Source organism: Sphingomonas sp. OK281 (genome assembly GCF_900115295.1).
Classification (GTDB): Bacteria; Pseudomonadota; Alphaproteobacteria; order Sphingomonadales; family Sphingomonadaceae; genus Sphingomonas.
The window spans coordinates 743178-799136 of the sequence record NZ_FOVZ01000002.1 but is presented as its reverse complement, the minus strand read 5'-3'; the positions used below and the strand labels follow the sequence as shown (position 1 = coordinate 799136).

Annotated in this window: 56 protein-coding genes (2 of these 56 running past the window's edge); 28 read left to right on the top strand and 28 right to left on the bottom strand. The window is 66.1% G+C overall.

Annotated features, from left to right (window positions below):
• Together BM244_RS09790 and BM244_RS09785 are read right to left on the bottom strand one after the other, a co-directional pair.
• On the bottom strand, window positions 1-46 hold the 5' portion of the coding sequence (locus BM244_RS09790; RefSeq protein ID WP_093398715.1) for a hypothetical protein. 284 nt of this gene lie to the left of the window's left edge; 46 of the gene's 330 nt are visible here — the first part of the coding sequence; the start codon lies at window positions 44-46; the stop codon falls past the left edge of the window.
• A gap of 141 nt (window positions 47-187) precedes the next feature.
• On the bottom strand, window positions 188-1159 hold the full coding sequence (locus BM244_RS09785) for an SDR family oxidoreductase (RefSeq protein WP_093398714.1): 972 nt from the start codon (window positions 1157-1159) through the stop codon (window positions 188-190).
• Window positions 1160-1275: 116 nt separating this feature from the next.
• On the opposite strand from BM244_RS09785, the gene ligA reads away from it, so the two are divergent.
• Both ligA and BM244_RS09775 read left to right on the top strand, forming a co-directional pair.
• Window positions 1276-3456, top strand: coding sequence for an NAD-dependent DNA ligase LigA (gene ligA, locus BM244_RS09780; RefSeq protein WP_093398713.1), 2181 nt, complete (start codon window positions 1276-1278; stop codon window positions 3454-3456).
• Window positions 3457-3667: 211 nt separating this feature from the next.
• Window positions 3668-6385, top strand: a complete 2718-nt coding sequence (locus BM244_RS09775) for a TonB-dependent receptor (RefSeq protein WP_093398712.1) — start codon at window positions 3668-3670, stop codon at window positions 6383-6385.
• A 63-nt stretch (window positions 6386-6448) separates the two neighbouring features.
• Here BM244_RS09775 and BM244_RS09770 read toward each other — a convergent pair whose 3' ends face one another.
• The 3 genes from BM244_RS09770 to BM244_RS09760 are packed head-to-tail and all read right to left on the bottom strand — an operon-like array spanning window position 6449 to window position 10536.
• Complete coding sequence (locus BM244_RS09770) at window positions 6449-7786, bottom strand: PepSY-associated TM helix domain-containing protein (protein ID WP_093398711.1); 1338 nt, start codon at window positions 7784-7786, stop codon at window positions 6449-6451.
• Complete coding sequence (locus BM244_RS09765) at window positions 7774-10062, bottom strand: TonB-dependent receptor (protein ID WP_093398710.1); 2289 nt, start codon at window positions 10060-10062, stop codon at window positions 7774-7776. The genes BM244_RS09770 and BM244_RS09765 overlap by 13 nt, the downstream gene beginning before the upstream one ends.
• 54 nt (window positions 10063-10116) lie before the next feature.
• Window positions 10117-10536, bottom strand: a complete 420-nt coding sequence (locus tag BM244_RS09760; RefSeq protein WP_093398709.1) for a hypothetical protein — start codon at window positions 10534-10536, stop codon at window positions 10117-10119.
• A gap of 353 nt (window positions 10537-10889) precedes the next feature.
• Between BM244_RS09760 and BM244_RS09755 the strand changes: the two genes are divergently transcribed.
• From BM244_RS09755 to BM244_RS09740, 4 genes are all read left to right on the top strand, one after another.
• Window positions 10890-12032: a sensor histidine kinase gene (locus tag BM244_RS09755; protein WP_093398708.1), complete on the top strand. Its 1143-nt coding sequence runs from the start codon at window positions 10890-10892 to the stop codon at window positions 12030-12032.
• Window positions 12029-12826, top strand: coding sequence for a LytR/AlgR family response regulator transcription factor (locus tag BM244_RS09750; protein ID WP_031393111.1), 798 nt, complete (start codon window positions 12029-12031; stop codon window positions 12824-12826). The genes BM244_RS09755 and BM244_RS09750 overlap by 4 nt, the downstream gene beginning before the upstream one ends.
• 176 nt (window positions 12827-13002) lie before the next feature.
• Complete coding sequence (locus BM244_RS09745; protein ID WP_093398707.1) at window positions 13003-14019, top strand: cell wall hydrolase; 1017 nt, start codon at window positions 13003-13005, stop codon at window positions 14017-14019.
• Between the two features lie 505 nt (window positions 14020-14524).
• Window positions 14525-16393 carry an ABC-F family ATP-binding cassette domain-containing protein gene (locus tag BM244_RS09740; RefSeq protein ID WP_093398706.1) on the top strand — a complete coding sequence of 623 codons (1869 nt, stop codon included), beginning with the start codon at window positions 14525-14527 and terminating at the stop codon, window positions 16391-16393.
• Between the two features lie 128 nt (window positions 16394-16521).
• Here BM244_RS09740 and BM244_RS09735 read toward each other — a convergent pair whose 3' ends face one another.
• Both BM244_RS09735 and BM244_RS09730 read right to left on the bottom strand, forming a co-directional pair.
• The gene (locus BM244_RS09735; protein ID WP_093398705.1) at window positions 16522-16842 is read right to left on the bottom strand and encodes a DUF3297 family protein; all 321 of its coding nucleotides are present in this window, start codon (window positions 16840-16842) and stop codon (window positions 16522-16524) included.
• 108 nt (window positions 16843-16950) lie between these two features.
• Entirely contained in the window at window positions 16951-17346 is a 396-nt protein-coding gene (locus BM244_RS09730; protein ID WP_093398704.1) for a hypothetical protein, read from the bottom strand.
• 221 nt (window positions 17347-17567) lie between these two features.
• Here BM244_RS09730 and BM244_RS09725 point away from each other — a divergent pair, with 221 nt between their 5' ends.
• Window positions 17568-18227 carry a L,D-transpeptidase family protein gene (locus tag BM244_RS09725; protein WP_254784363.1) on the top strand — a complete coding sequence of 220 codons (660 nt, stop codon included), beginning with the start codon at window positions 17568-17570 and terminating at the stop codon, window positions 18225-18227.
• Between the two features lie 428 nt (window positions 18228-18655).
• On the opposite strand, the gene typA is transcribed toward BM244_RS09725, so the two are convergent.
• The 3 genes from typA to BM244_RS09710 all read right to left on the bottom strand — a co-directional run bounded on the left by typA (window position 18656) and on the right by BM244_RS09710 (window position 22936).
• Window positions 18656-20500 (bottom strand): translational GTPase TypA, encoded by a 1845-nt coding sequence (gene typA, locus BM244_RS09720; RefSeq protein ID WP_056051990.1) that lies wholly within the window; start codon window positions 20498-20500, stop codon window positions 18656-18658.
• A gap of 91 nt (window positions 20501-20591) precedes the next feature.
• The gene (locus BM244_RS09715) at window positions 20592-21569 is read right to left on the bottom strand and encodes a DUF2268 domain-containing putative Zn-dependent protease (RefSeq protein ID WP_093398702.1); all 978 of its coding nucleotides are present in this window, start codon (window positions 21567-21569) and stop codon (window positions 20592-20594) included.
• A 353-nt stretch (window positions 21570-21922) separates the two neighbouring features.
• Window positions 21923-22936, bottom strand: coding sequence for a zinc-binding alcohol dehydrogenase family protein (locus BM244_RS09710; protein WP_093398701.1), 1014 nt, complete (start codon window positions 22934-22936; stop codon window positions 21923-21925).
• 152 nt (window positions 22937-23088) lie between these two features.
• Here BM244_RS09710 and BM244_RS09705 point away from each other — a divergent pair, with 152 nt between their 5' ends.
• The 4 genes from BM244_RS09705 to BM244_RS09690 all read left to right on the top strand — a co-directional run bounded on the left by BM244_RS09705 (window position 23089) and on the right by BM244_RS09690 (window position 26268).
• Entirely contained in the window at window positions 23089-24300 is a 1212-nt protein-coding gene (locus BM244_RS09705; protein WP_056066683.1) for a toxic anion resistance protein, read from the top strand.
• 5 nt (window positions 24301-24305) lie between these two features.
• A complete protein-coding gene (locus BM244_RS09700) occupies window positions 24306-25013 on the top strand; it encodes an amastin family protein (protein WP_093398700.1) in 708 nt (235 codons plus the stop codon).
• Between the two features lie 4 nt (window positions 25014-25017).
• Window positions 25018-25212, top strand: a complete 195-nt coding sequence (locus tag BM244_RS09695; RefSeq protein WP_093398699.1) for a hypothetical protein — start codon at window positions 25018-25020, stop codon at window positions 25210-25212.
• 432 nt (window positions 25213-25644) lie between these two features.
• Window positions 25645-26268, top strand: coding sequence for a hypothetical protein (locus BM244_RS09690; protein ID WP_175518152.1), 624 nt, complete (start codon window positions 25645-25647; stop codon window positions 26266-26268).
• A gap of 328 nt (window positions 26269-26596) precedes the next feature.
• Here BM244_RS09690 and BM244_RS09685 read toward each other — a convergent pair whose 3' ends face one another.
• The 3 genes from BM244_RS09685 to ubiA are packed head-to-tail and all read right to left on the bottom strand — an operon-like array spanning window position 26597 to window position 29687.
• Window positions 26597-27361: a 3'(2'),5'-bisphosphate nucleotidase CysQ gene (locus BM244_RS09685; RefSeq protein WP_093398697.1), complete on the bottom strand. Its 765-nt coding sequence runs from the start codon at window positions 27359-27361 to the stop codon at window positions 26597-26599.
• 43 nt (window positions 27362-27404) lie between these two features.
• Window positions 27405-28751 carry a TldD/PmbA family protein gene (locus BM244_RS09680; protein ID WP_093398696.1) on the bottom strand — a complete coding sequence of 449 codons (1347 nt, stop codon included), beginning with the start codon at window positions 28749-28751 and terminating at the stop codon, window positions 27405-27407.
• Window positions 28752-28760: 9 nt separating this feature from the next.
• A complete protein-coding gene (gene ubiA / locus BM244_RS09675; RefSeq protein WP_093399080.1) occupies window positions 28761-29687 on the bottom strand; it encodes a 4-hydroxybenzoate octaprenyltransferase in 927 nt (308 codons plus the stop codon).
• A gap of 111 nt (window positions 29688-29798) precedes the next feature.
• Between ubiA and BM244_RS23085 the strand changes: the two genes are divergently transcribed.
• The 3 genes from BM244_RS23085 to BM244_RS09665 all read left to right on the top strand — a co-directional run bounded on the left by BM244_RS23085 (window position 29799) and on the right by BM244_RS09665 (window position 32472).
• Window positions 29799-29960, top strand: coding sequence for a hypothetical protein (locus tag BM244_RS23085; RefSeq protein ID WP_175518151.1), 162 nt, complete (start codon window positions 29799-29801; stop codon window positions 29958-29960).
• Between the two features lie 330 nt (window positions 29961-30290).
• Entirely contained in the window at window positions 30291-31031 is a 741-nt protein-coding gene (locus BM244_RS09670) for a 16S rRNA (uracil(1498)-N(3))-methyltransferase (RefSeq protein WP_093398695.1), read from the top strand.
• A gap of 67 nt (window positions 31032-31098) precedes the next feature.
• Complete coding sequence (locus BM244_RS09665) at window positions 31099-32472, top strand: glutamate--cysteine ligase (RefSeq protein ID WP_093398694.1); 1374 nt, start codon at window positions 31099-31101, stop codon at window positions 32470-32472.
• 111 nt (window positions 32473-32583) lie between these two features.
• On the opposite strand, the gene BM244_RS09660 is transcribed toward BM244_RS09665, so the two are convergent.
• The 4 genes from BM244_RS09660 to BM244_RS09645 form a co-directional block, all read right to left on the bottom strand.
• A complete protein-coding gene (locus BM244_RS09660) occupies window positions 32584-33828 on the bottom strand; it encodes a methyltransferase family protein (protein WP_175518150.1) in 1245 nt (414 codons plus the stop codon).
• Between the two features lie 204 nt (window positions 33829-34032).
• Window positions 34033-34455: a MarR family winged helix-turn-helix transcriptional regulator gene (locus tag BM244_RS09655; protein ID WP_093398693.1), complete on the bottom strand. Its 423-nt coding sequence runs from the start codon at window positions 34453-34455 to the stop codon at window positions 34033-34035.
• Between the two features lie 20 nt (window positions 34456-34475).
• Window positions 34476-34934, bottom strand: coding sequence for a hypothetical protein (locus tag BM244_RS09650; RefSeq protein WP_093398692.1), 459 nt, complete (start codon window positions 34932-34934; stop codon window positions 34476-34478).
• Between the two features lie 34 nt (window positions 34935-34968).
• Window positions 34969-35916, bottom strand: a complete 948-nt coding sequence (locus BM244_RS09645) for a sigma factor-like helix-turn-helix DNA-binding protein (protein WP_093398691.1) — start codon at window positions 35914-35916, stop codon at window positions 34969-34971.
• A 246-nt stretch (window positions 35917-36162) separates the two neighbouring features.
• Here BM244_RS09645 and BM244_RS09640 point away from each other — a divergent pair, with 246 nt between their 5' ends.
• A complete protein-coding gene (locus BM244_RS09640) occupies window positions 36163-36981 on the top strand; it encodes an alpha/beta hydrolase (RefSeq protein ID WP_175518149.1) in 819 nt (272 codons plus the stop codon).
• A 5-nt stretch (window positions 36982-36986) separates the two neighbouring features.
• Here BM244_RS09640 and BM244_RS09635 read toward each other — a convergent pair whose 3' ends face one another.
• The 3 genes from BM244_RS09635 to groES form a co-directional block, all read right to left on the bottom strand.
• The gene (locus tag BM244_RS09635; protein ID WP_093398689.1) at window positions 36987-37541 is read right to left on the bottom strand and encodes a Uma2 family endonuclease; all 555 of its coding nucleotides are present in this window, start codon (window positions 37539-37541) and stop codon (window positions 36987-36989) included.
• 197 nt (window positions 37542-37738) lie between these two features.
• The gene (groL, locus tag BM244_RS09630) at window positions 37739-39382 is read right to left on the bottom strand and encodes a chaperonin GroEL (RefSeq protein ID WP_093398688.1); all 1644 of its coding nucleotides are present in this window, start codon (window positions 39380-39382) and stop codon (window positions 37739-37741) included.
• A gap of 84 nt (window positions 39383-39466) precedes the next feature.
• Window positions 39467-39754 (bottom strand): co-chaperone GroES, encoded by a 288-nt coding sequence (groES, locus tag BM244_RS09625; protein WP_056052039.1) that lies wholly within the window; start codon window positions 39752-39754, stop codon window positions 39467-39469.
• 538 nt (window positions 39755-40292) lie between these two features.
• Between groES and sppA the strand changes: the two genes are divergently transcribed.
• Together sppA and BM244_RS09615 are read left to right on the top strand one after the other, a co-directional pair.
• Entirely contained in the window at window positions 40293-42236 is a 1944-nt protein-coding gene (gene sppA / locus BM244_RS09620; RefSeq protein WP_093398687.1) for a signal peptide peptidase SppA, read from the top strand.
• Window positions 42236-42823: a GNAT family N-acetyltransferase gene (locus BM244_RS09615; RefSeq protein ID WP_093398686.1), complete on the top strand. Its 588-nt coding sequence runs from the start codon at window positions 42236-42238 to the stop codon at window positions 42821-42823. The genes sppA and BM244_RS09615 overlap by 1 nt, the downstream gene beginning before the upstream one ends.
• Window positions 42824-43150: 327 nt before the next feature.
• On the opposite strand, the gene BM244_RS09610 is transcribed toward BM244_RS09615, so the two are convergent.
• A complete protein-coding gene (locus BM244_RS09610) occupies window positions 43151-43789 on the bottom strand; it encodes a trimeric intracellular cation channel family protein (protein WP_056066054.1) in 639 nt (212 codons plus the stop codon).
• A gap of 196 nt (window positions 43790-43985) precedes the next feature.
• Between BM244_RS09610 and BM244_RS09605 the strand changes: the two genes are divergently transcribed.
• On the top strand, window positions 43986-44291 hold the full coding sequence (locus tag BM244_RS09605) for a glycine zipper 2TM domain-containing protein (protein ID WP_093399078.1): 306 nt from the start codon (window positions 43986-43988) through the stop codon (window positions 44289-44291).
• 106 nt (window positions 44292-44397) lie between these two features.
• Window positions 44398-44826: an OsmC family protein gene (locus BM244_RS09600; RefSeq protein WP_056065668.1), complete on the top strand. Its 429-nt coding sequence runs from the start codon at window positions 44398-44400 to the stop codon at window positions 44824-44826.
• Window positions 44827-44883: 57 nt separating this feature from the next.
• Here BM244_RS09600 and BM244_RS09595 read toward each other — a convergent pair whose 3' ends face one another.
• Complete coding sequence (locus tag BM244_RS09595; RefSeq protein WP_093398685.1) at window positions 44884-45105, bottom strand: hypothetical protein; 222 nt, start codon at window positions 45103-45105, stop codon at window positions 44884-44886.
• 111 nt (window positions 45106-45216) lie between these two features.
• Here BM244_RS09595 and BM244_RS09590 point away from each other — a divergent pair, with 111 nt between their 5' ends.
• The 3 genes from BM244_RS09590 (at window position 45217) to BM244_RS09580 (ending at window position 47971) form a co-directional block, all read left to right on the top strand.
• Window positions 45217-45948: a hypothetical protein gene (locus BM244_RS09590; protein WP_093399077.1), complete on the top strand. Its 732-nt coding sequence runs from the start codon at window positions 45217-45219 to the stop codon at window positions 45946-45948.
• A 350-nt stretch (window positions 45949-46298) separates the two neighbouring features.
• Complete coding sequence (gene crcB / locus BM244_RS09585; protein ID WP_175518148.1) at window positions 46299-46673, top strand: fluoride efflux transporter CrcB; 375 nt, start codon at window positions 46299-46301, stop codon at window positions 46671-46673.
• Window positions 46670-47971, top strand: a complete 1302-nt coding sequence (locus BM244_RS09580; protein ID WP_093398684.1) for an RluA family pseudouridine synthase — start codon at window positions 46670-46672, stop codon at window positions 47969-47971. Before crcB ends, BM244_RS09580 begins: the two co-directional genes overlap by 4 nt.
• Window positions 47972-48323: 352 nt before the next feature.
• Here BM244_RS09580 and BM244_RS09575 read toward each other — a convergent pair whose 3' ends face one another.
• A complete protein-coding gene (locus tag BM244_RS09575) occupies window positions 48324-48818 on the bottom strand; it encodes a DUF1440 domain-containing protein (RefSeq protein ID WP_093398683.1) in 495 nt (164 codons plus the stop codon).
• 114 nt (window positions 48819-48932) lie between these two features.
• Between BM244_RS09575 and BM244_RS09570 the strand changes: the two genes are divergently transcribed.
• Genes BM244_RS09570 through BM244_RS09560 form a run of 3 tightly spaced genes read left to right on the top strand, consistent with a single transcriptional unit; the run spans window position 48933 to window position 50484 of the window.
• Window positions 48933-49592, top strand: coding sequence for an HAD-IA family hydrolase (locus BM244_RS09570; protein WP_093398682.1), 660 nt, complete (start codon window positions 48933-48935; stop codon window positions 49590-49592).
• Window positions 49589-49807 (top strand): hypothetical protein, encoded by a 219-nt coding sequence (locus tag BM244_RS09565; protein WP_093398681.1) that lies wholly within the window; start codon window positions 49589-49591, stop codon window positions 49805-49807. Before BM244_RS09570 ends, BM244_RS09565 begins: the two co-directional genes overlap by 4 nt.
• Window positions 49804-50484, top strand: a complete 681-nt coding sequence (locus BM244_RS09560) for an ATP12 family chaperone protein (protein WP_093398680.1) — start codon at window positions 49804-49806, stop codon at window positions 50482-50484. Before BM244_RS09565 ends, BM244_RS09560 begins: the two co-directional genes overlap by 4 nt.
• Window positions 50485-50595: 111 nt before the next feature.
• Here BM244_RS09560 and gmk read toward each other — a convergent pair whose 3' ends face one another.
• The 5 genes from gmk to BM244_RS09535 all read right to left on the bottom strand — a co-directional run bounded on the left by gmk (window position 50596) and on the right by BM244_RS09535 (window position 54009).
• On the bottom strand, window positions 50596-51246 hold the full coding sequence (gene gmk / locus BM244_RS09555; RefSeq protein ID WP_093398679.1) for a guanylate kinase: 651 nt from the start codon (window positions 51244-51246) through the stop codon (window positions 50596-50598).
• A gap of 72 nt (window positions 51247-51318) precedes the next feature.
• A complete protein-coding gene (locus BM244_RS09550; RefSeq protein WP_093398678.1) occupies window positions 51319-51519 on the bottom strand; it encodes a hypothetical protein in 201 nt (66 codons plus the stop codon).
• The gene (locus BM244_RS09545) at window positions 51516-51728 is read right to left on the bottom strand and encodes a hypothetical protein (RefSeq protein WP_056052081.1); all 213 of its coding nucleotides are present in this window, start codon (window positions 51726-51728) and stop codon (window positions 51516-51518) included. Before BM244_RS09545 ends, BM244_RS09550 begins: the two co-directional genes overlap by 4 nt.
• A gap of 217 nt (window positions 51729-51945) precedes the next feature.
• Complete coding sequence (gene fumC, locus BM244_RS09540) at window positions 51946-53337, bottom strand: class II fumarate hydratase (protein WP_093398677.1); 1392 nt, start codon at window positions 53335-53337, stop codon at window positions 51946-51948.
• Window positions 53338-53523: 186 nt separating this feature from the next.
• A complete protein-coding gene (locus tag BM244_RS09535; protein WP_093398676.1) occupies window positions 53524-54009 on the bottom strand; it encodes an SspB family protein in 486 nt (161 codons plus the stop codon).
• A gap of 71 nt (window positions 54010-54080) precedes the next feature.
• Between BM244_RS09535 and hisB the strand changes: the two genes are divergently transcribed.
• The 3 genes from hisB to hisA form a co-directional block, all read left to right on the top strand.
• A complete protein-coding gene (hisB, locus tag BM244_RS09530) occupies window positions 54081-54668 on the top strand; it encodes an imidazoleglycerol-phosphate dehydratase HisB (RefSeq protein ID WP_060526386.1) in 588 nt (195 codons plus the stop codon).
• A 109-nt stretch (window positions 54669-54777) separates the two neighbouring features.
• The gene (gene hisH / locus BM244_RS09525; RefSeq protein WP_093398675.1) at window positions 54778-55383 is read left to right on the top strand and encodes an imidazole glycerol phosphate synthase subunit HisH; all 606 of its coding nucleotides are present in this window, start codon (window positions 54778-54780) and stop codon (window positions 55381-55383) included.
• A protein-coding gene (gene hisA / locus BM244_RS09520; RefSeq protein WP_093399076.1) for a 1-(5-phosphoribosyl)-5-[(5-phosphoribosylamino)methylideneamino]imidazole-4-carboxamide isomerase crosses the window boundary here: on the top strand, window positions 55380-55959 show its 5' portion. The gene runs 158 nt beyond the window's last position; the window shows 580 of its 738 coding nt (coding positions 1-580); the start codon lies at window positions 55380-55382; its stop codon lies beyond the right edge, outside the window. Before hisH ends, hisA begins: the two co-directional genes overlap by 4 nt.

Sequence of the window (55959 nt, the reverse complement as noted above, 5' to 3'; positions counted from 1 at the left end):
TCTGCTGGGCGGCGGCGGGGGCGGCAAAGACTATGGCGATGATCATAGCTGCTGTTTTCATCGCACCCCCGATTCCACCCCAGCGAAGGCCGGGGCCCAGTTGGGATAAGTTTAGTTGGGGAACACGGTGCTCCCTTACAACGACCTTGCCAACTGGCCCCGGCCTTCGCCGGGGTGATGGGCGAATTCAGGACGCGCCGGTGCCGCCGTTCGCGCCGAAGAAGCTGCCGGTGGTGTAGCTGTCGCTCGGATCCGCCAGCGCGACGTAGAGACCCGCCAGTTCGGCCGGCTGGCCAGCGCGACCGAGCGGCGTATCCTGGCCGAATTCGCCCATCTTGCCCGGCAATTGTCCGCCTGCGACCTGCAGCGGCGTCCAGATCGGGCCGGGTCCGACCGCGTTGACGCGGATGCCCTGCTTGGCGAGCTGTTTCGCGAGCGCCTTGGTGAAGATCAGGATCGCGCCCTTGGTCGAGGCATAGTCCAGCAACTCCTTCTCTGGGCTCACCGAATTGACCGAGGCGGTGTTGATGATCGACGCGCCCGGCTTCATCAGCGGGATCGCCGCCTTGCAGAGGTGGAACATCGCGTAGACGTTGGTCTTCATCGTCCGGTCGAACTGCTCGAAGCTGATCTCGGCGATCGACTCCTTCGACTGCTGGTAGGCGGCGTTGTTGACGAGGATGTCGAGCCCGCCGAGTTCGCGATTGGCGCGTGCGATCAGGTCGTTGCAGAACTTCGCGTCGGTCAGGTCGCCAGGGATGAGGACGACTTTCCGCCCCTCGGCGCGGAGTAGCTTGGCGACGTCCTGCGCGTCGGGTTCCTCGGTCGGGTAATAGTTGATCGCGACGTCGGCGCCCTCGCGCGCGAACGCGATCACCGCAGCGCGACCGATTCCCGAATCGCCGCCGGTGACGAGTGCCTTGCGACCGGCCAGGCGCCCGGACCCGCGGTAGCTCGCCTCGCCGCAATCGGGAACGGGGTGCATGTTGCGCTGAAGCGCAGGCCATTTCTGGCGCTGCTCGGGGAAGGGTTGCGAGGGGTATTTGGTCTGCGGATCGGCGAGCGGCGCGGCGCCTTGCGCGAAGGCGGGCGCGGCGGCGGCGGCGAGGCCGGTGACGGCGGCGCCCTTGAACAGGTCTCGGCGGCTGGTGTCGGTCATGATGGCGTGTCCTGCGAAAGATTTCCTTGTGATGTCAGCGCGCAAGTCGGGCGAATGTTCACGCCATGTTGATCGAGGTCTTGTCGAAAGACGCCCCCCTCCCCTAACCCGACGCGATGACCGACCTTCCCGCGACCGAGACCGATGCCGCCGCCGAGCTGGAGACGCTTGCCGCGCAGATCGCGTATCATAACGCGCGCTATCACACCGACGACGCGCCCGAGATTAGCGACGCCGAGTATGACGCGCTGGTGCGGCGCAATGCGGCGATCGAGGCGGCATTTCCGGCGGCAGTGCGGAGCGATTCGCCTAGCCGGACTGTGGGCGCGGCGCCTGCGGGGCACCTCGCGAAGGTCGCGCATGCCAAGGCGATGATGAGCCTCGACAATGCGTTTGCGGACGAGGAGGTCGAGGAGTTCGTCGCGCGCGTGCGCCGGTTCCTGAAGCTCGCGGACGACGCGCCGGTGGCGCTGACCGCCGAACCGAAGATCGACGGGCTTTCGTGTTCGCTGCGGTATGAAGAGGGGCGTCTGGTCCAGGCCCTCACGCGTGGCGATGGCCAAGTTGGCGAGGACGTAACGGCCAATGTGCGGACCATTAGCGACATCCCCCAGACCTTGTTCCCCCGCGAAGGCGGGGGCCCAGACTGGGCCCCCGCCTTCGCGGGGGAACAAGAAAGGGGGAGCATACCTGCGGTCTTCGAGGTTCGCGGCGAGGTGTATATGGCGAAGGACGACTTCGCCGCCTTGAACGCGCGCCTGCTCGCCGAGGCGGAGGCGACGGGCAAGGACGCGCGGCAGTTCGCCAATCCGCGCAACGCCGCCGCCGGGTCGCTCCGCCAGAAGGACGCGAGCGTCACCGCGAGCCGGACGCTGCGGTTCCTCGCGCATGGATGGGGCGAGGCGAGCGTCGTGCCGGGCGAAACGCAGGCCGAGGTCGTCGACACGTTGCGCGGCTGGGGCTTCCCGATCGCCGAAGGGTTCGCGCGGGTCGAAGGAACGGCCGCGGCGCTCGACGTGTATCGAAAGATCGAAGCCGAGCGCGCCGACCTGCCGTTCGACATCGACGGCGTGGTCTACAAGGTCGATCGGCTCGACTGGCAGGCACGACTCGGCCAGGTCGCGAAGGCACCACGCTGGGCGATCGCGCACAAATTCCCTGCCGAACGCGCGCAGACCCTGCTGGAGCGGATCGACATCCAGGTCGGCCGGACTGGCGCGATGACCCCGGTCGCGCGGCTGTCCCCCGTCACGGTCGGCGGGGTCGTCGTGACCAACGCGACGCTGCATAATGCCGACGAGATCGAGCGCCTCGGGGTACGCCCCGGCGACCGCGTGCTCGTCCAGCGCGCTGGTGACGTGATCCCGCAGATCGTCGAGAACCTGACGCCCGACGCAGAGCGCGAGGCGTATGTCTTCCCGCATGTCTGCCCCGAATGCGGGTCCGCCGCCGAGCGCGAGGAGGGCGAGGTCGTCTATCGCTGCACCGGCGGGCTGATCTGCCCGGCACAGCGAGTCGAGCGGCTGATCCACTTCGCCTCGCGCCACGCGTTCGACATCGGTGGGCTCGGCCAGACGCTGATCGAGGCGTTCTTCCGCGACGGGCTGATCGAATCGCCCGCCGACATCTTCCAGCTGACCGAGGAGCAGCTCGCGGCGCGGAAGAAGGACGGGCGCGTCTGGGCGGCCAAGGTCATCGCGGCGATCGAGACCAAGCGGACGATCCCGCTCGACCGGTTCCTGTTCTCGCTCGGCATCCGCCACGTCGGCGAGATTACCGCGCGTGACCTCGCGCGACGCTATGTGTCCGCGCGGGCGCTCGGCGCGGTCCTGCGGCACGCGGTATTCCTGCGCGGCCAGATCGAACCGGTGATCGGCGAACCCGAGCGGAAATTCGTCCTACGCCGCGACAAGCTGCTGGTCGGCGCGATCGAGACGGCCGGGATCGGCCCCGAGGTCGCGAGCGCGCTGGTGGGCTTCTGCGCCGAACCGCATAATCGCCGCGTCGTATTCGACCTGTTGCGCGAGGTGAAGCCCGCCGACGTCGTCCACGAGACGCGCGAATCGCCGGTAACCGGGCAAATACTGGTCTTCACCGGCAGCCTCGAGACACTGAGCCGCGACGAGGCCAAGGCACAGGCGGAAGCGCTCGGTGCGCGCGTCGCCGCGTCGGTGTCGAGCAAGACCGGCCTGGTGATCGCCGGACCAGGTGCGGGATCGAAGCTCAAAAAGGCCACCGACCTCGGCATTCGCGTCATCACCGAAGTCGAATGGGCCGAGATCGTCGCCGCCAGCTAAGGCTGGTCACACTGTGTCCGGCGTTGGTTCCGATCGCCACGAAAGCGCTCGATTGCGTTGCCTTTTTGCAACGGACATTAACCGAGTGTGTCTGTGACACTTCGCGACTCGCCAATGTAACATAACCGAAATATCCGACGTGCAGGGGCACGGATGTCCGGTGGGAAAAGCCGACATCCAGAGCTACGGGCTCTAAGGGGACATTATTCAGATGCGTACAATGCTTGCTTGCGGGGTCGCTTTCGCCGCACTTTTGGTACCGGCTGCCGCTTTTGCGCAGTCGACCGGTACCGTCGATGCTGAAGCGAACAGCGAGATCCTGGTCACCGGGACGCGCGCCGACGACGTTGGTGGTGTAAAGGTCAGCAACACCTCGAAGAACAAGCAGGTCCTAAAGCAAGAGTTCATCTCCCGCCAGACACCGGGCCAGACAGTCAACGAGATCATCAACAGCCTGCCGGGCGTCAGCTTCCAAAACAACGATCCGTTCGGTTCGGCCGGCGGCACGCTGACGATCCGCGGCTTCGACTCCAGCCGCATCAGCCAGACGTTTGACGGCATCCCGCTGAACGACACCGGCAACTATGCGATCTATTCGAACCAACAGCTTGACCCCGAGCTAATCGAAGAAGTGAACGTCAACCTCGGGGCGACCGACGTCGATTCGCCGACCGCGTCGGCATCCGGTTCGACGGTCAACTATCGTACGGTCAATCCGACCGACGAGATCGGTGCTCGGATGGTCGGCTCGATCGGCGACTATAGCTTCTTCCGGACGTTCATTCAGCTCAACAGCGGCGTGTTCACGCCGTTTGGGACGAAGCTGTGGGTCGCAGCCAGCAGCGCGACTAACAATGTCGTTTTCAACGATTTCGGCAAGATCGAAAAGCAACAGTACAACGCCAAGCTGTACCAGCCGATCGGCGGCAATGGCGACTTCATCGCCGTGTCGGGCAACTACAACCAGAACCGCAACAACTTCTTCGGTTCGGCACCGCTGCGTGACGACAACAATGTCTTCACCTCGACCATCGTCAACGGCGTGCCGACGTTGGTAACCGGTGCGGTTCGCACCCCCGGCACCGCGACGACCAGCCGTTTCCCGCGCAACCGCGACGAACTGCCCTATTCGGTACCACGCTGTCAGACAGTGTCGGGCGTGACGGGCACGAACGATGTCCCCAACACCTGCGGCACGACGTTTGACGAGCGTTACAATCCGTCGAACACGGGCAACATCCGCGTCAATTCGCGCTTCACGCTGACCGACAAGCTGACCCTGACCGTCGACCCGAGCTATCAGTACACCAAGGCCAATGGCGGCGGCACGGTGCGCGCGCAGGAAGGCGGCTACACCCAGACCGCGACCGCGACTCGCGGTGCGATTACGACGCCGATCTATGGCTTCGTCGGTGGCAACTATTATTTCGGCCAGGATCTGAACGGCGACGGTGATGTCCGGGATCGTACCGCGACGGTCGGCACCGTCACGACCAACGGCGGCGTGACCCTTCTGGCACCCAGCCAGACGATCACGCATCGCTATGGTGTGATCTCGTCGCTCCGCTATGACTTCTCGGACTCGCAGAACCTGCGCCTCGGCTACACGCTCGACTATGGCCGCCACCGCCAGACCGGCGAACTGGGCCGCATCCTGTCGAACGGCGTGCCGATCGACGTGTTCCCGGTCAACGACGGTCTGACGGCAGTCAATGGCCGCATCGTCCAGAAGCGCGACCGCAAGTCGTTAGCCGTACTGAACCAGGGTTTCGGCGAATATCGCGGCACGTTCTTCGACGCGCTGACGGTGACCGTCGGCGTCACCGCGAAGTTCTTCAAGCGCGAGCTGAACAACTACTGCTTCACGACCGCCGCGAACGGCAACGTCGACTGCCTGGGCTTGGACAATGCGGCGGACAACGCGATCTACGCCGCGGCCAACCCGCTCTACGCGGCACCCCAGCAGCGCAACTTCAAGTATAATCGCGTACTGCCGAACGTCGGCTTCGTGTACAATACGCAGGGCCACTTCTCGATCTTCGGCAATTACTCGAAGGGCGTACAGGTTCCGGGTACCGACAACCTTTACCAGACTTTCTTCTATGCGACCGGCACCGCTGCGGCCAATCCCACGCCGGAGACGACGGACAATTTCGACGGTGGCATTCGGTATACGTCGAGCCGCATTCAGGCATCGGTCGGCCCGTGGTACACGCGCTTCACCAACCGTCTGGCAGCGTCCTACGATCCCGACACGCAACAGACGCTGTATCGTAACCTGGGTCGCGTCGACAAATACGGTGTCGACGGCAGCGTGTCGTATCGGCCGATCAACGAACTGCTGCTCTATGCTTATGCGTCGTATCTGAAGTCCGAGATCAAGAACGACGTCCAGATCGGTACCTGCACGACGAACACGACGATCAACTGCTCGGCGGTCGGCGCGCCGATCTTTGCATTGACTGAGGGCAAGCGCGAGTCGGGCGCTCCTGTGTACACGTATGGCGGCCGAATCCAGGCAACGCTGGGTCCGCTTGATTTGGGTGTGCAGGCCAAGCGTACGGGCCGGCGCTACCTGAACGACCAGAACCTCGGCCAGATCGCCTGCACCGTTGCGCTGGTCAACACGGTCTGCCCGACCGTCGCCAATACCACGGCGGCCTTCCCCACGGCGACGCGCGGCGTCCAGTACAGCACCTATGGTGCGGTCGCGCCGGGCTACACCACGGTCGATTTCGACGTTCGCCTGTCGCTCGACTGGGCCGGGATCGAGAACAAGAAGACGTATATCCAGCTCAACCTGCAGAATGCCTTCAACAAATATTATATTGGTGGCTTCACGGGCGGCTCGACGCTGGTGACCGCGGTACCGTTCGTCCAGATCGGTTCGCCACGCGCCTTCATCGCATCGCTCAACGTCGGGCTTTAATCGCTCAAGATACCACGCGCGATCGGCCGCCGTTCCCTTCGGGGAGCGGCGGCCTTTTCGTGTCTAGCGTGGGACGAGGCGGTCGAGGGCGAGGACCGCGACGAGCGTTGCGCCGAACAGCGGCATCGCGACGCCGAGCGTGGCGATGCCTGCGATCAGGAGGGGGCCGTAGCGGGGGCGGGTCAGCCTGATCGGCGCGCCGAGCGTGCCGGGCTTGCGGCGGCGCCACCATAGAACGGTGCCGGATATGGCTAGGGTGGCGAGCAACGTCGTTACCAGCGTGCCGAGGATCTGGTTCGCGAGGCCGAAGAAGGCGCCTTCGTGGATGGCTATGCCATAGCCTACCGCGCGGTCGATCCATTGACGCTGGGCGAAATCGCGGCGGTCGAGGATCTGGCCGGTGGCGCCGTCCAGGGTCAGGCGGGTGCGTTCGGGACGGTTTGCGGACTCGGAGCCGATCGTCCAGTTCGCGGTGCCGGGCTTCGGGGCGATCAGGACCGGGGCGGCGAGCGGGAGGTGCTCGGCCGCCGCTACCATGCGGTTGAGGTCGCCGGGATGCGTTGCCGGAACAGGCGGCGGCGGGGCCATCGTCATGCCGCGGTGCTCGGCGTGTTCGTCGATCTTCGCCCTCGATTTGTCGGCGGGCTTGCCGGCGATCATCCAGTCGACCGGGCCGTCGGTGGTGCCGGTGGCGGTACGGACCGCGGCGAGGTAGCTGCCCCAGGCGTTCGCCCAGGGCAGGCCGGTCGCGATCAGGAAGATCGCCACAAGGCTGACCCAGATGCCGGCAACCGCGTGCGTGTCGCGCCAGAACAGGCGGCGGCCGCTTCGCCAGCGGGGATATAGGACTCCTGCAAGCCCCTTCCGCCCTCTGGGCCACCAGAGATAGAGGCCGGTGAGCAGCATCGTGATCGTCCAGCAGGCGGCGATCTCGACGATCCAGCTGCCGACCTTGCCCGCGAGCAGCGTGCCGTGGAGCGCGGAGATGGTCTTCATCAGTCGGGCGTCCTCGCGGACGCTGCCGAGGACTTGGCCGCGGTAGGGATCGACATAGACGCGCGTCTCCACGCCGTCCTTCGCGATGAGGACGCGGACCGCCTGGGTCGGCGTTTCGGGGCGTTCGTATTTGCCGAACCGCGCGCCCGGTCGTGCGGCGAGCGCGGTGGCGACGATCGCTTCCGGCGTGGCGCGCGCGCCGGTGACCGGCAGGTTGTCGTAGCCGCGCTCCTGCCACGCCTCGATCTGCGGCTTCCAGAGGTAGATCGTGCCGGTGACCGACAGCCACAAAATGAACGGCAGGCAGAACAGCCCGGCATAGAAATGCCAGCGCCAGACCGCGTTGTACCAGGAAATGCCCTGCCCCTTCACCTTCACCTTCACCTTCACCTTCACAGTTTCCATGTGAGATCGGCCTGAAAGCTGCGCTGTGGGAAGGGGTGGAACAGGAAATAGCGGTCGTTGCCGACGTTATCGACGCCGAGCCCGAGCGTGTAGTGATCGCCGACGCGGAACTGCGCGCGGAGATCGACGACGAGGTATTTGTAGAAGCCCTGATAGGTGTTGCCGACGACATCGCTGTTGTCGAGCGTGCCGTAAAGGCGGCTGGCGTAGCGGCCGGCGGCGGTGAGCGCGATACCGTCGGCGGGGCGCCAAGTGCCGACCAGAGTCGCCTTCCATGCGGGGACTTGTGGCAGGCGCTTGCCGACCGAGGCGGGGAAGGCGGTGTTCGCGCGCGTGGTCGCGTCGGCATAGGTGACGCTGGCGGAGAGATCGAACCGGTCGACGATGTCGGTGCGCTGGACGACGGCCTCGACGCCTCTAGCGCGCGTCCGGTCGACGTTCTGGACGAAGGTGGCGAGCGTGGTCGTGCCGTTGAGCGGACCGGTCTGCGAGATCAGCGCGTCCTTCACCGATTCGTTGAACAGCGCGACGCGGACGAGGCCGTGGTCGTCGTGATGCTCGAGGCTGATCTCTTCCGACAGCGCGCGTTCGGGGCGGAGGTTCGGGTTGGGGACCGCGGCGACGGGCGTGGTGACGATCTGGTAGAGTTCGCCGACGGTCGGGAAGCGCCATGCCGTGCCGAACGAGGCGCGGGCGGTCCAGTTGGGGCTCGCGGTCCAGGCCAGCGACGCCTTGGGGGAGAAGCGCGCGGCGGTCAGTTCGGGTTGGATCGCGGCGATCGCGGGGGTCAATGAGACGTTGCGGCCATCATAGGCGCGCCACCATTCGTAGCGGCCGCCGAGCGTCAGCGTGACGTCGGCGATCGGCGTCCACGCATCCTGTGCCCAGACTGCGGCGGTCCGGGTCTTGCCCTTGGACTGGAGGTTCAGCACGCCGTCGCCACCCGCTATCCAGTCGGTGGTCGTGTACCGGTTGCTGTTCAGGACGAACCGATCGACGTGCGCGCCGGCGCTGACGACGTGGTTGCCGCCGTGCCATGCGGCCTTCGCATCGAGCGTCGTCCAGCCGGTGCCGTCGAGCCGGGCGATCGTCCCTGCCCCGCCGGTCCGTGCGGCAGGTAACGCGGTGGTCGGGACGCGCTGAACGTCATGGGCATAGTCGTAGAGCGTGCCGATGACCTGCCAGTCGATCGCTTTCCACGCGCCGGTGGCCGAGAGCGCGTGGCTCCAATGGCGCTGATCCTGCGCGTAGGTGCCGCCGGAGAACGCGCTCGGTGCGACCGTGTAGGCGCGGCCGTCGACGTTGAACGATCCGGCATAAGCGGGCTGGCCGGTGGTGGCGTCGGCCAAATAGGTCTGCGCGACGGCGTCGGTGTCGTTGAGGAACAGCGCCCCGACATAGGTGAGGCGGATGCCGGACGTGACGTCGAGCGCGGCCTTCAGCTTTAAGCGATCCTGTCGCTGATGCTCGATCCCGCTCGCGCCGAGCACGCGGATCGGGGCGTTGGTGCGGTTGACGTCGTCATAGCCGCCGGTGACGGGCGTACCGGTCGCACTGGTCCCGGTTGGGCGGGAGGCGGTGACATAGAGCAGAGGCTGGCTGTTGCTCGTGACGTGGTCGTAGCTCGCGAACAGGCTGAGCGGGCCGAACCGGTCGCCGAGCGTCGCGCCGACCTGGTACGCCGGAAGCGTGTCGCGCGTGCCGTATTGGTCGTAGCGCTGGACGTTGGTGCCGGCGGTCACGGTCGCCTCCAGCGTGTCCGGCAGGCGCGTGGTGATGTTGACGACCGCGCCGATCGAATTGCCCGGATAGGCCGCGGAGAACGGGCCGTAGAGCACGTCGACGCGGGCGATCTCCTGCGGGCTGACGAGGCCCCAGCGCGGGGAGGCGTTGGTGTTGTTGTTGCCGATCAGGGCGGAGAGCAGCGCACCGTCTGCGTAGACGAGGCTGCGGGCGCTGGCGCCGACGCCATTGGTGCGGGTGGCGAGCGGCGCCTGCGTGTCGCCGATGTGGCGTTTACGGACGAGCAGGCTCGGCAAATATTTGAGGCTGTCCTCGGCGTTGATCGCGTTCGTGGTGGTGGCGATCGTCGCGCCGTCGACGCTGGCCTGGGTAGCCGGGGCGTTCTCGATCGACTGCGATTGCTTGCGCGCGAGGATCAGGATGTCGGTCTGTTTCTTGGGGGCGTCTTCGGCAAGCTGGGCGGCCGCCGGGGTGGCGAGCGCGATCAGCGAGGCGCAGGCGAACCCACGGGTTCGCGCGTTGGGCGTAGGCATGGAATGTCCTTCGATTCTGGGCGTGGCAGCGCTTCTCGGAAGCGGCGTGCGGCGTCAGGCGAAGGGGGGCGGACCGGTCTGCGGGGGCGGCGGCGCGGCGAGGCCGTGGCCGATCGTGACTAGGACGCGAGCAAGCGCTGGCGTCGCGCGAATGCGGACGGGGGGTAGCGGGGCGGCGAGCGTCGGCATGTCGATCGCCGGGGTGACGCCGGCGAACGCGCACGGATGCTCGGGGCCCTGGCTATGATGCTCGGAAGATTTCCGGTGATGCATGCCGGCCATGGCATGCTCCATCGGCGCCTGGGCCGATGGTATCGTCGGGCCGGTGCCCGAGCAGAGCACGATACGGAAGCCCTGCGCATCGGCGACCGGCATCCACCCGGTCGGAATCAGCGCACGTACGAGCATGGCGCAGGCGAACACCAGCAGCAGCCAGCGGCGATGCGTCGCGGTCAGGGTGCGGAGGGCGGCCATGCTCGCGGCGGTTTGCGCCGGGTGGGAGGGCGCTGCAAGTGGGCGTTTGGTCCGGGGGCGGCGTGAGATGCGGTGGTGCGCTGGATGCTGTGTTCGTCGTCAGGCCTGGGCATGGGCCGACCTGCCCACTTGCTGGGCGGGAGGGGTTGGGGGTGGGTTGGTCGGCTTGGGTCTCGAAGGGTGGGATGTGCGGAAGCCGACCCACCCCCTGCCCCTCCCTTCCAGGGAGGGGGGAAAGATTGAGGGCGGTGTCCGTTGGATTTGCGCGCTGTCGGGAGATTCATACCCGTGCACGCTCCTCACCTGCCGCAGCTTTTGCGTGTCCTCGCCGCCGCGTGTAAGACCGCGGGCCAATGGCTACCTCTTCTGCCTCTTCCGGCTCGTCCGCCCTCAACTCCGCCCGGCGCCTGCCCTTCACCGCGCGGCCGTTCTTCGAGAACAAGGCGCGGGCGTTCTGGATCCTGCAGGCGGTCGGGTGGAGCGGATACCTGCTGCTGCGCGGCGTGGTGTCGATCTCGAACGGGCTGTCGCTCGACGGGGTGATCCCGGTGATCGTCGAGGCGATCGTCGGATATTGCATCACGCTGCTGCTCTCGACGATGTACGGCCAGTATCGGCGGATGAACCGGCTGGTCGGGATATTCCTGACGATCGCGACGCTGGCGGCGGCAACGTTCCTGTATGCGGTGCTCGACGCGTTCACCTTCTCGTTCATCGCGACCGCGACGCCGGGGGTGACGCTCACGCGACTGCTGGGGTCGGTGTATGTTACCTTCACGGTGCTGTTCGGGTGGTCGGCGCTGTATTTCGGGATCAACTTCTACCTGATCGTCGAACAGCAGATCGACCAGATGGAGCATCTCGAGAACCAGGCGTCGTCGGCGCAGCTGGCGATGCTGCGCTATCAGCTCAATCCGCATTTCCTGTTCAACACGCTGAACTCGATTTCGACGCTGGTGCTGCTCAAGCAGACCGAGCGGGCGAATGCGATGCTGAGCCGACTGTCGTCGTTCCTGCGCTATACGCTGGCGAACGAGCCGACCGCGCACGTTACCGTCGCGCAGGAGGTGGACCAGCTGAAGCTGTATCTGGAGATCGAGAAGATGCGCTTCGAGGACCGCATGCGGCCGAAGTTCGATATCGATCCGCGCGCCGAACGCGCGCGATTGCCGTCGCTGCTGCTGCAACCGCTCGTCGAAAACGCGATCAAATATGCCGTCACCCCGCAGGAGGAAGGCGCCGAAATCTGCGTCGAAGTGCGGCTCGCCGGGGAACGCGTGCAGATCGCCGTATCCGATACCGGTCCGGGCTTGATCGAGGGCCGGATCGGTTCAAGCCAATCCACAGGCGTGGGGCTCGCTAATATTAGAGACAGGTTGGCTCAGGCATATGGGCCCGACCATCGTTTCGAAACCCGCTCCACGCCCGCTGGCGGATTCTCGGTCGAGATCGAGATTCCGTATCAGCTTGAAGACGTGAACAGAGAGGCCGCATGACCATCCGTACCATTCTCGTCGACGACGAGCCGCTGGCGATCCAGGGGCTGGAACTCCGACTCCAGGCCCATGAAGACGTCGAGATCATCGAAAAATGCTCGAACGGCCGCGAGGCGATTCGCGCGATCAAGACTCACAAGCCCGACCTGGTCTTCCTCGATATCCAGATGCCGGGGTTCGACGGGTTCTCCGTCGTGCAGGGCCTGATGGAGGTCGAGCCACCGCTGTTCGTGTTCGTCACCGCGTATTCGGACCATGCGTTGCGCGCGTTCGAGGCGCAGGCAGTCGATTACCTGATGAAGCCGGTCGAGGAATCGCGGCTGGCCGATACGATCGAGCGGGTTCGGCAGCGTTTGAGCGAGAAGCGCGGCGTCGAGGAAGTCGATCGGTTGCGCGAAGTGCTCGCCGATGTCGCGCCGGATGCGGCGGCGGACATGCCGGATGGCGACGCCGTGTCGGCGAACCGGTTCGAGAAGCTCATCAACATCAAGGATCGCGGGCAGATCTTCCGCGTCGATGTGGACACGATCGAGCGGATCGATGCGGCCGGCGATTACATGTGCATTTATACCGGCGATAATACGCTGATTTTGCGCGAGACGATGAAGGATCTGGAGAAGCGGCTCGATCCTCGCAGGTTCCAGCGGGTGCATCGGTCGACGATCGTGAATTTGGATCTGGTGAAGCAGGTCAAGCCGCATACTAACGGGGAATGCTTCCTGGTGTTGAATTCTGGGGCGAGCGTGAAGGTTTCGCGGTCGTATCGTGATGTGGTGGCGCGGTTCGTTCACTGAGGTCTTGATCCTCCCCTGGAAGGGGAGGTGGATGGCGAAGCCAGACGGAGGGGTATCGCCCCTTCGATAGCGTGATACCCCTCCGTCAGCCCTGCGGGCTGCCACCTCCCCTTGCAGGGGAGGATTAGGGGTGCCGCGTTAACCAGTCCCTAAATCCCTCGGCGTAGAGCGGGGGGATGAAGACGTCGGGTTACGGCCTTTATCCCCATGTGCTGATCAGCCTGCCCGCTCTGGTGATGGCGACGTCGTGCGTGCCGGCGGATCGGCCGGCGGCGATCGCTCGGGTGCAGCCTGAGCGGAACTCGCGTGCCTTGCTGAGCCGGATGGCGTTGCATGTGCCGGATGACATCTCCGCGAAGATCGCCACGGCCATGCCCGATGTGCCGTTTGCGGCTGCGACGCCGTTCGTTGCCCCGCCGTTTCTGACGTCGAACTCTGTCGTTGACGCGAGTCGTGCGGCCGACTGCCTGACGGCGGCAGTGTATTACGAAGCGCGGTCGCAGTCGGAGGATGGGCAGCGGGCTGTGGCGCAGGTGGTGTTGAACCGGGTGCGCGATCGGGCCTTTCCGAACAGTGTTTGCGGGGTGGTGTATCAGGGGGCCGAGCGGCGGACCGGGTGCCAGTTCAGCTTTACGTGTGACGGTTCGATGAACAGGGCGCGCGAGCCGGGGGCTTGGGATCGCGCGCGGGCGGTGGCGGCGGCGGCGCTTGGTGGGAGCGTGTATGCGCCGGTCGGGGCGGCGACGTCGTTTCATACGACGAGCATTTTGCCTTGGTGGGCGTCGAGTCTTGCGCGGATCACGACGGTTGGGGCGCATGTGTTCTATCGCTGGCAGGGGGCGCTGGAGCGGGCGCTGACGTTTCGGCAGGCTTATGCCGGGGTCGAGCCTGGGGTTCGGGGTGTTGGTTTGGCTAGCGGTGGTGGCGTGGCGGCGGTCGCGGCGCAGGTTGCTGGCGTTTCGGTGCATTATGGTAACCGGGACGACGTTGCGGACTCAGGTGCGGGGCCGGCCGATGCGTTGCATGGGGTGACGGTGCACCGGGGGGTGTTGCGTTCCGGTTCGGCGATTGCAGGGGCGGCGGTTGCGCAGACGCGGTTGGTTTCTGGGGTGAGGGTCCATGTTGGTGGGCGAGCGGCTCCGATAATGGGCGGCGGTGAGAGTTCTGACGCCGTCGTTTCGGACGAAACCTGATAGCTCCCTCCCCTTCAGGGGAGGGTTGGGGTGGGGCGTTTCCGCGGACGTGTCGATCGGGGCAGTTCCCCACCCCGACCCTCCCCTGAAGGGGAGGGAGTTTTAGAGGCTCCCTATTCCAATACCTGCACCACCCCGGCGGAGGCCGGGGCCCAGTTGGGGGACGTTGCCAACTGCGGACTGCGCTTCGTTACGACCACCTTTCCAACTGGGCCCCGGCCTTCGCCGGGGTGGCGTTAGGAGAAAACCCGCTTCGTCATGCGCTTCCGCAAGCGTAGCCCAGCAAGGTACTTCCCGTTTAGCGAGACTGTCTGCCCCCCTCCCTGGAAGGGAGGGGTTGGGGGTGGGTCGGCTGGCTTGAGCCATCACGGTTCGATAATGCGGAAGCCTACCCACCCCCTGCCCCTCCCTTCCAGGGAGGGGGGCTCGGCTCGGCTCGGGCAGACGTAGCGATGAGACACCCCTCCCCTCGCAAAACCATGCTGCATCTGCTAACGGCACGCCCATGCTGAACCTGAACAATATCACGGTGCGCCTGGGCGGACGCGTTATCCTCGATGGCGCCACCGCCGCGTTGCCGCCGGGCTCGCGCGTCGGGCTGATCGGGCGCAACGGCGCGGGCAAGTCGACGATGGTGCGCGTGATCGCAGGGCAGCTGGAGCCCGACGACGGCTCGGCCGACATGCCGAAGGGCGCGCGGATCGGGTACCTCGCGCAGGAAGCACCGCACGGCGTGAAGACTCCATTCGAAACCGTGCTCGAAGCCGATCTGGAGCGCGCCGCGCTGATGATCGAGAGCGAGACGAGCGAGGATCCCGACCGGCTCGGCGACGTGTACGAGCGGCTGATCGCGATCGACGCCTATACCGCGCCCGCGCGCGCCGCGCAGATCCTGCTGGGGCTCGGGTTCGACGAGGACATGCAGGCGCGGACGCTCGACAGCTTCTCGGGTGGCTGGAAGATGCGCGTCGCGCTTGCCGCGTTGCTGTTCTCGCAGCCGGACCTCCTGCTGCTCGACGAGCCTTCGAACCATCTCGATCTGGAAGCGGTGATGTGGCTTGAGGACTTCCTCAAGGGCTACAAGGCGACGATCGTGGTGGTCAGCCACGAGCGCGATTTCCTCAATAACGTGGTCGATCACATCCTGCATCTGCAGGGCGGCAAGATCACGCTGTATCCGGGCGGATATGACGCGTTCGAGCGGCAGCGTGCCGAGCGTCTCGCGCAGATCGAGGCGGCGCGCGCCAACCAGGCGGTGCAGCGCGAGAAGCTGCAGGAATATATCGCCAAGAACTCCGCGCGGGCTTCCACCGCGAAGCAGGCGCAGTCGCGGCAGAAGATGTTGTCGAAGATGCAGCCGATCGCCGAGAGCTACAACGATCCGACGCTGTCGTTCGGCTTCCCAAACCCGACCGAACTGCGCCCGCCTCTGATCACGCTCGACATGGCGACGGTGGGCTATGCCGACGTGCCGATCCTGAAGCGGCTCAACATGCGGCTCGATCCCGACGACCGGGTCGCGCTGCTCGGGCGCAACGGCAACGGCAAGACCACGCTCGCGCGTCTGCTGGCGGCGCAGTTGACGCCGATGGACGGCGAGATGTCGTCGTCGGGCAAGATGAAGGTCGGGTATTTCACGCAGTATCAGGTCGAGGAACTCGATCCGACCGATTCGCCGATCGAGCATATGTCGCACCTGATGAAGGGCGCGACCCCGGCCGCCGTGCGCGCGCAGTTGGGGCGGTTCGGGTTCTCGGGCGACAAGGCGACGACCCGGGTCGGCAAGCTGTCGGGTGGCGAGCGAGCGCGTCTGGCGCTGGCGCTGATCACGCGCGATGCGCCGCACCTCCTGATCCTCGATGAGCCTACCAACCATCTCGACGTCGATGCGCGCGAGGCTTTGGTGCAGGCGCTCAATGCGTATACCGGCGCCGTGGTGCTGGTCAGCCATGACCGGCATATGCTCGAGCTGACCGCGGACCGGCTGGTGCTGGTCGATGACGGGACGGCGAAGGAATTCGACGGCAGCCTCGACGATTACATCGCGTTCGTCCTGAAGGGCGACGGCGGCAAGGGCGATGCGGCGTCGAAGGCCGACAAGAAGGCGGGCAAGAAGGCTGCGGCCGAGGCGAAGAGTAATGACGCGGCTCTGCGGAAGGCTCTGCGCGAGATCGAGGAGCAGACCGCGAAGTTCACCAAGGAGCGCAATGCTCTGGACCGCGCGATGGTCGATCCGGCGACTGCGGAGCCGCGGTTTTCGCGGATGTCGATGGGGGATTTGAGCAAGCGCCGCGCCGAGGTGCATGCGAAGCTCGAGGCTAGCGAGGCGAAGTGGCTCGAGGCTAGCGAGGCGCTGGAAGGGGTGGAGGCTTAACCTTCTCCTTACGCCCCTCCCTGGAAGGGAGGGGTTGGGGGTGGGTCGGCCTGTTGGCGGGCTCGGGTGGATCCCAAGCAGCCTACCCACCCCCGGCCCCTCCCTTTCAGGGAGGGGGGGAAGATAGGTCAGCCCTCGTCAGTGTCCGCGCCCGCTGCCGGACGTTCGAACCAAGCCTCGACCGGCCCGACCAGCTTCAGGGTCAGCGGGTTGCCGTTGCGGTCGACCTTCTTGCCGAGCGCGACCCGGATCCAGCCTTCCGAGATGCAATATTCCTCGACGTCGTGGCGCACCTTGTCCTTGAAGCGTATGCCGATGCCGCGTTCGAGCAGGTCCTGCTGGAAGAACGGGCTGCGCTGGTTGATCGACAGGCGATCGGGCGGCGTGTCGCCGGTTGCGGCCGGGGTGGCGGCGGCTTCGGTCTCGGGGGTGTGGGGCGTGTCGGTCATGGTCGCGCGTCTAGCGGCAAGCACCGGGGACGCGCCAGAAAAAAGACGCGACGCGAAAAAGCGGCGCCGGGATTGCTCCCGACGCCGCTTCTCTGTTCGATGACCAGATCAGTTGCAGACCTGGACCGCGACCCGGTCGCCATAATAGGGATCGACCCGCCATTCGTTCCAGCACCGCGGACGGTAATCCTCGCGGTAGTAGGTCCGCACCGGCTCGGCGTAATAGGCACGCGGCGGGGGACCGCGATAATAGCCGTCGTCGTAATAGCCGCGGTTGCGGTTGTTGCTGCTGGCGATCGCCGCGCCGACACCGAGGCCCAGGATGCCGCCCAGTACCGCTGCACCGGCCGCGTTGCCGCCACCGCGATGACCGTGCCAGCCGCCGCCGTAACCGCGCCCATAACCCCCGCGACCCCAGCGCTGTGCGTCGGCCGGTGCAGCCGCCGTCAGAGCCGTTGCGGCGAGTGCCACGCCGAGGCCTGCCTTCTTCAAAAATCCGTTCATCTTCCGAACTCCGTTACTAGTTACGCCCGGTCCGCTTGGGACAAACGCATAAGTGTCCGACCGTGTTTCAGGATTTAGGCGATTCGGTCTGAACTGGTTCGGAACGGGTTGTTAACCCACGGTATAGCTGGCGGGGTTGGTCCCGCGCGGGGACACGGGCGGCGCGGCACTGCTGGGCAATGTTTACGAATATCGGATAGGGTGCGGCGATGCGCAGGATGATGACGACGCGAGCGATCGCCTTTGCCGTGCTTGGCGGGAGTGCGGTGCTGATCGGTGGACTGGCCTTGTCCGGGTCGCCGGTGAAGGTGCGGGCGATCGAGGCGCCTGCTCGGGTGGCCAAGGCTCCCGTTGCTGAGCCGGTTGCGAAGGTCACGCCGAAGCCGGTTGCGGTCGCTGCGGAGGAACCGGCCGATGCGTATGTCGTGAAGCGGGTGCTGAACGTGCCCGAGCCTTTGCGGCATGGGGCGTATTATTGGGATACGGCGGGCGTACCCGAGGGGCCGATCGTGATTACCGTCGACCTGGTGGCGCAGACCTTGTCGATCTTTCGCGCCGGGTACGAGATCGGGACGGCGGCCGTGATCTATGGGGCGGACGAGAAGCCTACTCCGCTTGGGGTGTTCAAGATTACGCAGAAGGACGCTCACCATGTGTCGAACCTGTACGGGGCGCCGATGCCGTACATGATGCGGCTGACTAATGATGGGGTTTCGATCCATGGCAGCGCGTTGATGGATGGGAAGTACGCTACGCATGGGTGTGTTGGGGTGCCGACTGCGTTTGCTAAGCTGATTTTCGAGCAGGTCAGGCTTGGGGATCGGGTTATTGTGACGAGTGGGGAGATGTTGGCGCGGGGTGGGCGGATTACTGCTGCCTGAGGGTGGGGGCCCTTTCCTTACGGTAGCGCACCGTGCCCTCACCTTCGCCGCCTTCGGCGTCTCTTCCTCTCCCAGTGGGAGAGGAGCTTGCAGTTCCTTAGCCTAGATTTAGTTCGCTACATCGCCGTGAAGGCCGCCATTCCCCCCTCCCTGGAAGGGAGGGGTTGGGGGTGGGTCGGCCAGCTTTAGCCACAGCCGTGCCATGATGCGGAAGCCGACCCACCCCCGGCCCCTCCCTTCCAGGGAGGGGGGAAGAATTGGGTTTGTTCTGCCTTTCATACTAGCACGAACGAAAAGGGCCGGAGGTTTCCCCCCGGCCCTTCTGCATTTCCGAACCAGCGCGACACGGCGAAGCCGTGTCGTCGGACCTCGCTTTGGCGAGGCCGGCCGAGCGCCTGAGGCTCAGCCGGACTTCGCCTTCGCTGGCCTCAGGCGCTCTGCTTAGCCCGGCTGGCCCGCTTGCGCTCGTTGGCATCCAGGAAGCGCTTGCGCAGGCGGATCGACTTCGGCGTGACTTCGACCATCTCGTCGTCGTCGATGTACGCGATCGCCTGCTCCAGCGTCGCGCGCTTCGGCGGGGACAGGCGGACCTGGTCGTCCTTGCCACCCGAGGCACGGAAGTTGGTCAGCGCCTTGGTCTTCATCGGGTTGACCTCGAGGTCGTCCGGCTTGGCGTTCTCACCGACGATCATGCCCTCATAGAGCGCCTCGCCGTGGCCCACGAACAGGATGCCGCGCTCTTCGAGCGGACCCAGTGCGTAGTTGTTCGCCTCGCCCGAGCCGTTCGAGATCAGCACGCCGTTCTTGCGGCCCTCGATCGCGCCCTTGTGCGGACCGTATTTCTCGAACAGCCGGTTCATGATCCCCGTGCCGCGCGTGTCGGACAGGAACTCGCCATGATAGCCGATCATCCCGCGCGACGGCGCCGAGAAGGTGATGCGGGTCTTGCCGCCGGTCGACGGACGCATGTCGGTCAGCTCGGCCTTACGCGTGTTCATCTTCTCGACGACGGTACCCGAATGCTCCTCGTCGACGTCGATGATGACGGTCTCGTACGGCTCGGTCTTCTTGCCGTTCTCGTCCTCGCCGAACAGCACGCGCGGACGCGAGATGCCCAGCTCGAAGCCTTCGCGGCGCATCGTCTCGATCAACACGCCCAGCTGAAGCTCGCCGCGGCCGGCGACTTCGAAGCTGTCCTTATCGGCCGCCTCGGTCACCTTCACGGCGACGTTCGACTCGGCTTCGCGGAACAGACGCTCGCGGATCATGCGGCTCGTCACCTTGCTGCCCTCACGGCCCGCCATCGGCGAATCGTTCACGGCAAAACGCATCGACAGCGTGGGGGGATCGATCGGCTGCGCGTGCAGCGGCTCGGTCACCGTGATGTCGGCGATCGTGTCGGCCACGGTCGCGACCGAAAGACCTGCGAGCGAGATGATGTCGCCAGCCTTGGCTTCGTCGACGGGAACCCGCTCGAGACCACGGAACGACATGATCTTGGACGCACGACCGGTCTCGATGATCTTGCCGTCGTTATCGAGTGCGTGGATCGCCTGGTTGGTCTTCACGGTACCCGAATTGACCCGACCCGTGAGGACGCGGCCGAGGAACGGATCGCGGTCGAGCAGCGTGACGAGGAAGGTGAACGGCACGCCGGCGACTTCCACGGCGGGCGGCGGCACGTGCTTCACGATCGTCTCGAACATCGGGATCAGCGTGCCTTCGCGCGCGTCCATGTCGGTCGATGCATAGCCGTTGCGACCCGATGCGTAGAGCACGGGGAAGTCGAGCTGGTCGTCGTTCGCGTCGAGCGACACGAACAGGTCGAACACTTCGTCGAGCACTTCCTGGATGCGCGCGTCGTTACGATCGACCTTGTTGACGACGACGATCGGCTTCAGGCCGAGTGCCAGCGCCTTGCCGGTGACGAACTTGGTCTGCGGCATCGCGCCTTCCGACGAATCGACCAGCAGGACGACGCCGTCGACCATCGACAGGATCCGCTCGACTTCGCCGCCGAAATCGGCGTGGCCGGGCGTGTCGACGATGTTGATGCGGATGCTCTCGGACTCGCCGGGAGGGGTCCAGTCGACCGAGGTCGGCTTGGCGAGAATGGTGATGCCACGCTCTTTTTCGAGGTCGTTCGAATCCATTGCGCGCTCTTCGACGCGCTGGTTGTCGCGGAAGGTGCCGGACTGGCGGAAGAGCTGGTCGACCAGCGTCGTCTTGCCGTGATCGACGTGCGCAATGATCGCCACGTTGCGGAGGCTCATGAATGTATTCTCTTGAAACGAGGAACGGGGTTGGCGCGCGCCATAGCGTAATTGTTGCGCCGCGGGAAGATGCAGCGGGATTTCGTCGCCTTTAGAGGGAACCTCCGCGGCGCTTGTATGTTCCGGCGGCGAGAATAGCACGGGGATCGCGAACCGCCAGCATTGCCCTCAGCGCGGCGCGTTTGTCGGGTGCGGCGGCATAGTAACGCTGCCAGATCCGCAGGCCCATCCAATAGCCGAGTTCGGGTGGCCAGTCGGCGGGTGGCGTGGAGTAGTTGCCGATCCAGCGCGCGTACGCCTTGGCTTCGGGCGAACCTTCCTCGGGGTCGTCCTGGTCGGTGAGCTTGCGGGTGAGCGCGATGTCGGCCTGCATCTGGCGCCAGAGTTCGGCCTCGCGCGGCGTGGCCCAGGCGGCGCGGGCGGCGTCGGGCTCCTCGCCAGTGACCAGTTGCGCGATGAAGTCGGCGGCGCCCTCGACGAGGATCGCGGTGAGCAGCGGGTCGCGGGCGAGCGTCATGCCGGCGTCCTGCTGGAAGGAATGCACCGTCTCGTGCGCGAAGAAGTGGCGGAGCGTCTGGCGGAGTTTCTCGGGCGTCGGCGACATGCGGCACAGCACTTCGAGCCCGAGCACCTGCGCGCCGGGCTTGGCCGTACCGCCGGAGGTGTTCGCGCCGAAGACTATATAGACTTGCGGGAGCTTAACGTCGGGGAGTGCGCCGTGGAGGCCGAGATAGATCGCGCGGAGATCGGCGGTGGCGGCCTTGGCGGCGGGGAGGCAGGTCTTGATCGCTTGCGCGTAGCGGGTCGGGTTGGCGTCGATGGCGCGCGAGAGATTGTCCGCGTCGACGATCCGGCCGGGGGTGAAGACGCCGATCCCGAAACTGCCCTTGTCGAGATAGTCGCGTTTGAGTTGCGCGGTGGTCGGCTTGCCCTTGGTCTTGGCGAAGAGGGTCGCGAAGCGGTCGGCGTCTTCGGTGTGGATCGTGGCGGTGAGCGGGTCGGCTGGCGGGGGACGATTCGTGGCTGCCGCGGGGAGGAGGGCGAGCGCAAGAATCAGCGGGCGAAGCATGGTGCGCAGCGTATCGTGTGTTTGCCGGGGCGCCAGAGCGGATATTGCAATCCCCCCCGCCAGGGGGAGGTGTCGCCGAAGGGGACGGAGGGGGAGGATACGGAGCAGAGGTTGGCGCGTGCCGCCCCCTCCGTCAGGCAAGAGCCTGCCACCTCCCCTTGCGGGGGAGGATCGTGAGGTGGCGCCGACCTGCAACGCCCCACCCTCCATTCCACCCCGGCGAAGTCCGGGGCCCAATTGGAAAGGTGGCAATAATGGAGCGCCGCCATCCGTTAGCAACGTCACCAATTGGGCCCCGGCCTTCGCCGGGGTGGTGGCCTAAGTTAACGGAACGCTCTGGAAATTCGGAAGGCTCAGAATCCCTCCAGCACGATCTTCCCCTTGGCCGTGTGGCTCTCGATCCGCTCGTGCGCCTTCCGCAAATTCGCCGCATCGATCCGCCCGAAATTCTCCGCCAGCGTCGTCCGGATCGTCCCCGCATCCACCAGCCGCGCGACCTCGTCGAGCAACTTGCCCTGCTCGCCCATGTCCGCAGTCTGGAACAGCGAGCGCGTGTACATCAGCTCCCAGTGGACCGAGATCGACTTCTGCTTGAGCGGCACAATGTCGAGCGTCTTCGGATCGTCGATCAGCGCAAGCCGTCCCTGCGGCGCCAGCAGTTCGCCGATCTCGGCGATGTGCTCGTCGGTATGCGTCGTCGAGAACACGAACCCCGGCGCGCCGAGCCCGAGTGCCTCGACCTGCGCGGCGAGCGGTTTGCGGTGGTCGATCACGTGATGCGCGCCGAGGTCCTCGACCCAGCCGCGCGTCTCGTCGCGCGAGGCGGTGGCGATCACGGTCAGGTCGGTGAGCTGCCGCGCGAGCTGGATGGTGATCGAGCCGACCCCGCCTGCCCCCCCGATGATCAGGATCGCGTTCGCCGCGCCGGGGACGGGTTTGCGCACGTCGAGCCGGTCGAACAGCGTCTCCCACGCGGTAACCGAGGTCAGCGGCAGCGCCGCCGCCTGCGCCCAGTCGAGCGACGCCGGCTTGTGACCGACGATACGCTCGTCGACGAGGTGATACTCCGAATTGGTACCCGGCCGGTCGATCGCGCCTGCGTAGAACACGTCATCGCCGACCTTGAACCCGGTCACGTCCGGGCCGATCGCGACGACGACGCCCGATGCGTCCCAGCCCAGCACCTGCGGCTTACCGTCGGAATCTTCGCGACGCTGGCGGATCTTGGTGTCGACCGGGTTGACCGACACCGCCTTCACCTCGACCAGCAGATCGCGGCCGGACGCCTCGGGCTTGGGGAGGTCGAGATCGACGAGCGACTGCGGATCGTCGATCGGGAGCGACTTGGTATAGCCGATGGCGCGCATGCTGGAACTCCTGTGATGTCGCCGACAAGCTGTCCACGCGACCGCCCGGTTTCAAGGAGAGCAGTTGGCAAGCCCGAGTGTATTATCTATATACGCCACTTGAACGCGGGGTGGGTTGCAGCCACCATGCCCTACCGAACGGAGACACTTGTATGGCGACGACCCCGAACACGCTGACGGAAGAGCCGGGCCTAGTGCTGACCCCGCCCGATCCGGTGCCCACCGTAGCGGCCGCGAAGGCGTCCGGGCTGGTGCCCGTCGATGCCGGCGTGAAGTCGCAGCTTGAGGAGCGCGTGTCGGGCTTCGTCACCGATCTCGTCGCGCAGGACGTCAATTCGCCCGAATTCGGCAAGCGGGTCGACGCGATCACCGCGATGGGCGCGAAGGAAATCCGCGACGCCGCCGGCCAGTCGAACCGCTTCCTCGATCGCCCGGTCAAGGCGATGGATCAGGAGACCGGCGTCGGCAAGGACCTCGCCGAGCTGCGCCGCGTCGTCGAGGATCTCGATCCGGGCAAGAAGGGCAATCTCACCGCGCCGCAGAAGCTGTTCGGGATCATCCCGTTCGGTGGCAAGATGCGCAATTATTTCGACGGCTACAAATCGTCGCAGACGCACATCGCGCAGATCCTGAAGAGCCTCGGTTCGGGCAAGGACGAGCTGCTAATGGACAACGCCGCGATCGATACCGAGCGCGCCAATTTGTGGGCGGCGATGGGTCGGCTCGAGCAGATGATCCACCTGTCGAAGACGATGGATGCCAAGCTGGAGGACGTCGCCAACGACCTCGATCACAGCGATCCCGCCAAGGCGAAGGCAATCCGCGAGACCGCGCTGTTCTATACGCGCCAGCGCACGCAGGATTTGCTGACTCAGATGGCGGTGACCGTACAGGGTTATCTCGCGCTCGATCTGGTCAAGAAGAACAATGTCGAGCTGGTGAAGGGTGTCGACCGCGCCTCGACCACGACCGTCTCCGCGCTGCGCACCGCGGTGACGGTGGCGCAGGCGCTGACCAACCAGAAGCTGGTGCTCGAGCAGATCACCGCGCTCAACACGACGACCGCGAACATCATCGATTCGACCGGCAAGCTGCTCAAATCGCAGACCGCGCAGATCCACGAACAGGCCGCGTCGGCGACGATCCCGCTGGAGACGCTGCAACGCGCGTTCCAGAACATCTACGACACGATGGACGCGATCGACGTGTTCAAGCTGAAGGCGCTCGATTCGATGAAGGTCACCGTCGGCGCGCTGTCGAACGAGGTCGACAAGTCGCGTGGGTATATCGCGCGGGCTGAAGGGGCCACCCAAGGCCAGCTCGGCGGACCGTCCGCCAGCCCGTTCAAGCTGGAGGCGATGTAACCCTCGTGAGCGAAGTCGACGACGCCATCGCCAGCGCCCGCGCCTCCTGGTCGCGCATTTCCGACGACCGGACGGGCGCCGTCATCGCACACTCGCCATCGCGAGGGCGGGCACGGCAGACGCAGGCGATCGGCAAGCGACTGACCCGGATCGCGGTCGCCGACGTGGCGATCCTGATCGCGGCGATGGTGATCGGCTGGATCATGCCGCTCGGGATCGGCGGCGCGATGCTGGTCATGGCGCTGCTGGTCGCGGCCACGGTGTTGTTCGCGGTGTGGCCGGCGGAACGCGCACCGACGCCCGAGCGGCTCGCGGCAGTCGACATCCGTGCGCTCCCGGCTCAAACCGAACGCTGGCTGGAAGCGCAGCGCCCCGCCCTCCCCGCACCGGCGATGACTTTGGTCGACCGGATCGGCCTGCGCCTCGAAACGCTGACGCCGCAACTCGCGACGCTCGACGCGAATACGCAGGAAGCGGTCGACGTGCGGAAGCTGATCGGCGAACAACTTCCCGCCTTCGTCAAGGAATACGAGAAGGTGCCGGCGTCGCTCCGCACGACGCCGCGCAACGGGCGCTCGCCCGACGCCGAGTTGGTCGACGGCCTGAAGCTGATCGAACAGGAAATTGGCGAGATGACCGCGCGGCTGGCGCAAAGCGACCTCGACAACCTCTCGACCCGCGGTCGCTTCCTGGAGATGAAGTACAAGGATTGAGGCGGTGAAGCGCACCCGGCTCAGCGTCTGCCGTCGCAAAGCGCGCTTCGTCTCCGAAACCGATGCGCTCGTGGTGGCGAACGCCGGACGCGTCCCACTCCGGGCCTATCGCTGCGACCGGTGTGCGTATTTTCACCTGACCAGCAAGACGAAGGGCAAACTCGTCCACCGCGCTGGGGTCGTTGACCGGACAGGGTGAGGTGAGCCTGTAATCCCGCTACACACGAACGGTTTCCAAAGATCAAAGTATCGAGGAAACGAGGCGCTGAAGCTTGGATATCGGCCGGTCGCGTACGAGACGCCGCGCGTTCCAGTTACCGGCGACATGGCGACGCGGATCGCCGCGCGCGATCAGGCGCAGTCGGGCAGCTATACCGTTCGAACCAGTAGGACATGTTTCCCCGCGGAGGCGGGCGTCCAGACTGGGCTTCCACCTTCGCGGGAGAACAGGAAGGAACGTGATGCGTCGGTGTATGGCCCGCGCTTGTCGAACGGGATAAGTACCTCCGATTGCTAAGCCGGTGATTTCGATTGTTTATCGGAACGCGGTTCTGCATCCTTTCGGTGTGGCAACGACGGAAGGGACGCTGGCATGATGAATGTTGCTCTGACGATATTGAACTCGGCGGCGATGCTTTCCGGTGCGCAACTGTTCGGCCTTTTCAAGAAGCCGCCACCCGTGATTGCCTCGCCCACGGCGATAGCGCGCGTGGCCGCGACCGCGGAGATGACCGCCGCGCACTGCGAGCTGAACGAAACGCAGATCAGGAACCGCGCGAAGTACGATGCGATGCCCGTCGACAAGCGTGTCAAGATCAAGCGTGAGAAGAACAAGGAAATCCCGGGCGCGCGCGATATCACCGTCAGGTCGGATTCGAGTTACTATACCAACGTGTTCTATGAAGGACTGGCACCGGCGGGCAAACCGCCGGTCATCAATCTGGTCATGGAGCGCGCCGGCCTGCCGATCTCGGAAAATTACATCCTGATCGGCAACGACACCTATAAACTGCCCTCGACATGGCAGGTCGTCCAGACCGCCTGCAATGTGCCGAAGGGAGTTATCATGATGACCTGCACCAACCCCAGCTTCGTCAGGGTGGCGATCAACCGCGAGATCCTGGACAAGATGGCGACTTCCGGCTCGTCGCGGATCCGCTGGATTACTCGTGGTGGCAATCCCTCACAATATGCGTGCAATTACCTGGCGGCGGATGAAGCGAAGGCGGTTCTGCAAGGGCTTCCGACGTCCTGATCGTTCGTTTGCATTCTTTTCCGGAGTCGGTGGCGGGGAGGACGCAGAACGGGCGCGACCGCTTGCCACCCCTCCGTCAGGCTGCGCCCGCCACCTCCCCCTTGGCAGGTGAGGATCGGTTGGTTTTCGCGCGAAGCCGGATCGGACATTCAGCTTCCCGGCGCGTATTGAGGTCTCGACAGCCCGACAATCGCCCCGTCACCCCAGGCCCTTCGACTTCGCTCAGAAGAGCCCTTCTCCGGGGGCCACGGTTCCGCGAACCAACATCGCTAGATTGTGCGGCACCGTGGATGCCGGAAAGAGCCCGGCGTGACGGGGGCGTTCGGCTCTAGGCGTTCATTGCCCTTGCCCGATCCGCGAGGCGAGTAACGGCGGCGGTGTGGATACCGGGGACGCTCGTTACAACACCAAACGCTTGCGGCCGCGGCTTGTTGAACACCAGCGGCGCACCCAGCGCATCGGTCACCACTGCGCCGGCTTCGCTCGCGATCAGGATCGCGGCGGCGATGTCCCATTCGTTGCCCCAGCGGAGCGTGGCGACGAGGTCGGCTTCGTCGGCGGCAACCATGGCTATGCGGAGCGCGATAGAATTGGGTTTGTGGACCATGACGAGGTCTCGGTCGGCTTTGGGGAGGGCGTCTACGGGCGTGCGGCTGCCGGGGAAGTCGGTGCGGTTGCCGGCCTTTAGCGGTACGCCGTTGCGCGTCGCGCCCTGCCCTGCGACCGCGTGCCAGCGTTCATCGCGGGACGGCGCTTCGAGGATGCCGATCACCGGCTTGCCGCGGTCGACCAAGGCGACCGAGACGCACCAGCCGGGACGCGCGCGGATATAGTCGCGGGTGCCGTCGATCGGGTCGACTACCCAGAGCAGGTCATGGGCTAGGCGATCGGCGTTGTCGGCGGTTTCCTCGGAGAGCCAGCCAGCTTCGGGGAGCAACGTCGACAGTCGCGCCTTGAGCATGCGGTCGATCGCGATGTCGAGTTCGCAGACCGGGCTGCCGGGGGTCTTTTCCCAGCGCTGGAAGTCGGTGTCGAAGCGATCGTGCGCCATCGCGCCGGCCTCTGCGGCGATCTTCGCTACCGCATCCGCCATCGCGCGCAGCCATGCCGGCGACCTCTCCGGCCCGCGATACCGCTCAGCCACTCGCCACCGTCATGCCCTCCACACGTAGCGTCGGCACGTTGACGCCGTAGCGGAATTCGAGGTCGTTGGCGGGGGTCATCGCGAGGAACATATCCTTGACGTTGCCGGCGATCGTGAACTCGGCGACCGGCGTGGTGATCTGGCCGTTCTCGATTCTGAAGCCCGCTGCGCCGCGGCTATAGTCGCCGGTCACGCCGTTCGCGCCGCCGCCCATCAGTTCGGTGACGTAGACGCCCGACTCGATGTCGGCGATCAGCGTTTCGAGCGGGACATGGCCCGGTTCCATGAACACGTTGCTGGTCGATACGCCGGGCCCGCCGCCGACACCGCGCGCGGCGTGGCCGGTCGGCTCGAGGCCGAGCTGACGCGCCGAGGCGGAGTCGAGCAGCCAGCGTTCGAGCATGCCGTTCTCGATGATGTCGCTCGGCGAGACGGGCAGGCCTTCGCCGTCGAACGGCCGCGAGCGCAGGCCGTGCGGGCGGTGCGGATCGTCGCGGATGGTGATGCCGTGCGCGAACACCTGGCTGCCGAGCGAGTCGAGCAGGAAGCTGGTCTTACGCGTGATCGCCTGGCCGGAGATCGCGCCGAGCATGTGGCCAACCAGTGATCCGCCGACTCGGCGGTCGTAGACGATCGTGGTGGGGCCGCTGACGAGACGGCCGGGGTTGAGGCGCGCGACGGCTTGTTCGCCAGCGCGGCGACCGATCGCTTCGGGCGATTCGAGATGCGCGCGGAGGCGGGCACTGCTGTGCGCATAGTCGCGCTGCATATTGCCGCCTTCACCAGCGAGCACGCTGGCCGAGACGCCGTAGCCGGTCGCGGCATAGGCTCCGGCGAAACCGTGGCTGGTGGCTAATGCCCATACGCTGCGCGAGGCGCTGGCACCGCCGCCTTCGCTGTTCGAGACGCCGGGGACCGCGCGGGCGGCGTCTTCGGCTTCGAGCGCGGCGTCGCGGAGTTGCTCGGGGCTGGCTTCGCCGCCGTCGTCGAGGCCTAGCATCGGCGTGATGCCGTGGAGCAGGCGGTCGGCGGGGGCGAGGCCGGCCCAGGGGTCTTCAGGGGCTTCGCGCGCCATCGCCACCGCGCGGTCGACCAGCGCGTCCATCGCGGCGGTCGAGAGGTCGGAGGTGGAGACGCTGGCGGAGCGCTGGCCGACGAACACGCGCAGGCCGAGGTCCTCGCTCTCGGAACGGCCGATATCCTCGAGCTTGCCGAGGCGGATCGACACGTCGAGCGCGGCATCGGCGGCGAAGACCGCGTCGGCGGCGTCGGCGCCGGCCGCCCTCGCGCGCTGGACGATGTCGTGGGCGCGGTCGCGGGCTTGGTCTGGGGTCAGCATATCAGCGAGTTAGGGATGCAGGCTCGTGCCGACAACCACGCAGGCGAGGAACATCAGCAGTCCGGCGAAACGGTTCGACCGGAAGCGAGCGAGCGCGGCGGTGCCTGCGCCCTCGTGCGTGTCGGGTTTGAGCGTGACGACTTGCCAGGCGAGGTGGAGCGCGACGGGGACGAGCGCGGCGATCGCGAGCGGGTCGGGGCGGACTTGCCAGAACGCTGCTACCCATAGGGCGACGGCGGCAACGTAGAAGATGCCGACGCCGGCCTTCACATGCGTACCCATGCGGAGCGCGGAGGAGCGGATGCCGATCATCGCGTCGTCCTCGCGGTCCTGCAACGCATAGATCGTGTCGTAGCCGATCACCCACGCGATCGAGCCGGCGTAGAGCAGCCACATCGGCGTATCGAGCGCGCCGGCGATGTCGCTCCAGCCGACCAGTAGGGCCCAGGAGAAGACGATGCCGAGCCACGCCTGCGGCCACCAGGTGATGCGCTTCATGAACGGGTAGGCGGCGACGGGGGCGAGGCTCGCGAGCGCGACGATGGCAGCCAGGAAGGTCAGTTGCAGCAAGACCGCAAAGCCGATCAGGCAGAGCGCGATCAGCCAGACCCAGGCGAGCTTCATCGACACGAGCCCACTCGGGATCGGCCGGGCGCGGGTGCGGGCGACCTGCGCGTCGAGATCGCGGTCGACGATGTCGTTGAACACGCACCCGGCGCCGCGCATCGCGATGCTGCCCGCGAGGAGCCAGAGGATCAGGTCCCAGCGCTGCACCGCGCCACCGGCGAGCGCGACGCCCCAGGCGCCCGGCCAGAACAGCAGCCACCAGCCGATCGGGCGGTCGAAGCGGGCGAGCAGCGCGAGGCCGCGCAGGGTTGGCGGAAGGCGGCCGACCAAGCCCTTGTGTTCGCTGTCGGGGACGATCTCTTCGTGCATCGGCTGGGTCTGCATGATGGGGGCGTAGGAAGACGGGGTTTGGCGCGCAAGCCTTTGCCGGGTACCGGGGGCGTGTGACGCGTTTCGGACCTCTTGCATGATCGGGCCTTTATGATCGGGCTGTCGGTCGCGGTCGGCCGCTTCGTCGAGGCGTTGTTCTGGGGAATATTCCGGGTCGCGGGGGCGGTTGCGGGGGTGCTGATCCTCGGGGTGGTCGTCCTGGTTGTCGCTTGGGTGGTCGCGCGGAAGATGTGGGCGCGGCAGAAACGCTGAACTAAGTTTTTGCGTGGGTCGGAAGCGCTAATCTTCTCCCCTCCCTGGAAGGAAGGGGTCGGGGGTGGGTCGGCTGCTTGGCGAGCGTGGCGGCCATTATGGGCCAACCCACCCCCAGCCCCTCCCTTCCAGGGAGGGGAGCGAGAAGTACCATCCTCACCGGCACGGGGAGGGGGATCGTTCGCCATCGGCGAAGGGTGGAGGGGATCGCCGCGTGCGATACGCTGATGGAAGGTGTCCCACACAAGCGCTTCTCTCGTGGAAGCCCCCCTCCACCAGCTGCGCTGGTCCCCCTCCCCGTGCCGGGGAGGATTTGCTAGGGCAGCACTTATGCCTGCAACTCCCGCCTGGCCGCCGCAATCCACGCCGCGCCTCTTCGTCGACCGCCTCCTCGCGCCCGGTGCGCTTCACGTCGATGGGCCGGCAGCGCATTATCTCGCAGGCGTAATGCGGATGAAGATCGGCGATCCGGTGAAGCTGTTCGACGATCGGACCGGGGAATGGCTCGGAGTCGCGTCGAGTGTGGGCAAGCGCGACCTGGTGCTCGACGTCACCGAAATGCTGCGCCCGCGCGAAGATGTGCCCGATCTGTGGCTGTGCGCCGCACCGCTCAAGAAGGGCCGGGTCGACTGGATGGCGGAGAAGGCGTGCGAACTCGGCGTCGCGCGGCTTGTACCGGTCGTCACGCGGCGGACGATCGTCGACAAGCCCAATACCGAGCGCTTGCGGACGCAGATGATCGAGGCGGCCGAGCAATGCGGGCGCACCGCGCTGCCCGAGGTGGCCGAACCGGTGAAGCTCGCCGCATTGCTGCGCGACTGGCCGGACGATCGCGCGCTGTTCTTCGCTGACGAGACCGGCGGCGTGCCGGCGCTGGAGGCGATGCGATCACGCCCAGGTCCGACAGCGATCCTGATCGGGCCGGAAGGCGGATTCGATGCGGACGAACGCGAGGCGATTCGCGCGCACCCGCGGGCGATCGGCATCGGCCTGGGTCCGCGTATCCTCCGCGCGGAGACCGCCGCGGGTGCCGCCGTCGCGCTGTGGATGGCGGCGGCAGGCGACTGGTAACCACATCGGTACCGATTGGTCCGAATCCCCTCTAGCACCCTCGTTCATCGGCGCGTAAGGCGCGGCGATGACGACGATTCCAGCTTCGAAAAAGACCAGCCCGACGATCGAGTCGCGCGACCAGTTGATCGCCAGCTTCGCAGGCGGCGAAAAGCCGAAGGACGCATGGCGGATCGGCACCGAGCATGAGAAGTTCGTCTATGCGAACGGCGATCATCACGCGCCGTCGTACGACGAGCCGAGCGGCATCCGCGCGTTGCTCGGCGAGCTGGAACAATATGGCTGGAAGCCGGTCATGGAGGGCGGCAATGCCATCGCGATGTCGGGCGCGGACGGCAGCATCAGCCTGGAACCGGCCGGCCAGTTCGAACTGTCGGGCGCGCCGCTCGACAATCTGCACGAGACCTGCGCCGAGACCGGGCGCCACCTGGAGCAGGTGAAGGCGGCGGGCGAAAAGCTCGGCATCGGCTTTCTCGGGCTCGGCATGTGGCCGGACAAGACGCGTGCCGAACTGCCGACGATGCCCAAGGGGCGCTATGCGATCATGCTGCGGCACATGCCGCGCGTCGGCAGCATGGGGCTCGACATGATGCTGCGGACCTGCACGATCCAGGTGAACCTGGATTACGCGTCCGAGTCGGACATGGTGAAGAAATTCCGCGTCGGGCTCGCGCTCCAGCCGCTCGCGACCGCGCTGTTCGCGAACTCGCCGTTCACCGAGGGCAAGCCCAACGGGATGCTGTCGTATCGCAGCCATATCTGGTCGGACACCGATCCGCATCGCACCGGCATGCTGCCGTTCGTGTTCGAGGATGGCTTCGGGTACGAGCGCTACGCCGAGTATGCGCTCGATGTGCCGATGTACTTCGTCTACCGCGAGGGCAAGTATATCGATGCCGCCGGGCTGTCTTTCCGCGACTTCCTGAAGGGTGAATTGTCGGTGCTGCCGGGCGAGAAGCCGACGCTCGACGACTGGACCGATCACCTGTCGACCGCCTTCCCCGAAGTGCGGCTGAAGACGTTCCTCGAGATGCGCGGTGCCGATGGCGGGCCGTGGAACCGAATCTGTGCGCTGCCCGCCCTTTGGGTCGGGTTGCTGTACGACCAGGGGGCGCTCGATGCGGCGTGGGACCTGGTCAAGGACTGGACGATCGACGAGCGCCAGGCGTTGCGCGATGCGGTGCCGAAGCTCGGGCTGAACGCGCCGATCGCGGGCGGCGGCAAGCTGCGCGATATCGCCGGCGAAGTGCTCGACATCGCGGGCGCGGGGCTGTCGGCGCGGGCACGGTTCAATCGGGCGGGCGACAACGAGACCGGCTTCCTCGATCCGCTGCGGGAGATCGTTCGGAGCGGCAAGGTGCCGGCCGAGGTGCTGCTGGATCGCTATCACGGCGCCTGGAATGGCGACGTGTCGAAGGTCTACGACGAAGCCAGTTTCTGACTGCTCCTCTTCCGCTTGCGGGAGGGGTCGGGGGAGGGCTTGGCCGCGAGCGATCCGGTCCACGGCATAGGTCAGCCCCTCCCCTAACCCCTCCCGCAAGCGGGAGGGGAATCAGCCGCGCAGCTTCGCAAACAGCCGCGGCACCAGGCCGTTGCGTGTCATCCAGTCGAAATACGCGCGATAGTCCGGGTCGAGCTTCAGATGGCGCTCCTCCGTCTTCGCGCGCCAGTAATACACGCCGCTGACCGCCGCCATCAGCAGCGTCGCACGGGCCGCGTCGACCACGCTGCCGAGCGTCAGCACGGGGATCGTGGAGATCCACCAGAACAGGTTCTTCGACAGATACGCCGGGTGCCGCGACACCGCGTACGGCCCGTGCGTCAGGATCCCGCGGTTGGTGAGGTTGGAGAAACGGAAGCCGAACGCCATCGTCGCCCAGGCGTAGATTGCGGTCAGCCCCACCAGCGTCGCGCCAATCAGCGCGAGCAGGATCGGATGCCATTGAAACCAGTAGGCCCAGTCCGACGTGCCCGGATGATAATCTAGCGGACCACCCGTGGTCATCAAGATGAACGGCGGGTAGCACATCAGCGCCGGCATCCACGCCGCCGCATACGGGTTTGCGCTGCGGATGTGTGAATCCAGCGGCCGGAACGTCAGCAGATACCCGACCGTCGCGAACGCCACGTCGATCAGGAACATCAGCGTCACCAGCCAGCTCGACAGCGCGACCGGATCGCGCAGGACGATCGCGACATCGCCGCGAACGAAATCGCCGAACCCAGGCGGCACGATCGCGAGCATGAAGGCGAGGAAGAACGTCTTCACCCCCCACGCGCGGAGATGCCCGTAGATCGACTCGCGCTCGACACCCGCCTGCCCCGTAAGCCAGGCGCCGAGATGCCACGCGCCATCGTGCGGCTCCACGAGGTACCGGTCGATCCACAACACATAGGGGATCGATGCGACGAACAGGATCGGCGCGGCATTGGTAAAACACCACATCGCGAACGCGAAATTGCCCTGCCAGTAGAACCGCCCGGCGCCATAGATCACTGCAATCCCCGCCCAGGTCGCCCATAATCCGGCGAGCTTGGTAAGACTGAGGTCCAGTGTCGCGCGCCACGGTTTGCCCGCGGACCAGTCGATCCCGGTAGTGGGACTGCGATGCACCTTGTCGACCAGCAGCGACCAGATCACCATCGGCAGCCCGCACGCAGCGACGTTGACGAGCGCGGCATACGGCCCGTCCATGCCGAAATGGCGCGCAAATCCGATCCACGCCAGCACGCCGACCAGCCCTGCGAGCCCGGCGCCATGGCTGACGGCCGACTGCGGTCGAGGATCGGGGCTCATGCGATTGGGAATAGGGGCATCGGATTCCATCGCCGTCCTGTAGCGCGCAATGGTAAGCAACGCGTGAACCATCGTCTACGTGCTGGCGCGATCCGGACCTCGCCCCCGTCGCGTGGCCCGTCGCGTGCCACGTCGCGTGCCACGTCGCGGATGATCGGCATCCTGGTTATCATGGCAACGCCGGTCGATGGATAGTCCGTTACCCTATTCGATCATCCGGCCAAGCAGGCTGGACATGCGGCGTTTGCCGAGCACCGTCAGCCTGACGTGCGAGCGGCGGGCATCACGCTCATCCCGCGTGCGCTCGACCAAATCGGCATCCTGCAGCATTGTCAGGTAGCGCAGCGCGGTGGCGGAGGGTGCGCGCGCGCCGATGCATACGGCCGATACGCTCAGTCGGGATCCCTCGTGATCCGAGATGAACAGGTCGAGCAAGATGTTCCAGGCCGGTTCGGAGAACAGGGCCTCGCCCAGCATCTCGTCGCGGACCTTCCGCATTGCATAAAGACGCCTGGCGACGCCGATCAATGCCGAGGACAACGAGCCGTCGAGTGCCGGATCCGCCAGCGACGGGAACGACGGGCGCTTGCTGGCGCCGGTGGGAAACAGGGCGATTGCGTATGTCATATACGTCTTCCGAATAGGCGTCAGCGAAACGTCGGGTCCTGGCGGCTCCAGTCGAGATCGCAGCCATGGGCCCGAATCCGCCGCGAGTGCCTGAGCGTCCCGATCACGAGAAGCAGAACGATGGGGTAGCTCCACGCTGCGGAGAGAAGGGCGTAGACGAGGCGCATCACGTCGGGGCTGAGCACCCGAACGAAATGCGCCCCCGTCCCCAGCGCGTGCAAGGCGGTGGCCCAGGCGATCCAGAACCGGTCCGCCTTCAGCGTGATCGCAACCAATACTGCGAGGAGGAGCAGGTCGACGATCATCACGCTGGCCTCAAGCCCCGCGAACAGCACTGGGATATTGCGCTGCACGATCCCGGTAGCGACCGCCGCAACCAGCAACGCCAATCCCGTCAGCCGCTCCGGTGCCCCGCCCCGCAGGAGCGCATAGCCGGATGCAGCCACCTGTATCGCGTAGAACAGCCAGACCCGATCCAACCTTAACCTCCAAAGCCGGACTGCAAGCGACGGCTCAGGCCACTGCCGCCAGCCGAACGGGCGCTTCGGGCTGCAACGCACCTTCGTTCGGCGGGCATTCGGCGGTATCGCCATAACCGTAGAACTGGCCGAGCCCTATCTCCGCGCGGACGTCGACCAGCGCGCGATGCGCGTCGAGGAAGCGCTGGCGGACGCTGATCATGTCGAACGACGCCTGCGACATCATCTGCAACGCTGCTGCGCCGGTACCGACCGGCAGGTTGGCGGCGACGCGCTGTTGCAACAGCGTCGATACGCACGACGCGGCCAGCATCGCCGCATGATCGACTGCGGCTTCCGCCTTCAGGAAATCGAGCGTGACCTTGTCCGTTGCGGCGCGTCTTTGTTTCAACATTGTCGTTCTCCCCATTGGCGCCATCGTTGCAGCGCCATGTATCGGGGCCGTGCGATCCCGGTTCGATCGCAACAGGCTGGTCAGCGTCATCGCCATGTTCACGAGCGCCATCGAGGTGACGGCGATCAGGCCCATGAGCGCGATCAGCTTGACGAGCCTGTCGCCAATCGAAAACCGATTGCGCGCCACCCCCACCGGTCCGCTGCTCCGGGCTGTCCCGAAGAAGCGGCGAACAAACCCCCACGGCTCGATCTGCGTCGCTTGTGGGCGTTCGACGACGGCGTTGGGAACGTCGAATGGTTCGGATGGTATCTGTTCGTACGGGAGCGATGGACCGGTCGGCTGCCCCTCGCCTTGCATCGAAACGGCGTCGTCCCACCGCGTCTGCTCATACTGCTGCAACTGACGTGCCGCCTCGAACCGCGTGCTGACGCCGAGGGTCTGGACCGCGCGCTCGATACGCTTGTCGATCGCCGATGGGGAGACGCCCACCAACGCTGCGATTTCCTTCGAATTATGATGCGTCAGCACGAGCCGGAGACAGGCGCGCTGAGCTTCGGTCAACTGATCGATGCGGCCTGCGGTCATGCGCCAATGGTAGCGTGATCGCGGGCCGGTTGCACCTGTCTCGTACCATTTCCCGGAATGGGACACAGGCCGTTGAATTGGAAGGAATTATCCGTGTCGAGACGGCGACGCGTTCGTAAGAGCGTCGAAAAATGGATGAGGGTTAACGACGTGGCGATCAGCAGCACTACGACGTGCCGAGCGAGCGACGCGCGAATGCGCCTCCGCGTGCGGCGCCGGCGGCTTCCGGGCCGGGCATCTTCCTGCTTGGTTATTGCACCCCTGACCTTGCTGCTTGCGTCGCTGAGCGGCTGCATCAATCCGGTCGGGCGGTCGCTCTACGCGCCTGCGCCGTTGGGATCGACCACGCCCTCCTGGACCGCACGGGTGCCGCAGCTCGTCGATACGACCACGAAGGACGGCGTGCGGTTGCAAGGGTGGTTCTGGCCGCCGGAAGCCGCGGGCGGCGCGGTTCTGGTCTATCTGCCGGGGCGCGCAGGCAATCGCGATATCGCGGCCAAGGCGGCGCAGGCGTTCGCGCAAGGTGGCCACGGCCTGCTCGTCGCATCCTATCGCGGCTATGGTGACAATCCCGGCGTGCCCGACGAACGCGGACTGTACCAGGATGGCCGGGCGTTCGTGGACCTGGCGAAGCGGCTGGTGCCGAGCGGCAAGCACTTCGTGTTCGGGGACGGGCTCGGTTCCGCGGTGGCGCTGAACGTCGCGGCCGATACGGCGGCCGGGGCGGACGTCGACGGGGTGGTGACGCTGGGTGCGTTCGATTCGTTCGCGCGCTTCGTACCGGGCCTCGAGCGTGGCCTGTATTCGGCCGCGTTCGACAATGTCGCGGCGATCCGCCGGGTCAAGGTACCCGTGCTGCTGATGCACGGTCGCAAGGACGAGGTCGTGCCGTTCGCCGCGGCGGAGCGATTGCGCGCGGCGGCCGGCGGGAAGGCGTTGGTCGTGCCGATCGACGGCGAGGCGTATCACAGCTTCGACCTGAGCCATATCGCACCCGTCGTGTGGCGAGCGCTGGACCAGATCGCGGCGGACGAAGCGGCGGCGCCAGCTGCCCGAACGAGGTAGCGGGCTCAGTCCCGGGCGAAGATTTCGGCGTGGGGGATGGTCAGGCCGAGCGAGGGAATGACGAGGTCCAGAGAGGTCGAGAACAACGTCTCTATCCAGCCGCCCTCGATCCGCTGGTGAACCGACAGAGCCTCGGCGTCGGCGTCGACGAAGGCGAGCGTATCGACCGAATTCAGCGCGCGATATTCGTCTTTCTTGACGGTCAGGTCGAAGTGTCGGGTCGAGGGGGACAGTATCTCGATTATAACGCGCGGATCGGACAGGGTCAGATCGTCTGGCCGATCGCCGGGTGCGCCGCAGTCGATGGTGAGATCGGGGTAGCGCACCGACCGGTCCTGTGTGCGGACCGCCATGTCGGAGCCGTAGGGTGTGCAGCCCGAGCCACGCAGGGCAGACCGGACGAATGCAGTGAGATTGACCTGCACGCGAGAATGCTCGCGCGTGCCGCCGGCCATCATGCGAATGACGCCGTTGTCGAGCTCGGCCTTCATGTCGGCGCCGAAGTCGATCTGGAGGAATTCCTCGGCTGTCAGCAGCCGGTAGTGCGGGTCGCTCGCCATGTCGGAGACATACGCTGGTTGGCTAGACAAACAAAGGGCCGGGGATTGCTTCCCGGCCCTCTGCTTTGGTCGTCTGTTCGGAACGGAGGACCGGCGAAGCCGGCCCTTTTCGTCGGACGGGACTGGTGGCTTCGCCGCCAGCCCGCCGGCCGTTCTGATTTCGTGCCGGGACCAGCGCTCGCTGGCCCCGTCCGAAATCAGAAGTCCATGCCGCCCATGCCGCCCATGCCGCCGCCGCCCATGGGCATGGCGGGCTTGTCGTCGGCGAGCTCGCTCACAGCCGCTTCGGTCGTGATCAGCAGGCCTGCGACCGATGCGGCGTTCTGCAGCGCGGTGCGGACGACCTTGGTCGGATCGATCACGCCGGCTTCCACCAGGTTCTCGTACGTGTCGGTCGCGGCGTTGAAGCCGATCGACGTGTCGTTGCCGTCGAGCAGCTTGCCCGAAACCACCGCACCGTCATGACCTGCGTTCTGTGCGATCTGGCGAACCAGAGCCGTCAGCGACTTGCGCACGATATCGATACCGCGCGTCTGGTCGTCGTTCGCACCCTCGAGGCCGTCGAGAGCCTTGGTTGCGTACAGCAGAGCCGTACCGCCGCCGGGGACGATGCCTTCTTCGACGGCTGCGCGGGTTGCGTGCAGCGCGTCGTCGACGCGGTCCTTGCGCTCCTTGACTTCAACTTCCGACGAACCACCGACCTTGATCACGGCAACGCCGCCGGCAAGCTTGGCGAGACGCTCCTGGAGCTTCTCCTTGTCGTAGTCGCTGGTCGTGTTCTCGATCTGCTGGCGGATCGCTTCGGTGCGGCCCTTGATCGTGTCGTGATCGCCGGCACCGTCGACGATGACGGTGTTGTCCTTGTCGATCGTGACGCGCTTGGCGGTGCCGAGCATGCCGAGCGTGACGGTCTCGAGCTTGATGCCGAGGTCTTCCGAGATCATCTCGCCCTTGGTCAGGATCGCGATGTCCTCGAGCATCGCCTTGCGACGATCGCCGAAGCCCGGTGCCTTGACCGCTGCGACCTTCAGGCCGCCGCGCAGCTTGTTGACGACGAGCGTGGCCAGAGCCTCACCCTCGATGTCTTCTGCGATGATCAGGAGCGGACGACCCGACTGGACGACGGCTTCCAGGATCGGGAGCATCGCCTGCAGGTTCGAGAGCTTCTTCTCGTGGATCAGGATGTAGGGATCCTGAAGCTCGACGGTCATCTTCTCGGGGTTGGTGATGAAGTACGGCGACAGATAGCCGCGGTCGAACTGCATGCCCTCGACGACGTCGAGCTCGAATTCGAGACCCTTCGCTTCCTCGACGGTGATCACGCCTTCCTTGCCGACCTTCTCCATGGCTTCGGCGATCTTCTCGCCGACTTCACGGTCGCCATTGGCCGAGATGATGCCGACCTGCGCCACTTCCTTCGAACCCGAAACCGGCTTCGAACGCGCCTTGACGTCCTCGACGACCTTGATGACGGCGAGATCGATGCCGCGCTTCAGGTCCATCGGGTTCATGCCCGCTGCGACCGACTTCATGCCCTCGCGGACGATGGCCTGCGCCAGAACCGTCGCGGTGGTGGTGCCGTCGCCGGCGATGTCGTTGGTCTTCGAGGCCACTTCGCGCAGCATCTGCGCACCCATGTTCTCGAACTTGTCCTTGAGCTCGATCTCCTTGGCGACGGTGACGCCGTCCTTGGTGATGCGCGGTGCGCCGAAGCTCTTGTCGATGACGACGTTGCGGCCCTTGGGGCCCAAGGTCACCTTGACTGCGTCGGCGAGGATGTCGACGCCGCGGAGGATGCGCTCACGCGCGTCACGACCGAATTTTACGTCCTTGGAAGCCATGTCAGCTGCCCTTTCAAAAAGTGGAAGTTCACGAAGTTCACGCTACGCAGGGGTCGCAAACCACTCCCGCGCGAGTGACTTGAGTTAACCGACGATCCCGAGGATGTCGGATTCCTTCATGATCAACAGGTCCTCACCGTCGACCTTGACCTCGGTGCCCGACCATTTGCCGAACAGGATCTTGTCGCCGGTCTTGACGTCGAGCGGGGTGATCGTGCCGTTCTCGGCGCGGGTGCCGGTGCCGATGGCGACGACTTCGCCTTCCTGCGGCTTTTCCTTGGCGGTGTCGGGGATGATGATGCCGCCAGCCGTCTTCTCTTCGGCTTCGAGGCGCTTCACCAGCACGCGATCATGCAACGGACGAAAGTTCATGGGGTCCATGTCCTTTTGGATTGTGACAGATTTCTGGCACTCGAGCTTATCGAGTGCCAACGGACGGCATATGTGCCTCGGGGTGCGGCATGTCAAAGGTTCCGGGGGTGAAATTTTTTCGGGCGGGCGTGGGTTTCGGGCACCTGCGCTCGTTTGCCCGAACCTCCACCCCGGCGGAGGCCGGGGCCCAGGTGGCAAGGTCGGCGTAACGAGACGCAGCGCTCCGTTAGCGACGTTCCCCAACTGGGCCCCGGCCTTCGCCGGGGTGGTGGAATTGGGATGCGTCTGGGCGCTTGCATTCGCAGGAGAACAAGGCTGGGCGAACTTTCCCTTCTGCTCCCCTTCCGCTTGCGGGAGGGGTTGGGGGAGGGGTTTCTTGGGCGGGGTGCTTGTGGGACGCCCCTCTCCTAACCCCTCCCGCAAGCGGGAGGGGGATTGCGTGGTGGTTGGGGTAGATGCACGGGCTTGAACGCTTCCTGTGTTGGACGCGTAATACAGGGCATTTACCTGTGCGCCGCGTTGCTCTAGCTCTCGTCCCATGACCGATACCGCTGCGCCGTCCTACGCCCCCTCCTATGTCGACCCTGCCCGCCCGCCGCGGCGGAAATGGCGGCTCGTGCGGGGGGTGTGGAAGTTCCTCGTGGCGATCAAGGACGCGCTTGTCCTGATCGCGATGTTGCTGTTCTTCGGGCTGATCTTCGCGGCGCTCAATGCGCGGCAGGGCACGACGGCGATCAAGGATGGCGCGCTGGTGCTCGACCTGAACGGCTCGATCGTCGAGCAGCCCGAGGAGCAGGCCGCATTCGCAGCACTGTCCGGGCAGAGCCGGACGCGGCAGTTTCGCCTGCGCGACGTGGTCCGCTCGATCGATACCGCGCGTACCGATGCGCGCGTGAAGGTGGTGGTGCTCGATCTCGACAGCTTCGGTGGCGCTTATCCGGCGGCACTCGGAGAGGTCGGCGATGCGCTGGCTCGGGTGCGTGCGAGCGGGAAGCCGGTGCTCGCTTACGCGACCGCGTACACCGATGGCGGCTATCGCCTCGCGGCGAATGCTAGCGAGATCTGGGTGAACCCGCTGGGCGGGACGATCTTCATGGGGCCGGGCGGCAACCAGCTCTATTACAAGGGCCTGATCGACAAGCTCGGGGTCAACGCGCACGTCTACCGCGTCGGCCGCTACAAGTCGTTCGTCGAGCCCTACACGCGGGCGGACCAGAGCGACGACGCGCGCGCCGCCAGCACTGCGCTGTACGGGACGCTGTTCGCGCAGTGGCGCGAGGCCATCGCCAAGGCACGGCCCAAGGCGCAGATCGCGCAGTTCATGACCGCACCGGACAAGGTCATTCTCGCATCAAACGGCAACATCGCCGAGGCAAACCTGCGCGCGGGCATCGTCGACAAGCTCGGCGATCGGACCAGCTTCGGGCGGCGCGTGGCGGAGATCGCCGGCAGCGACGCGAACAAGCCGGCGGGCAACTACACCGCGATCAAGTACGACGCGTGGGTGAAGGCCAACCCCCTCCCCACCGCGGGCGATTCGATCGGCGTGCTGACGATCGCCGGCGAGATCGTCGACGGCGAGAGCGGCCCCGGCAAGGCGGCGGGCAAGACGATCGAGAAGGCGGTGCTCGACGGGCTCGCCAAGAAGACTTTGAAGGCGCTGGTGGTGCGGGTCGATTCACCGGGTGGATCGGTGATGGCGTCGGAGCAGATCCGGCTCGCGATCCTCGAAGCCAAGCGGCAGAAGCTGCCCGTCGTCGTGTCGATGGGCGGGCTGGCCGCGAGCGGCGGTTACTGGGTGTCGACGCCGGCCGACGTGATCTTTGCCGAGCCCGGCACGATCACCGGCTCGATCGGCATCTTCGGCGTGATCCCGACGTTCGAGAACGCGCTCGCCAAGATCGGCGTGACCAGCGACGGCGTGAAGACCACGCCGCTGTCGGGCCAGCCCGACATCACCGGCGGCACCACGCCGATGTTCGACGCGATCGCACAGGCGGGGATCGAGAACGGGTATCGCCAGTTCGTCGCGCGCGTCGCCGCCTCGCGGAAGATGACGCCGGCGCGGGTGGACGAGATCGGCCAGGGCCGCGTCTGGGATGGCGGCACCGCGCGCCAGATCGGACTGGTTGACCGGTTCGGGACGTTGCAGGACGCGATCGACGAGGCCGCCAAGCGCGCCAAGCTCGATCCGGCCAAGGTGCATGCCGAGTATCTGGAGAAGAAGCCGGGCTTCCTCGCGACGATCGCGCAGGATTTCGGCAATGATGGCGACGATGATGCAGGTGGTGGCGATGCGTTCGCGCATGTCGCGGCGGATCGTCGCCAGATGCTCGCGCGCGCTGTGGGTGACATGAAGCGGCTGGCGACCTCGGGCTCGATCCAGGCGCGCTGCCTGGAGTGCGGCGGGATGGGGCCGACGACTTCGGGTGTCGGCGATGCCAAGCTGCTCGACCTGCTGCTGGCACGGATCGGGTTCTGATGGCGATCCCCGCAACTGGCAACGGCGGCGGGATCGTCATCCGGGCGGCGGTCGCCGAGGATGCCGCTTCGATAGCGGCGATCTATGCGCCGCACGTGCTGGTCGGGACGGTGTCGTTCGAGACCGAGGCGCCCGATGCGCGGCAGATGCGCGCGCGAATGGCGGCGTCGGACGGGCTGTACCCGTGGCTGGTCGCGACGATCGGCTCCGAGGGCGGCGTGCTGGCCTATGCCTATGCGTCCGCGTTCCACAAGCGCGAGGCGTACCGGTTCGCGTGCGAGACCACGGTGTATGTCGCGGATGCGGCGCAGCGGCAGGGCGCGGGGCGGCTGTTGTACGAGGCGCTGATCGATACGCTGCGGGCTCAGGGGTTTACGCAGGCGATCGGGGCGATTGCGTTGCCGAACGATTCGTCGATCAAGCTGCATGAGGCGGTCGGGTTTCGGCGCGCGGGGGTGTACCGCGAGGTCGGGTACAAGAACGGGCAGTGGATCGATGTCGGGCATTGGCAGTGCGAGCTGAACGAGCCTGCGGTGCCGCCGGTGGAGCCGCGGCGGTTTGCGGATGTTGGGGTTGTGCGGGGGTAAAGCTTCCGTGCCTTATTATAGAAGGCTCGCGCGAACACTCGCACCACCCCGGCGAAGGCCGGGGCCCAGTTGGGGAACGTCGCTGACGTGCGCTGCGCTCCGTTACTCCAACCTTTCCAACTGGACCCCGACCTTCGCCGGGGTGGTGGCGGTGTTGGAGCGTGTCGATCTCAACAAGTAGAGATCAGGCGCGCAAGATTGGATCGAGTAAGAGCGGGTCGTCCGTTCAAGCTCAACCGACCGCCCTCCCCTCCTTGTTCTCCCGCGAAGGCGGGAGCCCAGACTGGGTCCCCGCCTTCGCGGGGAAACAAACAAGCGCGCAAGGGGTTAGCGGCGGCCACCATACGCAGGCAGCGCCAGATGGAAGCGGATCGCGGCCGCCCTCAACGTGAACCCTGCACTCGCCGCGATAACCGCCGCCAAAGCAAGCGGCACCCCCAGCAGAACCAACCCGACATAACTGGCCGCCGCCAGCGCCGCCGCGGTCACGTACAGCTCCGGCCGCATCAGGATCGACGGTTCCCCCGCCAGCACATCGCGGATGATACCGCCGACGCAGGCGGTCATTACGCCCATCAGCGCCGCGGGTACCGGTGGCACGCCGTAGCCGAGCGCCTTCGCCGCGCCGTACACCGCGTATGCCGCGAGCCCGACCGCGTCGAACCAGCCGAGCGCTTCGTCCTTCCACCACCGTTCGGGCGTCACCCAGATCAGCAGCGCCACCCCCAGGCACACGCTCGCGGCGCGCGCGTCGTGAACCCAGAACACCGGCGCGCCGATCAGCAGGTCCCGCACCGTGCCGCCGCCGACGCCGGTGATGAGCCCGAAGAACACCAGCGTCACGAACGTCTGGCCGCGCTTGGCCGCCGCTAGCGCCCCCGACGCGGCGAACACCGCGAGCCCGGCCAAGTCGAACCAGGGCGCGGCGACGGGGAGGATCTCGACGGGCAAGGGCACGGGCAACATCGCGGCGGCGTAACCGGCCTGCCGTCGAGCGTAAAGCTGCACCGCGGAATGATGCCCGTCGGCCGTTAATAGCAACGCCCTGGTGCCGGCCGCGAAGATGAACGCCAGCATGAACGCGGTGTTGTTTTTGGTTCATGCAACTGGGGGTATAGTCCCCTCGTTACACCAGCAGATCAATTCACTAGGGAGTTACATGATGCGTAAGTTCGTTCTGGCCATGGGCCTCGGCGTAATGGTCCTGCCGACCATGCTCGTCCCCGTCTCGGCTGCCGATGCGCGCGATCGTCGCGAATGGCGTGGTCGTGACGGCCGCGTCTACTGCAAGAAGAGCAACGGCACGACCGGCACGATCATCGGCGGCGTCGGCGGCGCACTGCTCGGCCGCACGGTCGACACCCGCGGCGACCGCACGGTCGGCACGCTGGGCGGCGCAGTCCTTGGCGGCCTCGCGGGTCGCGCGATCGACAAGGGTACGAGCAACAACAACCGTCGTTGCCGCTGATACTGATCGGCTAAATCAATGCCGCTATTTCGGTAGTTGCGCGTTGTGGAAGGGCGTCGTGGGAAACCGCGACGCCTTTTTTCTTGTCCGATGAAGGATCAAAACGATGACCACACGCAGCGGTTCGGCGAAGTATGAAGGCCTCGGCAAGAGCGGCAAGGGTCATGTCTCGACGCAGTCGGGCGTGCTGTCCGACAGCCCCTACGGCTTCAACACGCGGTTCGAGAACGAGCCCGGCACCAACCCCGAGGAGCTGATCGCGGCTGCGCATGCATCGTGCTTCACGATGGCGCTGAGCTTCGCGCTCGCCGGCAAGGGCTATGAGGCAGGGACGCTCGAGACCTCCGCCAAGGTGACGCTCGACAAGGATGGCGACGGGTTCAAGATCACCAAGTCGGCGCTGACGCTGAACGCCAAGGTAGACGGCATCTCGAAGGAAGAGTTCGAGGCGATCGCCGCGGATGCCAAGGCGAACTGCCCGGTGTCGAAGGTGCTCAACGCCGAGATCACGCTGGAGCATAATCTCGCCGCATAACGGCGAGTACATTTCGCGATCAGGAGGGCCCGGTGGAAACGCCGGGCCCTTCTTGCGTCAGATGATGCCGCCGCCGAGGCTGAGGCGGAGCGCGAAGATGATGATCAGCACGATGTTGAGGTTGCGGCCGCCGTTGCTCGACGAGAGCGCGCCGACGGCGGCACCGACGATGCCGATCGGGATGACGAGCCAGTTCATCCAGCCGAGCAGCGGGATGAACGCGACGAGGCCGAGCACCAGGGTGACGAGGCCGATGAGGATCGAGACGATGTTGAGCATGGGGTGAACATGGCGAGTCGCGGGGGTTCGGGCAAGATCGGCTTCACGCGCTCGACTGGGGACATGCGGAAAACGCTTTCTTCACCGTCTTTCGCGCATAGGATGGCGGTGATGAGTTTTACCCTGCGCCCCGCCCTGATCCTTTTGCCGCTTGCGCTGGTCGCGTGCGGACGGTCGTCGACCGACCAGCAGGATCTCAACAGCCTCGATGCCGAGCTGACCAACGGCGCGGTGCGCGATCCGGCGCTGGCGTCGTCGCTGGGGGGGCAGATCATGGTCGATCCTCGGTTGGCGCAGTCGTCGAATACCGACGCGGTGCGGCCGCCGCCTCGGCCGGATAGTGGCGCGGTGCCGCCGGAAGGTCCGCTCAAAGCCGATCCGGTCGATCCGCGGACTCTCAAGCGCGCGCCGGTGGCGTCCAACGACTGTCCGGAGTGCAAGTCGGCGAATGGCGCGCTGACGCTGGGGGCGCTGGCGGAGCGGCAGAAGACGCCTGATGCCGGGGTTTGCGCGCCGAAGATCGGCTATTCTGCGGGGTGGGCTAACCGGTTGCCGGCGGACCTGCCGCTGTATCCGGCGGCGCGGTTGACCGAGGCTGCGGGGGCGGATCGGGATGGGTGTCGGTTGCGCGTGGTGAGTTTTGCGAGTGCTGCGCCAATGCAGAAGATGCTCGATTGGTATTTTACGAAGGCGACGGCGGCTGGGTATTCGGCTGGGCATAGCACGGACGGGCGGCAGCATGTGCTGGGCGGGGTTCGGGGGAATGACGCTTATGTGGTGTATGTGACGGCAAGGGCTGGTGGCGGGAGCGATGTGGATCTGGTTTCCAACGCTGGGCGGTGACGAGCGGTTTGGCGCTACTGAAAGCCTCCCGACAATCTTCGCTTGGGATTCATCTCCCCGGCGGAGGCCGGGGTCCAGTTGGGGAACGTCGCTAACCGAGCGCGGTCCTTCGTTATTGCCACCTTTCCAACTGGGCCCCGGCCTTCGCCGGGGTGGTGGCCTGTTGGAGTGGTGGCGCGTTGGGGTGGCGTCATCTCTTCCCTCCTTGTTCTCCCGCGAAGGCGGGAGTCCAGACTGGGTCCCCGCCTTCGCGGGGAAACAAGCTTTGGGTTGAGCCCTTTGGCGAGCATCTACTCCACCCTAGCCAACCCCACCTTTCCGTTTTGCCCGATTCACGCTAGGGCGCGAGAATGCTTCCCCTTCTCCATGTCATGGTCGGTGGTGCGGTCGGGTCCGGCGCGCGCTATCTGACTGGCCGCGCGATGCTGTCGTTGCTGGGGCCTGACTATCCCTTTGGTACGCTTGCCGTGAATTTGATCGGTGGGTTGCTGATGGGGGTGCTGGTTGGCGTACTCGCCCGCAACACCGCTTCGGAAACGTGGCGGCTGCTGCTCGGCGTGGGCGTGTTGGGGGGATTCACGACGTTTTCGGCGTTCTCGCTGGACGTCGTCACGATGATCGAGCGAGGCGCGATCGGCGTCGCGTTCGGGTATGTTTTGGTGTCGGTGATCGGTTCGGTCGCCGCGTTGTTCGCGGGTCTCTCCGCAGTAAGGGCCGTCGCATGACTGCGGGCAAAAGCGATAGCGATACGGGTTTCCGCGAGTTCAACGTCGGGTTCGACGATGACGGCATCCGGCTCGACCGGTGGTTCAAGCGGCATCTGCCCGATACGAGCTTCACGACGGTGGCGATGTGGGCGCGCACCGGGCAGCTCCGCGTCGACGGCGCGCGCGCGACGCCGGGCGACCGGATCGCGGCGGGCCAGATGCTGCGCGTGCCGCCGCCCGAAGCCGACAAGGCCGCCGCCGACGTCGACAAGCCCAGGCGCGTCCGCGAACGCGTGATCCTGTCGGACGAGGAGACCGAACTCGCGCAGTCGATGGTCATTCACAAGGATTTCCAGGCGTTCGTGCTGAACAAGCCGCCAGGTCTCGCCACGCAGGGCGGGACCAAGACGACGCAGCATGTCGACGGGCTGCTCGACGGGTTGCAGTACGACAACGAGGGCCGGCCGAAGCTGGTCCACCGGCTCGACAAGGATACGTCCGGCGCGCTGCTGGTGGCGCGGACGTCGCGGGCTGCTGCGTTCTTTGCGAAGGCGTTTTCGGGGCGCACCGCGCGGAAAGTCTATTGGGCGCTGGTGGTCGACGTGCCGTCGATCGAGGACGGCATGATCGAGCTGCCGATCGCCAAGCAGCCGGGCACCGGCGGCGAGAAGATGCACGTCGACGAGGCCGAGGGTGCGCCGGCGCGGACGCGGTACCGGGTGATCGAGCGCGCGGGCAACCGTGCGGCGTGGGTCGAGTTGCAGCCGTTTACGGGGCGGACTCACCAGTTGCGCGTGCATATGGCGGCGATCGGGCATCCGATTGTCGGTGATGGCAAGTACGGCGGGGCCGCTGCGTTTCTGACCGGCGGGATCTCGCGGAAAATGCATCTGCATGCTCGGCGGATCAAGGTGGATCATCCGGATGGCGGGTCGATCGACGTGACCGCCGAACTGCCAACGCATTTCGCCGAGAGCCTCAAGCAATTGGGTTTCGAGGAGAAGCTGGGCGACGACCTGGTGCTCGATGAGAAGACTGCGCCGACGCGCGAGCAGATGAAATCCCGGGCTAAGGCGCATGCGAAGTCGGTGCGGAAAGAGCGTAAGGGTGAGCGGCGTGGGCGTGGGGTTGTCGAGGAGAAGAAGACGCCTGTTAAGCCGGGTGCGCCGAAGACGGGTGGGCCTCGGACCGGGGCTGGGTCTAAGTTCGGGGCGCCGCGGAGTGGGCCTCGGGTTGAGGGGGCCAAGCCTGCTGGGCGCGGGCGTCCGGGTGGGGCTGGGAAGCCTGGGCCTCGGACTGGGCCTGGGACTCGGTAATTGGTGACTGCCGCCTGACGTGCCCTCACCCTTCCCACGGCCAAGCGGCCGCGGGCCCCTTCCCTCTCCCCTGAGGGGAGAGCGTCAAGTGGGTAAACTGTGCGCTCAGCCTTCCCATACTGCCCCACCCCGGCGGAGGCCGGGGCCCAGTTGGGGGACGTTGCTAACGAAGGGCAGCGCTCCGTTATTGCCACCTTTCCAACTGGGCCCCGGCCTTCGCCGGGGTGGGGTGGTTGGTTAGCGGTAGGCTTCTCGCACATTCCGTTCTCCCGCGAAGGCGGGGGTCCAGGGGCCATGATCGTCACGCTGCTTGATTCCTGGGCCCCGCCTTCGCGGGGGAACTAGACGGCCGCTACTTCAGCCAGCCGAGCAGCAACCGCCGCACCCCCTCGGTAACCGTCCCGAACACGATATGCGACGCCGCGCTGTACAGATGCGTGGCCGGCGCGGTGTTCCACGGCGCATCGCCGAGCCCCACCGCCGGTACCGCCGCCTCATCGAGCAACGCCGTCGTCGCGGCGGCGAACGCGGTGCCGTAGCCCGCGGTCACCGATGGACGATATTCCGCCGCCACCGCGTAGGCGATCCCCAGCCCTGCCCCGAGCGCGTAGTGCACGACCTGCCCCGCGAGTGGCTTGCGCTCGTCGGGGATGTCGTGGCCGACCACCATTTGCGACACCTTGTCCGCGGCCTTTGCGGTGGCGGGTTCGGCATCGCTATCCGACGAGGACAGCGCGGCGACGCCGGCCTGGAAGCGGTCCATGACGAACGAGGCCGCGAGCCCTGCCACGAGTCCCGCAGCGGCGGCGGCCCAGATGTTCGGGGTGTCGGTCTGTGCGTGCGCCATCGTTGAGTCTCCAGAGGTATCCGACACGAACCGTTCGCGGGCGCGCGCGTTCCGGTTTGGCGTTCCCTCGCGTGCACGCGTGATCTACGAGGCGGCGATGCGTTGGAAAATCTCATGATCCGTCTTGCCGTGTTCGATTGCGATGGGACGCTCGTCGACAGCCAGGCGAATATCTGCGTCGCGTGCGAGCGGGCGTTCGAGGGCGCCGGGCTGATCCCGCCGCCGCGTGCGGACATTCGGCGGATCGTCGGCTTGAGTCTCGTCGAGGCGATGCAGGTGTTGCTGCCAAAGGCGGACGATGCGCTGCACCGGTCGCTTGCTACCGACTACAAGAACGCGTTTCATGCGATGCGGGCGAATGGCGAGCTGGCCGACGAGCCGTTGTTCGAGGGGATTGCCGAGGTGCTGGGGACGCTGGCCGACGATGGCTGGGCGCTCGGCGTGGCGACGGGGAAGTCCGTCCGGGGTCTCGCGCATATACTTGCCGCGCACGGGATTACCGAGCGGTTCGTGACGTTGCAGACCGCGGACCGGCATCCATCGAAGCCCGATCCGGCGATGCTGCTCGCGGCGATCGCGGAAGCAGGTGCTGCCGTGGAGACGACCGCGATGATCGGCGATACGAGCTTCGACATGGCGATGGCCCGCGCGGCGGGTGTGCGCGCCGTCGGGGTCGCGTGGGGGTATCACGACGTGCACGAGCTTTCCGATGCGGGGGCGGATGTCGTTGCGGCGGCGGTGCCAGACTTGCTGCACATGGTGGCGCGGCCATGACCGACGCGGACAAGCTGGCGCAGCGACGCTGGTTCGTGCTGGTCGCAGTTCGGCTGGCGGGGGCTGCGGGCGCGCTGCTCGGGCTGATCCTGATCGCGCGCGCGCATGATCTGGGGCCGAAGATCCTCGGAACGGCGATCGTGTTGTCGGCGATGGCGATGATCGCGATCGTGCCGCGCAGTCTCGCGCATCGCTGGCGGAGTCCTGACGCGTGAAGCGGTTCTGGACAGACGTCGCGATCGATGCGGATCGGGTGGTGACGCTCGACGGCAAGCCGGTGCGGACGCCCGGGCGGCGGCCGCTCGCGTTGCCGAGCGATGCGCTGGCCGAGGCGGTCGCGGCGGAATGGCGCGCGGTCGGCGAGACGATCGATCCGCGGACGATGCCGCTGACGGGCTTGGCGAACGCGGCGACCGATCCGATCGCGAACGATCCTGCGCAGTTCGCCGCGCGGCTGGCGGCGTATGGCGAGAGCGACCTGCTCTGCTACCGCGCGGAGGGGCCGCCGTTGCTCGTCGAGCGGCAGGCGGCGTCCTGGGATCCGCTGCTGGCGTGGGCGCGGGGGCGGTATGACGTGACGTTCGCGGTGACGGCGGGGGTGATGCACGTGGCGCAACCGGACGCGACGATCGCGCGGCTGCATGAGGCGGTCGCGGCGTATGACGATTTTCGGCTGGCGGGGTTGTCGCCGGTGGTGACGTTGACCGGGTCGCTGGTGATCGGGCTGGCGCTGATCGAGGGCGAGATCGATGCGGATGCGGCTTGGGCGGCGGCGGGGATCGACGAGGACTGGTCGGTCGAGATGTGGGGCGAGGACTGGCAGGCGGCGGAGTTGCGCGCGTTGAAGCGGCGCGAGTTCGGGTTGGGCGTCGAGTTTCTAGAACTACTCTAGCCCCCCTCCCTGGAAGGGAGGGGTTGGGGGTGGGTGGGCCTGTTGGCTGACGCAGCGATCCTCCAGCGGCCGACCCACCCCCGGCCCCTCCCTTTCAGGGAGGGGGGAAGATCAGCGCGTCAGGCGGCGGATGAAGCCGATCAGGCCGGTCTGGCGCGAGCGCTTGAGGCGCTCGGCCGCCAGGATCGTCTTCACGCCGCGGATGCAGCTGTCGACGTCGTCGTTGACCAGTACGTAATCATAGCCGTCCCAGTGGCTGACCTCGTTGGCCGCGCGCGACATGCGAGCTTCGATCACTTCGGTCGAGTCGGTGCCGCGGCTGGTGAGGCGGCGGTGGAGCTCTTCCATCGATGGCGGGAAGATGAAAACGCGGACGACGTCGCCGCCAGCGATCTGGAACAGCTGTTGCGCGCCCTGCCAGTCGATGTCGAACAGCACGTCCTTGCCGGCTGCGAGCAGTTCCTCGACCTGCGCGCGCGGCGTGCCGTAGCGGTGGTTGAAGACGTGTGCCCATTCGAGGAACTCGTCGTTCGCGACCATGTCGCGAAAGCCCTCGAGGTCGGTGAAATGGTAATCTTTCCCATCGACTTCGCCGGGTCGCATCGACCGGGTCGTGACCGAGACCGACATCTCGAGTTCGTGCTCGTCCGCGAGCAATCGGCGCGCGATGGTCGACTTGCCGGCACCGGACGGCGAGGACAGGACGAACAGGACTCCGCGACGACGGAAACCATGCGGGTCGGACGGAAGTGTGTGGGGCATGCGCGCCCTTGCCGCGGACCGCACATGGGCGTCAACCCATGCGCGGCCCGCGCGTGGTATTACGAAGGCGGATTAATAGTCGGCCTTGCGTGCCTTGTTGCGGTCATAGGCCTTCTTGGCCGCGTAGCCGCCGCCGAGGATCATGCCGAGCGGGCCCATGCGGCGCATCAGGCCCATCGCCACGACGCCCTTTACTGCGCCCGAGGCGCCGCCCGAACCGTCGCGACGGCCCATCTCGCGGCCAACCAATGCACTGATAATACGTCCGATCATGCTTCTGACTCCCCGAAAACCTGGTCCTTGAGTTCCGCTGCACCGCGCAGCACTGCCCAGCCGATCGCGTAGGTCACGGCTAGCGGCACGACGATCTTGAGTACGTTGGCGGTGATCGCACCGATGATCGCGCCGTCCGCGTTGCCGTCGTCGCCGCTGAGCGAGTCGATGCCTGCGCCGATCAGCGCGCCTATGGTCGTTGCGCCCACGTAATTTCTCCTGTCCGTGTGGCGGGTTAGCGCGCGAGGGGCGTTTGGGTTCCCGGCGGAGTTGCCGGGCGGGCGCCCCACCCCTCCCGTTCGCCCTGAGCGAAGTCGAAGGGTGTGCCCCAAACGGGGGTGCTTCGACTTCGCTCAGCACGAACGGATTTGGGCGTGGGCGGTGTGCTTGGTACCCTGGGCTCCTGCGTGCGCAGGAGAACGGAAGTTAGCGTCCGAGCATCGACTCTGGTTTGACGACGCGGTCGAAGGTTTCGGCGTCGACCAAGCCCAGCGCGAGCCCGGCTTCCTTCAGCGTCAGCCCTTCGGCGTGGGCGTATTTGGCGATCTTCGCGGCGGCGTCGTAGCCGATCTCGGGGGCTAGCGCCGTTACCAGCATCAGCGAGCGGTCGAGCAGCTCGGCGATGCGGCCACGATTGGGTTCGATGCCGTCGACGCAGCGTTCCGCGAACCCTTCCATCGCAGTCGAGAGCAGGTCGATCGAGCGGAGGACGTTGGCGCCGATCAGCGGCTTGAAGACGTTCAGCTCGAGATGGCCCTGCATCCCGCCGACGGTGACCGCGACGTGGTTGCCCATCACCTGGCCGGCGACCATCGTCAGCATCTCGCACTGCGTCGGGTTCACCTTGCCCGGCATGATCGAGCTGCCGGGCTCGTTCGCGGGAAGGTCGATCTCGCCGAAGCCGCAGCGGGGGCCGGAGCCCAAGAGACGGATGTCGTTGGCGATCTTGGTCAGTGCGACCGCCAGCGTGTTGAGCGTGCCGGACAGGTGGACGAGCGGGTCGTTCGACGCGAGCGCCTCGAATTTGTTGCGCGCGCTGACGAACGGCAGGCCGGTGATCTCGGCCAGTTCGTGCGCGATCGCGTCGCCGAAGCCTGCGGGGGCGTTGAGGCCGGTGCCGACCGCGGTGCCGCCCTGCGCGAGGATGACCATGCCGTGGCTGATCGCGGGCTCGATGCGGTGGCGGCAGCGGTAGAGCTGGTTCGCATAGCCGGAGAATTCCTGGCCGAGCGTTAGCGGCGTCGCGTCCTGCAGGTGCGTGCGGCCGATCTTGACGATGTCGTCCCAGGCGTTGGCCTTCGCGTCGAGCGCAGCGTGCAATTTGTCGAGCGCGGGGATCAGGCGGTGCGTGGTGGCGATCGCGGCGGCGATGTGGAGCGCGGTCGGGAAGCTGTCGTTGGACGACTGGCTCATGTTGACGTGGTCGTTGGGGTGGACCGGCGACTTGCCGCCGCGGGTGCCGGTTAGGACCTCGTTCGCGCGGCCGGCGATGACCTCGTTGGCGTTCATGTTCGACTGCGTGCCGCTGCCGGTCTGCCATATGACGAGCGGGAACTGGTCGTCGAGCTTGCCGTCGATGACTTCCTGTGCGGCGGCGTCGATCGCGGTGGCGATGGTTTCGTCGAGGCCGTGCGACCGGTTTACGCGAGCGGCCGCTTGTTTGACGAGGGCGAGGGCGTGGACGATCTCGATCGGCATGCGTTCGCGGGTGGCGAAGGGGAAGTTCTCGATCGAGCGTTCGGTTTGGGCGCCCCAGTATGCGGCGGCGGGGACGTCGATCGGGCCGATCGTGTCGGTTTCTGTGCGGGTTTGGGTCATGCGGGGTCAACCTTCCGTAGCGTGCGTGGGTCCCTCGCCCCTCAGGGGAGAGGGAGGGAGGAGCGCTTGCGACGGAAGGGAGAGGGGCCGTTGGGATGAACCGTCCCGAGCCTCACTCCCCTCTCCCTTCCCACCGCAAGTGCGGCGGGCCCCTTCCCTCTCCCCGTAGGGGCGAGGGAGTTTGGGTTACTTCTTCCGTTTGAAATCCACGGCTACGACGTTCGAGCCGTCTTCGATCGGGACTGCGGTCGGGCCGTCGTTTTCCGCTTCGTCGTGGTCGCCGAGCGCGTCTTCCGCACCTTCCTGCGCCTGGAAGCGGAGTTCGAAGCTGACCGCCGGGTCCTGGAACGCGGTGATTGCCGAGTATGGGATCACCAGCTTCGACGGGACTTGGTTGAACGACAGCCCGATCGAGAAGCGCTCGTCGTCGACGATGAGGTCCCAATAGCGGTTCTGCATGACGATCGTCATCTCGTCCGGAAAGCGCTCCATCAACCGCTTGGGGATGTCGACTCCCGGCGCCTGCGTCTTGAAGGTGATGTAGAAATGATGCTCGCCGGGAAGCCCGCCGGCCTCCGCGACCGAACCGAGCACGCGGCCGACCACGGCACGCAGGGCTTCTTGTACGATCTCGTCGTAGGGAATCAGGCTGTCGGGTAGTCCATCGGTCATTTCCCTTGGGTAGCGTCATTCGATTGGCGGTCAAGATTGCATGCGTCGGTCAGCGCGTTATGGGAGGTGGCATGCGCACCGCCACGATCACCCGCTCCACCGCCGAGACGGCGATCGACGTCACCGTGAACCTCGATGGGACCGGCGTATACGACGTCGAGACCGGGGTCGGTTTCTTCGATCACATGCTCGAACAATTGTCGCGCCACTCGCTGATCGATATCCGCGTGCGGACCAAGGGCGACCTGCACATCGACGAGCATCACACCGTCGAGGATACCGGGATCGCGATCGGCCAGGCGTTCGCGCAGGCGCTCGGCGATAAACGCGGCATCGCGCGGTACGGCGATGCGCTGTCGCCGATGGACGAGACGTTGACGCGGGTGGCGCTGGATATTTCCGGGCGGCCCTGGCTGGTGTGGAAGGACCTGTTCTCGCAGAAGCGGCTGGGCGGGATGGATACCGAGATGTTCGAGCATTTCTTCCACAGCTTCGCGCAGGCGGCGGGGATTACGTTGCACGTCGAGACACTGTACGGGTCGAACAACCACCACATCGCCGAGGCGGCGTTCAAGGGTGTGGCGCGGGCGCTGCGGACGGCGATCGAGATCGATCCGCGCAAGGCCGACGCTATTCCGTCGACCAAGGGGATACTGTGATGCTCCCCTCCCGCTTGCGGGAGGGGTCGGGGGAGGGCCTGGCCTCGATCGTCGGACTCGCGGCTATGTCATCCCCTCCCCTAACCCCTCCCGCAAGCGGGAGGGGAATTTGACGCTCGCGCTGATCGATTATGGCGCGGGGAATTTGCATTCGGTCGAGAACGCGTTGCGGACGGCTGGGTGTGTCGATCTGGTTGTCACCGCCGACGCGGATGTCGTTGCGAAGGCTGACCGGATCGTGTTGCCGGGTGTGGGCGCGTATGGCGCTTGTGCGGCGGCTTTGCGCGCGGTGCCGGGGATGGTCGAGGCGCTCAACCGGCGGGTTCGCGACGAGGGTACGCCGTTTCTGGGGATCTGCGTCGGCATGCAGTTGATGGCCGAGGCGGGCGAGGAGATGGGGACTCATGCCGGGCTCGGCTGGGTTCCGGGACGCGTGCGCAGGCTTGAGCCGGGGACGATGGAGGCGAAGGTGCCGCATATGGGGTGGAACGATGTCGTTCCCTCCGTGGCGCATCCGCTGATCGCACCGGGCGAGGCGTATTTCCTGCATAGCTTCGCCTTTGAAGGCGCCGACGTGCTCGCGACGACCGACCATGCCGGCCCGGTCACCGCGGCGATTGGTCGCGACACGATGATCGGCGTGCAGTTTCATCCTGAGAAGAGCCAGCGCTACGGCCTGGCCTTGCTCGAACGTTTCCTGGAGTGGCGGCCGTGAGCCTGATTATCTTCCCCGCGATCGACCTCAAGGCGGGTCAGGTGGTGCGTCTCGCCGAGGGCGATATGGACCGGGCGACTATCTATGGCGACGATCCCGCGGCGCAGGCTATGCTGTTTGCGGAGGCGGGTGCGGAGCATTTGCATGTGGTCGATCTCGATGGCGCGTTTGCGGGGGCTTCGGTCAATGGCGATGCGGTGCGGTCGATCGTCGCGCAGTTTCCGGGGCATGTGCAGCTTGGCGGCGGGATCCGGACGCGGGCTAGCGTCGAGGGCTGGTTCGACCTGGGCGTGTCTCGCGTCGTGATCGGGACGGCGGCGCTCGAGGATCCCGAGTTCGTGCGCGGCGTAGCGAAGGATTTCCCCGGCGGGATCGTCGTCGCGGTCGACGCGAAGGACGGCATGGTCGCGACCAAGGGTTGGGCGGACGTGTCGACCACCAGCGCGGTCGATCTGGCGCGGCGGTTCGAGGATGCGGGGGTGGCGTCGTTGCTGTTCACCGATGTCGGGCGTGATGGGATGCTGAAGGGGTGCAACGTGGACGCTACGGTCGACCTGGCGCGGTCGGTGGATATCC

Coding starts and splice junctions, on each gene's coding strand:
- BM244_RS09785 (WP_093398714.1), bottom strand. CDS start 1,159: ATGACCGACACCAGCCGCCGAGACCTGTTCAAGGGCGCCGCCGTCACC.
- ligA (WP_093398713.1), top strand. CDS start 1,276: ATGACCGACCTTCCCGCGACCGAGACCGATGCCGCCGCCGAGCTGGAG.
- BM244_RS09775 (WP_093398712.1), top strand. CDS start 3,668: ATGCGTACAATGCTTGCTTGCGGGGTCGCTTTCGCCGCACTTTTGGTA.
- BM244_RS09770 (WP_093398711.1), bottom strand. CDS start 7,786: ATGGAAACTGTGAAGGTGAAGGTGAAGGTGAAGGTGAAGGGGCAGGGC.
- BM244_RS09765 (WP_093398710.1), bottom strand. CDS start 10,062: ATGCCTACGCCCAACGCGCGAACCCGTGGGTTCGCCTGCGCCTCGCTG.
- BM244_RS09760 (WP_093398709.1), bottom strand. CDS start 10,536: ATGGCCGCCCTCCGCACCCTGACCGCGACGCATCGCCGCTGGCTGCTG.
- BM244_RS09755 (WP_093398708.1), top strand. CDS start 10,890: ATGGCTACCTCTTCTGCCTCTTCCGGCTCGTCCGCCCTCAACTCCGCC.
- BM244_RS09750 (WP_031393111.1), top strand. CDS start 12,029: ATGACCATCCGTACCATTCTCGTCGACGACGAGCCGCTGGCGATCCAG.
- BM244_RS09745 (WP_093398707.1), top strand. CDS start 13,003: ATGAAGACGTCGGGTTACGGCCTTTATCCCCATGTGCTGATCAGCCTG.
- BM244_RS09740 (WP_093398706.1), top strand. CDS start 14,525: ATGCTGAACCTGAACAATATCACGGTGCGCCTGGGCGGACGCGTTATC.
- BM244_RS09735 (WP_093398705.1), bottom strand. CDS start 16,842: ATGACCGACACGCCCCACACCCCCGAGACCGAAGCCGCCGCCACCCCG.
- BM244_RS09730 (WP_093398704.1), bottom strand. CDS start 17,346: ATGAACGGATTTTTGAAGAAGGCAGGCCTCGGCGTGGCACTCGCCGCA.
- BM244_RS09725 (WP_254784363.1), top strand. CDS start 17,568: ATGACGACGCGAGCGATCGCCTTTGCCGTGCTTGGCGGGAGTGCGGTG.
- typA (WP_056051990.1), bottom strand. CDS start 20,500: ATGAGCCTCCGCAACGTGGCGATCATTGCGCACGTCGATCACGGCAAG.
- BM244_RS09715 (WP_093398702.1), bottom strand. CDS start 21,569: ATGCTTCGCCCGCTGATTCTTGCGCTCGCCCTCCTCCCCGCGGCAGCC.
- BM244_RS09710 (WP_093398701.1), bottom strand. CDS start 22,936: ATGCGCGCCATCGGCTATACCAAGTCGCTCCCGATCGACGATCCGCAG.
- BM244_RS09705 (WP_056066683.1), top strand. CDS start 23,089: ATGGCGACGACCCCGAACACGCTGACGGAAGAGCCGGGCCTAGTGCTG.
- BM244_RS09690 (WP_175518152.1), top strand. CDS start 25,645: ATGCTTTCCGGTGCGCAACTGTTCGGCCTTTTCAAGAAGCCGCCACCC.
- BM244_RS09685 (WP_093398697.1), bottom strand. CDS start 27,361: ATGGCGGATGCGGTAGCGAAGATCGCCGCAGAGGCCGGCGCGATGGCG.
- BM244_RS09680 (WP_093398696.1), bottom strand. CDS start 28,751: ATGCTGACCCCAGACCAAGCCCGCGACCGCGCCCACGACATCGTCCAG.
- ubiA (WP_093399080.1), bottom strand. CDS start 29,687: ATGCACGAAGAGATCGTCCCCGACAGCGAACACAAGGGCTTGGTCGGC.
- BM244_RS23085 (WP_175518151.1), top strand. CDS start 29,799: ATGATCGGGCTGTCGGTCGCGGTCGGCCGCTTCGTCGAGGCGTTGTTC.
- BM244_RS09670 (WP_093398695.1), top strand. CDS start 30,291: ATGCCTGCAACTCCCGCCTGGCCGCCGCAATCCACGCCGCGCCTCTTC.
- BM244_RS09665 (WP_093398694.1), top strand. CDS start 31,099: ATGACGACGATTCCAGCTTCGAAAAAGACCAGCCCGACGATCGAGTCG.
- BM244_RS09660 (WP_175518150.1), bottom strand. CDS start 33,828: ATGAGCCCCGATCCTCGACCGCAGTCGGCCGTCAGCCATGGCGCCGGG.
- BM244_RS09655 (WP_093398693.1), bottom strand. CDS start 34,455: ATGACATACGCAATCGCCCTGTTTCCCACCGGCGCCAGCAAGCGCCCG.
- BM244_RS09645 (WP_093398691.1), bottom strand. CDS start 35,916: ATGACCGCAGGCCGCATCGATCAGTTGACCGAAGCTCAGCGCGCCTGT.
- BM244_RS09635 (WP_093398689.1), bottom strand. CDS start 37,541: ATGGCGAGCGACCCGCACTACCGGCTGCTGACAGCCGAGGAATTCCTC.
- groL (WP_093398688.1), bottom strand. CDS start 39,382: ATGGCTTCCAAGGACGTAAAATTCGGTCGTGACGCGCGTGAGCGCATC.
- groES (WP_056052039.1), bottom strand. CDS start 39,754: ATGAACTTTCGTCCGTTGCATGATCGCGTGCTGGTGAAGCGCCTCGAA.
- sppA (WP_093398687.1), top strand. CDS start 40,293: ATGACCGATACCGCTGCGCCGTCCTACGCCCCCTCCTATGTCGACCCT.
- BM244_RS09615 (WP_093398686.1), top strand. CDS start 42,236: ATGGCGATCCCCGCAACTGGCAACGGCGGCGGGATCGTCATCCGGGCG.
- BM244_RS09610 (WP_056066054.1), bottom strand. CDS start 43,789: ATGTTGCCCGTGCCCTTGCCCGTCGAGATCCTCCCCGTCGCCGCGCCC.
- BM244_RS09605 (WP_093399078.1), top strand. CDS start 43,986: ATGCGTAAGTTCGTTCTGGCCATGGGCCTCGGCGTAATGGTCCTGCCG.
- BM244_RS09600 (WP_056065668.1), top strand. CDS start 44,398: ATGACCACACGCAGCGGTTCGGCGAAGTATGAAGGCCTCGGCAAGAGC.
- BM244_RS09595 (WP_093398685.1), bottom strand. CDS start 45,105: ATGCTCAACATCGTCTCGATCCTCATCGGCCTCGTCACCCTGGTGCTC.
- BM244_RS09590 (WP_093399077.1), top strand. CDS start 45,217: ATGAGTTTTACCCTGCGCCCCGCCCTGATCCTTTTGCCGCTTGCGCTG.
- crcB (WP_175518148.1), top strand. CDS start 46,299: ATGCTTCCCCTTCTCCATGTCATGGTCGGTGGTGCGGTCGGGTCCGGC.
- BM244_RS09580 (WP_093398684.1), top strand. CDS start 46,670: ATGACTGCGGGCAAAAGCGATAGCGATACGGGTTTCCGCGAGTTCAAC.
- BM244_RS09575 (WP_093398683.1), bottom strand. CDS start 48,818: ATGGCGCACGCACAGACCGACACCCCGAACATCTGGGCCGCCGCCGCT.
- BM244_RS09570 (WP_093398682.1), top strand. CDS start 48,933: ATGATCCGTCTTGCCGTGTTCGATTGCGATGGGACGCTCGTCGACAGC.
- BM244_RS09565 (WP_093398681.1), top strand. CDS start 49,589: ATGACCGACGCGGACAAGCTGGCGCAGCGACGCTGGTTCGTGCTGGTC.
- gmk (WP_093398679.1), bottom strand. CDS start 51,246: ATGCCCCACACACTTCCGTCCGACCCGCATGGTTTCCGTCGTCGCGGA.
- BM244_RS09550 (WP_093398678.1), bottom strand. CDS start 51,519: ATGATCGGACGTATTATCAGTGCATTGGTTGGCCGCGAGATGGGCCGT.
- fumC (WP_093398677.1), bottom strand. CDS start 53,337: ATGACCCAAACCCGCACAGAAACCGACACGATCGGCCCGATCGACGTC.
- BM244_RS09535 (WP_093398676.1), bottom strand. CDS start 54,009: ATGACCGATGGACTACCCGACAGCCTGATTCCCTACGACGAGATCGTA.
- hisB (WP_060526386.1), top strand. CDS start 54,081: ATGCGCACCGCCACGATCACCCGCTCCACCGCCGAGACGGCGATCGAC.